The following is a 56827-nucleotide window of genomic DNA, read 5'->3' as shown; positions in this document are numbered from 1 at the left end:
TAGGCTACTGAGCGTTACTTCTGGTTAGGCGATGGGGCAAAAAGCAAGAAAAGGCCTCAAGTGCGCGAAAACACTGAGCTTGCCAGGGGATAAGGTGGTGAGCGCGGAAGGAACCGAATCCGCAAAGAAACGTAGTTTCAACAACATACAGAGCGGCAGATGGCACGCAAGTCCCTAAGAAGCACTCTTAATCTCGTTAGTAGTACGCAAATAGCACGCACAATTTAGGAACGAGCGCGATTTGATCTCCTCGTGGAAGGCGGCGGTTTGCTAAAGCGACCTGCCCTGTTCGTTCTCACTGACTTACACGTTTTTTGTTAGCGTTAGCCCATCTTCATTTGCACTGAAATCCCTCATTTGCAGCGCAGAGTCCAGCAACAGTCCAGCAGTCCAAATGCGCGCGTTCGCGTCATTCCGTCATTCTTCGCTCAAGCTCACCAACCTTTGGAGCACACCGGCTTCGAGTCGCAAGCAGGCCGGGAAGGAGGGACTTGTGAACGACAAACTAAAACAGCTCGTCGAGGAGCTCGGCACGGCCATCAATGCCTCGCTCGGCGAATCGGAACAGATTGCCGAGGTGATCGCTGAGATCAAGCGCGGCGGTTACGACGTGTTCCTGGTCCTTAACGCCACCATCGCAGTCAAGAAGCGCGAGCGAGAGCCGGTCACCTTGCCGGCTCGGACCGGCGGCGCCATCGAGTCCAGGTTCAACCGCGAAGACATCAACTTTCTCAAGTCTCTGCACATCTGCGTGACTCGATGAGCGGAAGATGCGCGATTCAATGATGGTGACTTGGTTGAGTACTGCGCGATCACCTTGTGCGTGGCCACTTCGCGATTCGAGTGGCGGCTTATGATGCGGCGAACTGAACTATCCGCTCCGGCAGCCAATCGCGCAGCGAGGCACCCAAATAGAACCGGGGCAGAAGCAGGTCATCATCCCGTCTCACAATCCCCTCCGCAACCGCGACGGATGCCAGCGGCGTGTTCGGGTAGATTCGCATTCCCACCGTAATCTTCAGGGAATCAAGATGCAGCGACTCGGCAAATGCCAGGCTCTCCTCGACGGTAGCTTTTGTCTCACCTGGACCACCCAGCAACAGAAAACCGATCCTGTTGATGCCCACGTCGGCAAGCATCTCGGAGATGGTTTGGACTTCAATACGATTGAAGCGCTTGTTCAGCTTTCGCAAGATTGATTCCGAGCCGCTTTCGAATCCCAGGCTCACTTGCGTGCAACCTGCCTTGGCCATCAACTGCACTAATTCGAGGTCGACCCACCTCGGGTAAATAATGGCCCACCAATCGAGGTCCAGTCCTGACTCGATCAACTGTCGACAAAGGCTTTTGGCATAGGACGGCGGGAGATTGAAAGTGTTATCCACAAAATGGAAATTCCGAAATCCTCGTGCGCACATCGCCGCTATCCAAGCGACCACGAATTCCGGTGATCTCTTTCGCAGCGGTTTCCCTTCAATGGCACTGGTGGAGCAATAGATACAATCCAGCGGGCAGCCGCGCCGGCTCTGCACGGGAACTCGCGTGCTCGTATGGGTGGAGGTCAACCACAGGTGAGGCTCCGGCAAAGGCAGGGCGTCCAAATCTTCAACATAGCTGCGTGCTGTGGCCGCACGATTCGGTAGATATACCCCGGGAGGAGCCGCTGTTCGATGGCCTATCTTCAGCCATGACAGAAGGGCAGGGAAAGCGATCTCGCCCTCGCCCTGAATTCCGATGTCAGCGCCTAAGAATGCCAAAGCACTTTCAGGAAAGATGCTGTAGCCGGCGCCACCCAAGACGACGGCAGCGCGCGAAACCCTCAGACAAAGCGCCACCAATTCCTTGAAAGGCGCGAGCAAGAAGTGCGCGCACTGCATGTTCTGGTCGTCAATGTTTCTGACCGAGATGCCTATGACCTCGGGCTGCTGTGGCGAGATCGCATTCTCGATCGCTGCTTCCCAAGTCGCCCTGGACGCCAGCGCCAATAACCGTACCTCATGCCCAGCCTGCTCCGTCGCGGCGGCAACGCATGCCAAGCCCAACGGCAAGGGCGTTTCCAAAGCGACGTTTACGTCATTGCTCGATATGAGCAGCACCCTCACGATTACTCCCTCCACCGAGGCGGAACAGGCCTTCAACAAGGCGCGCAACACCCGTTCGTGTATGCCTAAGCTTGGCATGATTTCGGAAACGTGTCGCAGCCTGGCAGTGCGAATGCGACAATACCGTTCCGTTTTGGTACACGAGGGCCGCAACGTGGGCGTGGGCCGAGTCTCGCACTGGCACTGGCGTCGTAGCGGAAGGGCTCCTGAAGGCGTATCTTTTGGAAAGATAGCGAGCTGTAGGGATCCGCGCGAGCAATTGCCGTACCTGCGGTACCCGCGGTTCAGAAGGGCTCTGAGAGCGGAGCGAATCGATCCGGACCGGAGGGTATGTTGTGGTGAATTGCGGCGTAAGTCAACCTTCCCCTTGAATGACGGGCCACTCTGAACCTACCTTTGCGCCACCACTTCGCTTTCCTAGTGGTTCCTAGTAGCGGCCACTTACGGGCGGGCCCATCCGACAAAGAGCTTGAAGAGCCAGCCGAAGACAAAGGCAAAGTCGTCCTTCGTGGCGTTGCTCCCCATCTCTCCCGGCTGTTGCTGCGCTGTGAGGATGCGCGCCGCCCGTGCAAGACCTTTTTGAATACGTGATGGAAACTCCCTGGGTCGCTACTTGCTCCCGACGATGATCCCATATCCGAGGAATGGGCTGCGACAGATCCTCACGGAACGCAGCACTCGAAGCAGTCCTCTGACGCCCCACCGGCGAACCACAGCCCAGGACAATTTCAGACGCTGCAAGAAGCTCACCTGGCTGCGGACTTGTTCCAGACTCGGCAGAAGCAGAGCAGAACGGTCATCGACGACCACGTCGCGAAAGCCCGCCTGTTCAAAACACTGCTTCCAGCCCGCCAGCGTTTCGGGGCGCTCATTCTCCAGTTCGACAAGCGCGGCCCTCAGGCGCGCGGAAGCACCTTCCTTCCAGCAAAGATCGTGGATCCCCGCATATCCTCCCGGCTTTAGCACACGATACATCTCCTTCAATGCGCTCTGTTTGTTGAGCGCGCACATCGTACATTCGCAGATTACCGCGTCAAAGCTCCCGTCATTGGCAGGCAACGCATGGGCATCGCCCAGCCGGAACTCGATGGCCAGCCCGCATTCAGAGGCCTTTTTGCGGGCACGTTCCAGCATGTGCTCCGATGAATCGATTCCGATGACGGAACAGCCAAATTGTTTCGCGATGAGGCAAGCTGTCGCCCCGGCTCCCGAGGCGACGTCCATCACGTTGCTGCCCCTGTGCACACGGCAGCGCTCGGCAAGCTCCAGCGTCAGGCCTGGTCCACCAGGATGGAATGATTCAACTCCGATGTCATAGTTTTCAATCAAAGCCTCCAGCGAGGCTTTGGCGGGCTTCGACGAGGCTGCCTGATTCATGGCTCACGTCCGATTGTTCTTACTTTTCTGGCGCGACACCAAGAAGCACGCGCCTTTCCCGCGCATTATCCTCCACTTGCGGCACGGGTTCAAACCATAGCAGTCCTGCCCGGACTGTCCTTATTGGGCGAGACCAATGCCGGACGTAGTAGGTGTGCTCAGACCCGGTCAATAGGTAGCGTCGCGTCTTGGCCGGTGCGGACGGATCGGAGCACTTGGTCGTATGACGAGATAACCGGCAGTAATCCGCCCTAGACGAAGGAACGAAGACTTGCCGCCTGAGAATTTGCTGATCAAGTGGCGAAGTCACGCTGGCTGCGGATTCAATGTGTCAACCATGTGTTTGCTCTTACAACTACTGTTCACTCAGCTCCTGACCTTGGTCAAACGCGAAAAGCGTGACATTCCCTGTGCTGCGGCGGACAAGAATACGGCTGACCACCCAAGATGACATCCGCACTGAGGAATTTTCCGGTTACTAAGCCATGGCAAGCGGCAGGCTCTACCCAGGCACTGGATGAGCTGTGCATCAATAGGCTTCGGTTCCTGGGCGTGGATGCGGTGGAGCAGGCACATTCGGGACATCCCGGGCTGCCGTTGGGGGCGGCGCCGATGGCGTACGCGCTGTGGACGCGTGTCACCAGGCCGGCGACCGCACGATGAAAACGGTAGCTGCCGGGGGGAGAAATAAGCAGCAAAACAGCGTCATGGTCGCGCCCGTTGTGAATCCTATCGAGGAAGAAATGCGAGTGGAGTGCACGCCGGAGCCGTGCGTCACCGTCATCTTCGGTGCTTCCGGCGATCTCACGCGGCGCAAGCTGATGCCGGCGCTCTGCAACTCGGCAGCCATTGCCCAGAACGAAGTCGAAAAGTTCGTGGTACGCGGTCACTACGGCCCTGGCTGGGTGGACGGACACGAGGTGGCTGGATATCGCTCTGAACCAGGCGTGGGCCCGGAATCGCAGACCGAAACTTTTGTCGCCATGAAGGTCTACCTGGACAACTGGCGTTGGGCCGGAGTGCCGTTCTATTTGCGGGCGGGAAAGCGCATGCCGAAGCGGACCACGGAGATCGCGATCCAGTTCAAGCAGGCGCCGCTGCGATTGTTTGAACGCTGCTCTCCCGATGGAATCGAGCCCAACCTCTTGGTAGTGCGCATCCAACCGGACGAAGGCATATCGCTGAAATTTGGCGCCAAGGTGCCCGGCCCGGCAGTGCACGTGTGCCCCGTTAGCATGGACTTCCGCTACGCGACCTTATTCGGCGTTGCGGCGGCGCCGGCCTACGAACGCTTGCTGTTGGACTGCAGGTTGGGGGATCCAACCTTGTTCGCGCGCAGCGACGCGGTGGAAGCGGCATGGTCGTTGGTCACCCCCATCCTGCGGGCCTGGGAAAGCGGTTCTTCCGCGCAATTTCCGAATTATGCCGCAGGAACGTGGGGACCGTCCGAAGCTGACCGGTTCTTGGAGGGGGGCGAGTGGAGTGCTCTGTAGCGCGGATTGGACGATCAAATTCGATTCCGGCAGGCGCAAGCAGCATCGAGCGATGGCACGCATTTTTCGATGGCCCGCCGTTACCGTCAAAGGGCCTGCTGGCGATGGTTTTGGAACAGCACTCATGCCCCCAGTTTCAGTTACTTACCCGCTCACGTTGTCACGGCAGTGACGTTAGTTTGCGGTGAATCTCCGAAGGAGCTTGGTTCGCCCAAGCCGCCGGTGGTTTGCGGCTGATTACATCGTCTAGCGATATAATGGTGAGGGTGACTAGAGCTCTGGAGTCTCGGATACAATCATGGTTTGGCTGCGCTGGAAACACCCCCTGAAGCTCGTATGACCACGCAAGCATCGGGCGCGCGGCATCTCGCCCTGGGCACCATCTCGTTCGCGATCTGCTTCGCGGCGTGGGGACTGATCGCCGCCTTCGCGCCGATGTTCCGGCAGCAATTGCACCTGACCGCCTCGCAGACGGCGCTGCTGGTGGCGGTACCGGTGCTGTTGGGATCCCTAGCGCGCATTCCCATGGGCATGCTCACCGACCGCTTCGGCGGCCGGATTACGTTCGCTCTGCTGATTGCCTTCGTGGTTCTCCCACTGCTAGCGGTACCGAAAGCGAGCGGACTGCACCAACTCCTGGCAGTGGCGTTCTTCCTGGGGATGGCGGGATCGTCGTTCGCGATCGGCGTGGGTTACGTCTCGCGCTGGTACACGATGGAGCGCCAGGGCAGCGCGCTGGGCGTGTACGGGCTGGGAAACATAGGGCAGTCGGCGGCGGTATTTCTCGGCCCGGTTGTCGCTCTTAGATTCGGTTTCGCCAGTGTGTATCGCGGGATGGCGACTCTCTGTGCGGTCTGGGCAATCATCTTCTTTATATTCGCGCGTAACGCACCGGTCACCGTTCACCCGAAATCTGTCGGGGACATGCTGCGCGTACTTGCCCGCGAACGGCTCTCCTGGGCGCTGGCGGCGTTCTACTTCCTGACCTTCGGCGGGTTCGTCGCGTTTTCCATCTATCTGCCGACTCTGCTCAAGGACGATTACGGTCTCAAGCCGGCCGACGCCGGCTTTCGCACAGCGGGCTTCGTCGTGCTGGCGACACTGATGCGCCCGATCGGCGGCTGGCTCTCCGACAAGATCGGCGGCGCACGCGTGCTGAGCGGCGTATTTTTCGCCATTGCCCTGTTCGCTCTTCTACTGGGATGGAAGTCCATTGTGCCCTTCACCGTCGGCGCTTTAGGATGCGCCGCCCTGCTGGGTATGGGCAACGGCGCCGTTTTCCAACTGGTGCCGCGTTACTTCCCGACCGAGCGCGCCACCGTCACCGGCCTGGTGGGAGCGATGGGCGGCATGGGCGGATTCTTTCCGCCGCTGCTGCTCGGCGTGTTCCGCGATCGCGTCGGCGCGATCTGGCCGGGGTTCGTCCTGCTCTCAACCACCGCGCTGCTGATGTGGTGGATCAACCGAATCGTCTTCGTGCCGAGGCAGGAGTCGCTGGAGGCGGTGCTTCCCGCAGACCTGCGCCGTACGACCGATTCCATCCGTGCCGGCGCGTGGGCTACCACCTGGACTGCGCTGCTGGTGGCTGCCATCGTGGTCGGCTCACGTAACCTGGCTAACTTCGATCCAGCGCTGGTTGTGTACACCTTCGCCGTGATCTTTGCGGCCTGGGGCGTGACCTACCACTACCACGTCTGGATCCAGAAGCCCCCGACCAAAATTTACTGGCGGCGCGGCTGGCAACTGTTCTGGAAAGAGGGGCCGATACGCAGCCTGGCGCGCGTGCTCGGCACCGCGGGAACGCACATCCTGGCGCAAGCGTTCATTCAGAGGCGATCGCGGCTGCGCTGGTGCATGCACCAGTTCATCTTCTGGGGATGCATGCTTGCGGTCCTTATCACCTTCCCGCTGGTGTTCGGCTGGATCCACTTCACCACGCCGCTTAACGACCAGATGACCTACGTCGTTCACGTCTTCGGCTTCGACGTTGGACGCCTGCCGGTGCACTCGGCCGCCGCGGAAATCATGTACCACGGCCTCGACATTGCGGCGTTGCTGGTGCTGGCGGGCATCGCGCTCTCGCTCTGGCGGCGACTTCGCGACGAAGGTGCCCAAGCCGTGCAGACGGTGATGATGGATTTTTTTCCTCTCATCCTGCTGTTTGCAATCTCCGTTACCGGGCTGGCGCTGACGGTCTCGCAGATCTGGCTGGGCGGAGCCTCCTACAGTTTCCTCGCGATCCTGCACGCCATCACCGTGATCGCCGGCCTGCTCTACCTGCCGTTCGGCAAGTTCTTCCATATCTTCCAGCGGCCTGCGCAGCTCGGCGTGAAACTGTACCAGCAGGCGGGTGAACAAGGGGAAGGCGCGAAGTGCGCCCGCTGCGGTGAGCGTTTCGCGTCGCGCATGCATATCGACGATCTCAAGCAGGTGCTTCCCCAGCTCGGCTTCGATTACACGATTGAGGGCCCGGCCGGCAATTGGCAGGAGCTGTGCCCGGCCTGCAAACGGAAGGCGCTCTCGTCGGCGCAAATACGGCTCCAGGAGGAAGCTCGTGGCTAAACCGCCTCTCTCGCCCGACGTCCTCATTAAGCAGTTCGGCCCGCATTTGAACTTTACTCCGCCGGGCGGCTGGCGTGACGAATCCACCCATCCCGCGGACAAGCTGGTGAAGACACACTGCTGCTTCTGCGGGCAGCAGTGCGGCATCCAGCTCAAGGTCCGCGAGAACACGATCATCGGTTTCGAGCCCTGGGAAGATTTTCCGTTCAACAAAGGGATGCTTTGCCCGAAGGGCGTAAAGCGTTACATGCAGTCGTCGCATCCCGACCGGCTGTTACAGCCGCTGATGAGAACCGACCAGGGATTCCATCCCGCGACTTGGGACGAGGCGCTCGCCTTCACGGTCAAACGCATCCGTGACATCCAAGCTCAGCATGGCAAGGACGCGGTCGCCGTCTACGGCGGAGCATCGCTCTCGACCGAGAAGTCGTACCTGCTCGGCAAGTTCGCGCGGCTCGCGGTCGGAACACGACATATCGATTACAACGGCAGGTTGTGCATGGTCTCGGCCGGGACCGCGTACAAGCTGGCGTTTGGCGTGGACCGCAGCACCATCCCATGGGATGACATACCCAGGGCGAATGTGCTGTTCGTCATCGGCGCCAACATCGGCGACTGCGCGCCGATCACCACCGATTACATCTGGCGCTGCCGCGACAACGGCGGGCGGCTCATCGTCGCCGACCCGCGCATGACCCCGATCACCCGCAATGCCGACCTCTACTTGCCGGTGCGGCCCGGTACCGACCTGGCGCTGCTGCTCGGAATGCTGCACGTTATCGTGCGCGACAAGCTGGAAGACCGCGACTTCATCGAGGAGTACACGACCGGTTGGAATGACGTGGTGACGTCGGTGCAGGCGTACGACCCGGGCACCGCGGCCGAAATGAGTGGTGTCCCGCCCGACGCCATCGAGAAAGCGGCTCACTGGATGGCGAAGTGCGACCGCGCCATCGCCCTGCATGCGCGCGGGCTGGAGCACCATTCGAAGGGCGTCGAGAACTGCCTCGGCGTAATCAACCTCATGCTTGCGCTGGGCAAGATCGGCCGCGAAGGCTGCGGGCCGACCATGATCACCGGCCAGGGCAACGGGCAGGGCGGCCGCGAGCACGGGCAGAAGTGCGACCAGCTTCCCGGTCAGCGTTCCCTCACCGATCCCGCCGCGCGCCAATACATCGCAGAAGTGTGGGGCATTGCGGAGAGCGAGCTGCCGCAGCCGGGCTTATCCGCGCAGGAAATCATGAACGCCATCCACGACGGCACGATCAAGGCGCTGTTCTCGCTGTGCTTCAATCCGCTGGTCTCGCTGCCGGATTCCAATTTCACGCGCGAAGCGCTAACCAAGCTGGAATTCTTCGGCATCATCGATTTCTTCATGAGCGAAACCGCGGGCTACGCGGACGTGGTGTTGCCGGGCAGCCTGCAAGAGGAGGAAGAAGGGCTGGGCTGTAGCGCGGAGGGCCGTGTCATCCACTGGGTCCCCAGCGTCACGCCTCCGGGACAGGCGCGACGCGATTCCGAAATCATTGTGGACCTGGCCCACCGCCTTGGACGCGGTGACAAGTTTCCGTTCCGCACACCGCGCGAGATCCTGGAAGAGCTGCGCATCGCGTCGAAGGGCGGCGTGGCCGATTATTACGGTATCACGTACGAAAAAGTGGATGCGCAAAAAGGCGTGTTCTGGCCCTGCCCCACGCTGGATCATCCCGGAACGCCGCGTCTGTTCGAAGACAAGAAGTTCCACACCAGCGACGGCAAGGCCCATTTCCAGATCACGACCTGGCGGCCGAGCGGCGATCCCGTGGATCAGGACTATCCGATCTATCTGACCACCGGGCGGGTCGTGAGCCAGTATCTGAGCGGCACACAGACCCGGCGCATCGGCGCATTGGTGGAGCAGTACCCCGAACCACGTGTCGAGATCCACCCGCGGCTGGCCGAGCGGTGCGGCATCAAGGATGGCGATTATGTGACGGTTACGACCCGCCGCGACGAGATCACCGTGCCAGCGATGGTGGTGCGAACCATCCGGCCCGACACCGTCTTCATTCCATACCACTGGCCGGGCGTACGCAGCGCCAACCGGCTGACGCACCGCACGCTCGACCCGCGCAGCAAGATCCCCGAGTTCAAGGTGTCCGCCTGCCGCATTCGCAAGGTAGCGATACGCGATCCGGGTCCCGACGATCGCGAAGCTCATAGCAATGGCACGGGGGCTGGCTAGTGTTCGGCTACGAGTTCTATGTCGATCCGTCGCGCTGCATCGGCTGCCGTTCCTGCCTGCAAGCCTGCGAGGAATGCGAGACGCACCGCGGAAAGTCGATGATCCAGTTCGACTTCATCGACCGGCCCAGCAGTATCAGCACCGCCGCGTATGTCTGCTGGCACTGCGACGAGCCTACATGCGCGCAGGTCTGCCCCGCCGACGCCATCAAGAAAGGCGAGGACGGCATCGTGCACTCCTCGCTGAAGCCACGCTGCATTGCCTGCAACAACTGCGTCCTGGCGTGCCCATTTGGGATCCCCAAGATGATGGACGCCGAACAGCAGATGATGAAGTGCGACATGTGCTACGACCGCACCTCGATGGGTAAGCGTCCCATGTGCGCGACCGTCTGCCCCAGTCAGGCGCTCGCCTACATCACGCCGGAAGACGCGGCCAAGCGGCCCGCCAAACCGACCAACATGTTCCAGCTCGGCAACCAGACGATTAAGACAAAGGTCGCAATGATGGTCCCGGCCAAGTTCGATTCCGTCAGCCTGGATGTGGCCGACTACATCTGGGAAGGAAAGGAGAGCGCATGAGCCCACCGGATGCCAGCCAGCCCCTGTGGAAGGACGAGTTCAGCATCCACACGGCCGATGAGCGCTACATCGCGCGCCGGCAATTCACCAAATTTCTGGTGCTGACGAGCCTGGCGATGTTGGTCGGTCAGGTGTGGATCCTAGTCAAGTCGTGGTTCACCCGCGCGCCCGCGGCGCCGGGCCCGCAAGTCATCGCGCGGAGGGATGAACTGGCTGTCGACGAGGTCAAGCTGTTTACCTATCCGACGCCTGAAGACCACTGCATCATGGTTCGCACGGCGCCGGACACCTACGTCGCCTACAGCCAGAAGTGCACGCATCTGAGCTGCGCGGTTTACTATTCACGGAAGAGCAACAAGCTCGAATGCCCTTGCCACAACGGCTTCTTTGCGGTCGAGGACGGACGCGTGCTGGCCGGCCCGCCAACGCGTCCGCTGCCACGGATCGTGATAGACACTCGCGGCAACGAACTCGTTGCCGTAGGCATCAAGGAGTCGTGAAGATGGCCTATGATCCCGTCAAGCTGCCGCCGATGAGTCGCGGCCTGAACGCAATCACTGGCGCGATGTCGCTGATCGTCGTCCTGCTGATGGTGCAAATCTGGCTGCTGAGCGCCACGCTGGATACTTATCTAGCCGGCCGGCACAGCGCGGCATTGCCTGCAACCATCATTTCCGCGCTGATCTTTGCCTGCTGCTTCGGTCTTTACCTCTTCGTCGAGCGGATCGACCACGAAATCAGAACGATGCGTTAGCTGCGCTCTCTGCGAAATTCCGTTATCACCTCCAGGCGCAAGGCACGCGACGCGCCGCGGCGCCGGCGCGACCTCTGCAGGGAAGGCTGTATTGCTACGCAATCGGCGGATTCTTTAGTCGGAGCTCTTCCGAGCGAATGAAGTTCGCCAGGCGGGACTTGGCGACGATGAGGCGCCGGGCGCGGCGCTTCACAAAGCCCATGCGAGCGAATTTGTTGAGTTGAGTGGTCACCGTCTCCCGGCTTGTCCCAATCAGGTTGGCCAGATCTTCATGGGTTAAACGCACCGTGATCAGGGTGCCGGTGGGGACTTCCTCTCCGTACTTCTCGCTTAACTGGAGAAGAACTCTGGCCAACCGATGGTAGGACCAAGTATGACTGAATTCTGCCATTCCCGTTTCTACGCGGGCCAATCGCTTCGAGATCAGTCGAATGAAGTTGAGGGAGACGGCAGGGGCCACTGAGAGGAGCTTCAGGAACGACTCTCGGGAGATGCTGGTGACCAGCGCGTCTTCAATCGCGATGGCAGTAAACGGTCGTTTCGCTTCGGAGAGCAGAAGCTCCCCGAAAACTTCTTCCGGTTCGAGGATGTGCAGAATCGTTTCCCTCCCTTTGTCGGACAAAGAGATCAGCTTCACCACGCCTTTCTTGAGGATATGGAGGGATTCGCTGGGATCTCCTTCCGAGAAAATCCTGGTTCCCTGCGGAAACCATTTCTCCGTGCAGAGGCTGGAGATCTTTTGGGCTTCCCGACGCGAGACCCCTCGAAACAGATCCAGGGCTGTGATGAACTGCTGCCACACACGTTTTCCTCGATGTCCGGGATGATCAGCGTTGCGAAGAAGGATGCTAGCACGCTTGGCAAGTCAAGGGCCGGTCATGGGCAACGAGATCGACCTCAAGGAGCTTCGTAGCCTTGCCATGCTCTTGTTCTTGACCTCCAGCCAGGAAAGGGAACGGAAGGACTGCCGGTGCCTGAGGAAAGTGACAACTCCTATGGCAAGCAGGCTGAGGATGCTGTACAAGTACGCCGCCTGAAAGACCTGCTGAGGCGAACCAAGGTGGACAGAAGCGGGCGGCGGGTCCTGAGCGTACAGGGCGCCTCCAAAAGCCAGGGGAGCGGCCCAGGCGACCCATTCGGGGTCCAGCGAGAAAAGGATCGCACTGTACACGATGGCCATCAAACCGAACGCCAACAGCTCCTTGGTGGTGAAGAGCGGCTCTCTTGCTGGCTTTTCCATCCCACGCTCCTTTTTCTTCTCCATAGAGCTTAAGAAAAGCCTGCCGGACATTCCGTGAAAGCTTTCACGGATTTAGAAGATATATCGTCATACGATGGTAAGCATTGGGGGGCACGATGCAAATACTTTTCCTGCAATTGTGAAAGCTTTCACTGATATTCGTGAAAGCTTTCATTCAAAATCCGCCCAACTGCCCATCCAGGCGGCGCGCCACGAAAACCAGTTGGATGGAAGTCGCCGCGCTGACCCGCGGGCAACAGAATGGAGACGCAAGATGGCAGCACGGGAGCAGATCTACGCGAGCCTGCCGAAGCTGGCCAACCCGGGTCCACTCGGCTTGGGGGGCTTCGCGCTCACCACGTTTGTGCTCAATGTCCACAACGCAGGGCTCATCGATATCGGGGCCGCTTTGCCTCTGGGCCTCTTCTACGGCGGCCTGGCCCAGCTCATCGCCGGATTCCTGGAGTTCCGCACCGGCAATACCTTCGGCATGACGGCCTTTGGTTCCTATGGGGCATTCTGGATTTCGCTCGCCAGCATGGTCCTCATGGAGATGAACAAGTGGGTTGCGCCGGACAAGGTCAAAGGCTGGCTGGTGACGACCCTGATCGCTTGGACGATCTTCACCTTTGTTCTCTGGGTGGCGAGCCTGAAACACAGCAAGGCCTTGATCTGGGTCTTCACCACCCTGCTGATTCTGTTCATCCTCCTGGATGTCGCCGTGTGGACGGGCAGCGGGACCATCACGCATGTCGCTGGCTGGGAGGGAATCTTCTGTGCCTTTACGGCCTGGTACCTGATGGCGGCCATCGTCATCAACGATTCCTATGGAAAGGAAGTACTGCCGGTTGGGCCGATCCAAAAATAAGCGTCGTGAAGGTTCGCAGGCAGCAGGGTGACGAAGGCAGGCATTGCTCGGAGGACGGAGCCGAATCCTCTCGGTAAGGCGCACCGGCACGCGGTACAGCCGCCTGCTCCCGATGGAAGCCTTCCACAGTATTTGTGAAGGGCCTGGAGTTTGCTCGACGACCGCCATAGAAGAGGTTGTTGCCATGCAGTTGGAAACCAGTTGTCGGACCTTCGGCGACGCGGTGATCGTGGATTGCAAGGGCAGGATCGTTTTTGGGGAGGAGACTGCTTTCCTGCGCCACCAAGTGAAAGACCTGCTGCACGAGTCCCGCCAGATCGTGCTGAACCTGGCGGATGTCCATTACATCGACAGTACTGGTGTGGGTGAACTGGTCAGCCTGTACACCTCGGCGCGCAACAGGGGAGGCAGCATCAAGCTCGCCGGCCTGACCGGGCGGGTCAAAGATGTGCTCCAGATCACCAAACTGGCCACGGTCTTTCAGACCTTTGACACTGCGGAGGAGGCCTCCGCCGACTTCAACCGGGAAGCCGGACGCACCGCCGCAGCGGAATGGGCGGGTTAGCCCGAGGAGATCATGATGGAAATCAACCCCGACCTGATGCAGATCGGATCCGATGGTCAGGCGGAGGACAAGTCCCAAGGCTGGAATCCGAAGCAGTGGGCGAGCCTGGTGCCTTACGGCGTGAACCAGCAACATCCCAACGCCTATGAGGACATTCTCGAATGCATCGTAGAGAACCGGGACAATCTGGGTTACGCCTGGCGCATCTTACGCGACGGTTGCTGCGACGGCTGCTCCCTGGGCACCACCGGCCTGCACGATTGGACCATGAAAGGCATCCACCTGTGCAATGTCCGCTTGCAGTTGCTGCGCCTGAACACCATGCCCGCCATGAACTGGCGTCTGCTGGAAGATGTCGGTGCCTTGCGCGACAAGAGCGAAAAACAGCTGCGCCGCATGGGCCGGCTGGCGGTGCCGATGGTTCGGCGCAAAGGGGACAAGGGATTTCAACAATTGTCATGGAACGAGGCCACCTCTCTCATCGCCGGGAAACTCCGCGACATCGACCCCAGGCGCCTTGCCTGGTACATGACTTCCCGTGGACTGACCAACGAGGCGTACTACGCTCACCAGAAGGTGGCGCGTTTTCTTGGCACCAACCACGTGGACACCAGCGCCCGCATCTGTCACGCGCCCTCGACCGCCGGCTTGAGTTCCACGGTAGGTTGTGCCGCGACCACCTGCTCGTATTCCGATTGGGTGGGAGCCGACCTTGTAGTTCTGGTCGGCACGAATATCGCCAATAATCAACCGGTCGCCACCAAGTACCTGCATTATGCCAAGAAGGCAGGGACCAGGGTTTTCCTGGTCAATCCCTATTTCGAGCCAGGCCTGGAACGCTACTGGGTACCCTCGGTTGTCGAGAGCGCCCTGTTCGGCACCAAGATCGTCGACGATTTCTTCCAGATTCACGCCGGTGGTGACATCCCCTTCTTCTATGGCGTGCTCAAGCACCTGATCGAAAACGACTGGGTGGACCGGGAATTCATCCGTACCCGCACGGTCGGCTGGGAGCAGACGGACGCCAAGGCCCGGAGCCTTACCTGGGAGGCGCTGGAGACCGGCTCGGGTCTGTCCCGCGGCGACATGTTTCGCTTCGCCGAGGCCTTCGGCAAGGCACGTCACGCCATCGTCACCTGGAGCATGGGTATTACGCAGCACGCCTTTGGCAGCGACAACGTGCGCGCCATCGTCAACCTGCAACTGGCGCGGGGTAATGTTGGACGGCCTCATACCGGACTCATGCCCGTCCGCGGCCACAGCGGGGTCCAGGGCGGAGCAGAAATGGGCGGGATGCCCAGCGCTTACATCATGGGCTTCACCGCCAACCCGGAGAACGCGAAGAAATTTGCGCTGCCGGAGTTGTGGGGTTTCGAGCCGCCCTCCTGGAAGGGACTGAGCGCCGCACACATGGTGTTGGCCGCCGAGCGCGGCGAGATTGACGCGCTCTGGCAAACCGGCGGCAACTTCAAGCAGACCTTGCCCGAACCTGACCTTGTCGAGCGCGCCCTGGGACGAATCAAGCTGCGCATCCATCAGGACATTGTGGCGAACCCCACCATGCTGGTGGACCCCGCTGACACTGTGGTCATGCTGCCTTCGCGCACCCGCTACGAGCAACGCGGCGGCGGAACTGAAACCAGCACAGAGCGGCGCATTATCTACAGTCCGGAAATCCCCGGGCCGCGTCCGGGCGAAGCCAAAGACGAGTGGGAAATCCCGGTCCTCGTGGCCAGAAAATTCGATCCCATCCGCGGGCCCAAATTCTTCCCTTGGCAGGACACGCAGGAAATCCGCGAGGAGATCGACCGGGTGTGCCCCACCTACCGCGGCATCGCCAAGATGCGCAAGAAAGGCGACAACTTCCAGTACGGAGGGCGGCGCCTGTTGGCGGACAGGTTCCTGACCTCGGACGGCAAAGGCCACTTCACCGCAGTCGCTTTACGCGAAGAACGAGTGCCGGAAGGACACTTTCTGCTGTCGACGCGCCGTGGAAAACAGTTCAACAGCATCCTGCTCAATCAGACCGACCCCATTACGGGGGCGCGGCGCGACGACATCATTATGTCGGCGGACGACGCTGTCCGGCTAGGTTTGAAGAACGGCGACGCCATCACCCTGCGCAACGAACTGGGCGACTTCCATGGCCGGGTGAAGATCGACCGAATCAAGCCCGGCTGTCTGCAGGCTCATTGGCCGGAGATCAACGTGATTATTCCCGCGGGGCGCCTGGATCCCAGCGGTGTGCCGGACTACAACGCCACCGTGGAAGTGGTCAGAGCAGGCTGTTTGGCGGCCGAACCGGCTTCCCCCGGTGGCGGTTGAACCGGCGCGAACCGGATGTCTTACGAGAGATCCTCAAATTCGCGGATGTACCTTGGCCGCAAAAAGGAGATGACAACTATGGCTTCGGAACGACTGCCCAATCGGTGGGGTATTGCAGTCGCAGCTGTGATCATGCAGATCTGTCTGGGTGCTGTTTACGGATGGAGCGTGTTCAAGATTCCGCTGATGCGCACCGAGCATTGGTCGGAAACCCAAGTGCAGTTGAACTTTACGCTGGCCATCTTTTTCCTTGGGGTCGGCACCATCATTGGCGGCTTGTGGCAGGACCGCAAAGGCCCTCGCCTAGTGGCTTCCGTGGCAGGGCTGGTTTACGGCGTCGGGTACATGCTGGCCGGCGTGTTCACTGCTGACCACAACATGAACGGCCTGTACCTGGCCTATGGTGTGTTGACCGGACTGGGCATGGGCATGGGATACATCTGCCCGGTGGCTACTCTGGTGAAATGGTTTCCGGAGCGCCGCGGGCTGATGACCGGGGTCGCGGTCTGCGGCTACGGAGCGGGCGCGCTGGTGATGAGCCCCATTGCCGCGCGGCTGATCATTGCCCACAGTGTGCCCTATACCTTCTGGGCCCTGGGCGTCGTGTACCTGGTCATGGTGGTAGCGGCGGCGCAGTTTTATGCTAACCCGCCCGACGGCTGGAAACCCGCGGGCTGGACGCCGACCTCCGCCGTCGCCAAGGCTGCCACGACTTATAGCTACTCCGTGAAGGAGGCCATCGGAACCGGGCAGTTCTGGCTACTGTGGCTGTTGCTGTTCCTGAACGTCTCGGCCGGAATCATGGTCATCAGCCAGGCCTCGCCGAGGGCGCAGCAGATGGTGGGTATGACGGCCATCGCGGCCGCCAGCATGGTGGGTCTGATCTCCATCTTCAATGGCCTGGGGCGGGTCTTCTGGGCCTGGGTCTCCGACCACCTGGGACGGGCGCGGGTCTACTTCCTGCTCTACCTGATCCAGGTGGTGATCTTCTTCTCCCTGCCGAAGATCCACAATCTGACTCTGTTCAGCCTGGCGTTTGCCGTCATCGGGCTGTGTTACGGCGGCGGATTCGGCACCATGCCGTCGTTCACCGCTGATTTCTTTGGGCCGAAATACATGGGCGGAATCTACGGGATCATTCTCCTGGCCTGGGGGGCAGCGGCCATCCCGTCGCCTATCATGATCGCGCGTCTGCATCAGGCTACAGGCCGATTCGATGCTTCGATCTACGTGATCGCGGTGGTCATGGCGGTATCGCTGGTGTTTCCGCTGATCGCGAAGCGGCCGCGCAAGAAGGAGCTGACGGGCAGTGCGGTGGCGAGCGCCGCCTAGCGCCTCGCAAGACCATACCGGGCGCGCGACTGCTATCTTTCAGCCGTGCGCCCCCAGCGAGGGGCACCGCTGGCTTGCGACCAGGTAAGTGCGCTGACGAATAAAACAAGGACCACGATAGAAAATCTAAGCTTCATGGTAAGCGTTTGACCAACACACCTGGTCGGGGAGTCGTGTCTATGTTGAAGTAGCTCGATGACCGTAGAAAGGAAGTCTGTAGCGCCCAAGCGACGTACGCGAGCGGAAGTTCAGCGGTTGGTGGCGGAGTTTGTGAGCAGCGGCATGCTACGCAGTGCGTTTTGCCGCAGTCGGGGTTTGAGCCTCGGCACGCTGAATCGGCATCTGAAGAAGCAACGCTGGAAGAGGAAAAGTAGGGCAGCTTCTTCGACCGGCCGGTCTGGCCGGTTGGTGAAGGTGGAGTTGGCGGCAAAGGTATCGCCCACGCACGTCGCGGCGACTTGTGGGCTGGCCGTGGTGCTGCCGGGCGGGCGCCGGATCGAGGTACATCCTGATTTTGATTCAAATACGTTCGAGCGCCTGGTGAGTGTGCTGGAGCGGGTGTAGGCCGTGTTTGGACTGGGTCCAGCCACACGGATCTATTTGGCCGCCGGGGTCACCGACATGCGCAAGGGGTTCGAAGGGCTGTACGGACTGGTCCGGGATCGATTGTCGTGCGAGCCTCTGAGCGGACACCTTTTCCTGTTCTGCAACGCCCAGCGCAACCGGTTGAAGGTCCTCGTCTGGGATGGAAGCGGACTTTGGGTCTGTGCCAAGAGATTAGAAAAGGGGCGTTTCACCTGGCCGCAAACCGGCGATGCCCAGGGCAAGGTCGCCCTGAGTCACGAAGAGCTGTCCCTACTGTTAGGTGGGATTGATCTGGCCAAAACCAAGCACAAGCGGTGGTATCGGAAAGCTCCACCCGAAGGACATGCTGCCGCATGATTGCTTGGTTGCTTGAACGTTTCGAATCGACTCTGGTAAATCAGTTACCCATTGTGTGTGCGCCTCCCATTCCTTCAGCACCAGCCGATCTGGAACTCATCGCACAACTGAAGAGCCGGCTGCAATACGCGGAGCTGAGGATTCGCGTGTTGGAAAAGCGTCTGCGGCTGATGCGGATCGAGAAATACGGAGTGGGTGGCGAAAAGCTCTCCCAAGCGCAAATGGAATTGTTCGAACTTGAGCCCGTCGTCAGTGAAATGATCGAGCAGGCGGAGAGCGAGCACGCGCCAGTGCATCGCTCGACCAAGAAATCCGGCAAGCATCCGGGCCGCCAGGAATTGCCTCCGAATCTTCCTCGCGTAGGGCGGATTCTGCCTTGCACGCCGGATCAGCGCCTTTGCAAACGCTGCGGCAAAGAAACTGTGGTGATCGGCTACGAAGAGAGTTCCCAGTTGGATGTGGAGCCGGCGAAGTATTTCGTTCTGGTCACGAAGCGAAAGAAACGGGCTTGCCGCGCGTGCGGGGAACTTGGAGTGGTTTCGGCCCCACTGCGGCCACGGATCATCGAGAAATGCCTGGCGAGTGACCGCCTCGTCATCGATACGATCGTCAGCAAATATTGCAATCACACGCCCCTGCATCGGCAGAGCATGATTCTGGAAAGAGACATCGGCTTGGAAATCAGCCGAGCAACGCTGGACGGCTGGGTCCTCAAAGTCGGCGAGTTGCTGATCCCTATGGTCGCCGCGATGAGGCGAGAGTTGATCAGCGGAACTTACATTCAGGCGGACGAAACCCCGGTTGATGTCCAGACGCACGAGGGCCGAGGAAAGAATCATCAAGCCTATTTGTGTTTGCGGAGGCTGCGCTGAGCCGCGCAGTCTTGGTTGTCGAGGGAGCCACAGAGGCAGCTGTTTTCCCGGCTGCTTCGGCCGTAATGGAAGCCGGCTTGACACCGAATTCTTATGCCTATTTCGACCTCGCCGGCAGTACCGTGTTCAATGCAGGCGGCGATGGCTCCGTCCCCAAGTGCGGTCCCATCTTTGAACTCCTTGGGAAGCAGGCCTTTGCTTTCTACGACAAGCCTAAGACTCCGCTGTCAGCTGAGGCAACGGAGCAGCTTTCAGGTTATCTCGCAGCTTGGGAGTCACCTGAAAGTGGGATCGAAAAGGTGCTAGTGAACGAAACTCCGATATCGACACTCAGGCGCTTCCTCAAGGATGTGAAGGATCGCGCAGACTACCCGAGCAAGCTTCCAAAGATTGTCGCTGGGATGGCCGAGGATCATGTGCGGCAACTGGCAGAAAAGGTCCTCATTGCACGAAAGGGAGATGCGGGCGGATACGGAGCCCTGCTGCTGGAGCAGTGCAGTAGCGCGGCGGAGATCCCGGCAACGATAAGGATGGTGCTTGAAGCCATCCACGCTGCGCTGCTGCCGACGGTGCCCGCTTCGGCAAGTCAAACACCGGGACCGGCGAGCGAGGCAGGGACGGCCGCAATGGCCACGGGCGAATAGCCGTTGAACTTAAACATCGACGAGAAACGACGAGCAATACTTGACGGCAGCGGTCACTTGCTGGTCTGTGGCGGATCTCGGCGGTAAATTCCCGATCCCAAAAAGGAACGTACGGTGGTTAATTGCGCACTTGGCTCGTTGACTCGCTTGTTGGACGGACGTAGCATGAAAGTGAAGTACAGGGCAGGGGGCGCCCCCAGGCGAGAATTGCGGTTCCGCCGCAAAAGCGAGCTTGGGGACCAGTACCGAGTGCGGTTGTCTGGAGCTCCCCAATGTCTCGACTGACAGAAACCCGATCACTTCCCACGATCGCGGGCGAGAATAATCATTTTTTTTTCATAAAGGGTGGTGACCAGAGCATGAATTGCGCCGGGGGCGCAATCTCGTGTGAGGTCGGGGTCTGGTCCGAGTTCGCTAGTCGTATTTCGGAAGGCCCCTTATATCTCGACGGCACAAAGTCTGATCTCTCCCAGCGGTCGTCCGATACGCGAACCAGGATTGGCAGCGCCTAGGGCCCAAGCAAGGAGTTTGCGCGGGCGGCAACCTTGTTGCGGTTGCGATTGAGGGTAATGCGATTTCGGCCCCTGTGAGGATTTTCGAGCGGTAGTTTCGGCTGCGTAGGTGCTACGCAAACAGCCGAAGGACATCTGCGTCGGGGCTCGCCCCGAGCCCAGTGCTTCAATCTCGGAGGCGCCGATGTCTTCTGTATTGGAAACCCGTTCATCGCCTATTGTCCGAGATGCTTATCACGCAATTTCAGAGCCTAACGAAATGCCCTGGTTGCATTGTTGTGCCTGCAACCGCATGTGTGCCATTCCTCCGTTCGATGGGTACCTGGCCTACGGCATCAATTGCGTATCGACGCCGGAGGACCTGAACCCGGAGCAGTGGCTACAAACCGATCTTCAGCAATGGCTGCATTAGCCAGGAGAGTGGAACTCAATTTCTTCATCGGCGACGTAAATCGCCGGCAAGCATAACCGATGTTCACGGCACCGGCCAGTGGGCGCAGCGCTTGCAGTTCGCGTTGCCGGCCAGCGCCGTGGAAAGAGGGGCTCCGGTATGGGTACGGTGGATGAAGAGAACAAGGGTGGGCTCGTCCAGTTTCAGGACCCAGCAGCGGAGATGCTCGCCCTGGATGAAGCGACTGCCAGTTGGGCGGCGAACTTCGCGCACGGACCCGGGTTTGAGCCGAAGATTGTCGCTTTTGTGTGCAATTGGTGCACTTACACGGGAGCCGACCTCGCGGGCACCAGCCGCCTGAAGATGGCGCCCAACGTACGCGTTCTCCGTCTGCCTTGCAGCAGCCGCGTGAATCCGCTCTTCATCATCAAGGCGTTGGAGCGCGGCGCCGATGGGATCATCGTGAGTGGTTGCCACCCTGGAGACTGCCACTACAGTACCGGCAACTACTACGCGCGACGGCGCCTCGCCATTCTGCATGACCTCCTCGCATTTATGGGCGTTGACCCTCGTCGGGTGACCTTCTCGTGGGTATCCGCCTCCGAGGGAGGAAAGTGGCAGCAGGTCGTGAACGAGACCACGGAACGTGTCCGGCAGCTTGGACCGCACCATACCGAGCAGTGTAGTTCCACCGGGAGGGTGGGCACTTACCATGACGGAGTTGCGTGAGTTGGCTCAGAAGCTCCTCGTCGACGGCTCGGTCAAAGTTGTAATTGGATACGAAGAGGGACCGCGAGGAGTACGCCCGATCTTCGTCACCGAACCGGCGCAAGCGGAGAAACTCATCTTCGACACGCGCTGCGTGCAGAACCTGGCCGCCTATCTGAATCCGCGGCGTCCGCATATCGCAAAGCTCGGTAAAGCTGCCGTCGTCGTAAAGGGTTGCGATGCGCGCGCCGTTGCCGGATTGATTCGCGAGGCGCAGATCAAGCGGGACAACGTGGTGATCATCGCTGTCCGGTGCGGCGGCGTGGTGCGGGATCCCGGCCCAAGCGCTGCGTTGACCATCGACAACGTCTCCGACCGTTGCTCCGGCTGCGACGTGCGCGAGCCGAAGCTTTTCGATTATCTCCTGGGGCTATTGCCGCCGCCTCCGCCACAAAGCAGGCGGCGCGAGGACAAGCTCGCAGAGCTGGCAAGAATGATGCCCGCCGAGCGCTGGGCCTTTTGGAGCGGCCACCTGGACCGTTGTATCCGGTGCCATGCCTGCCGGGAAGTATGTCCCATGTGCTTCTGCGTGCGGTGCACGGCGGACAGGAGCCGGCCTCAGTGGATCGAGCCTTCGCCCACATCGCAGAGCAATCGTTCTTGGCAAATGATGCGGATCTTGCACCAGGCGGGCCGCTGCGTGGACTGCCTGGAATGTGAGCGTGCCTGCCCCGCAGATATTCCGTTGGGACTTCTTAATAAGTATGTTGCCCAGGCAGTGGAACAACGCTTTAGGTACAAAAGCTGCGATGACCCGACGGTACTTGCGCCCATGGGGGTTTTCTCCCCCGATGACGAACAGGAGTTCATCCAGTGAAAGCCAAGACTCTGTCGCAATCGGATTTATCGGCGCTGGTGGCAAGCCTGGTGGCTGCCAGGATTCGCGTGATCGCACCGGTTCGCGCCAAAGATACTCCTGAGCACTCCGATTATCTGCCGATCAAGCGGCTGGAGGACGCCGATCTGACCGGCCCGCTCCCACGCCGCTCGCTCAAGGAATTCTTTCTCCCTCCATCCGAAGTACTTCTGCGCTATCAGATCCGGAAAGACGGCGTAGAGATCGAGGAAGTGCCTACCACGTTTCCGCTGCAGGTGCTGTTCGGTGTGCGGCCATGCGACGCCGCCGGAATCGAAATCCTCGATCGGGTCATGGGGTGGGATTATCGCGACGAGCTATGGTTTGGGCGGCGTGAAGCCACCACGACTGTCAGTCTCGCTTGCACAGGCGTTGATGGGTCTTGTTTTTGCACGGCGGTTGGCCTGGGACCCGATGCCATCAAGGGTTCAGATGTGCTGCTCGTTCGCGTCGAGGGAAGTTTTCTGGCACAGGCAGTTACGCCCAAAGGTGAGGCGCTGTTGAACAGAGGCCCTCTCGCCTCGCTTGCCGAAGCTACAAGTACCGACAAGGCAGAGCAGTTTGGGCGATCGGCACGTGAAAAAGTAGGGAAGAACCTGCCCGCTTCTCCGGATATTCTGCCCGATTGGCTGGCGAGGAATTTCGACCACGGTGTTTGGAAGTCGATCGCGCTGCGATGTCACGGGTGCGGCGCCTGCGCTTCGATCTGCCCAACTTGCCACTGCTTCGACATCGTTGACGAGCACGAGCACTACGATCGAGGCGTACGCCGCCGGAACTGGGACTCGTGCCAAACCACGAAATTTACGCTGCACGCGTCCAACTACAATCCCCGAAGTTCGCAGGTCGAACGGTTCCGCCAGCGAGTCATGCACAAGTTCTCGATCTACCCGCGCCGATTCGGCGCGTTCTTGTGCACCGGCTGTGGCCGCTGTTCTCGCGGCTGCCCCGCCGGCATGAACCTTCCCGAAGTCGTGGGCCAGCTGATTGAGCTTGCGAGGGCGGAGTCCCAGGGGGGCAGCAGATGAACCTCTATCAGCCACGCCTGATGCGCATCCAGGAAATAAGGGACGAGACTCCCGACATTCGCACGTACAAGTTGACCTTCAATGATCCGAAGGTCGCGGAGAGGTTCGACTTTTTCGCCGGGCAATTCGGCGAATACTCCGTCTTTGGCGAAGGAGAGAGCACGTTCTGCATCGCCTCACCGCCCACGCGCAAGGGGTACATCGAATGCAGCGTCAAGGCTGTCGGGAAGGTGACGTGGGCCTTGCGCCGGCTGGGTGTGGCAGACACGGTGGGTTTTCGCGGCCCATATGGGAATTCTTTCCCGATCGAACAGATGAAGGGGCACTCGATCGTGTTTATCGCCGGCGGTATCGGACTCGCGCCAGTGCGCAGCCTGATCTGGAACGTCCTGGATATTCGCGACCAGTTCAAGGATGTGACGATCGTTTATGGGGCGCGCACGGTGGCCGATCTTGTCTACAAGCAAGAACTGGAGGAGTGGTCCAAACGGACAGACTTGAAGCTGTGGGAAGCGGTAGATCCAGGCGGCCAGACGCCAGACTGGAAGGGCGAAGTCGCCCTCGTTCCCGTGCTACTGGAAAAGGCTGCGCCTGCGGCCGCCGACAACTTCGCGGTCATCTGCGGCCCGCCCATCATGATCAAGTTTACGCTCCCGGTGCTCACCAAACTGGGGTTCCCGGACGACCGCATCTATACCACGCTCGAAAACCGCATGAAGTGTGGAATCGGCAAATGCGGGCGCTGCAATGTCGGGCCCGTCTACGTTTGCAAAGACGGGCCGGTGTTCACGGCCGCCCAGATCAGGAGCTTGCCGAAGGATTTTTGACGCTGATATCGACGAGCACGAGGAGGAGAGGGTTCATGGGTTCGGGGAAAGGAGAGGGTCCATGAGTTCCGAGTCGCGGATCGGGGTTTACATTTGTCATCCCGCCGGCAGCGATCAAGGCGTGGTGGACCTTCAGGCAGTCGCGGAATATGCGGCGCAGTTGTCTGGTGTCGTTGTGGCGCGGGTTATGCCCGTCCCTCGGCGTCTGGACCCCGAGGGACTCGCCGCAGAGATGCGCCAGGCCCGCTTGAACGCAGTGGTCCTGGCCGGCGACTCGCCCGGGTTCTACAAACCCGCGTTCGCACGCGCGCTTTCTCTGGCGGGCGGCGACCCGGAGCAGGTCCGGCAGGCTTCTTTCCGCGAACATGGAGCTGTGTCTGACCGCGCTGCTGGACGCGCTAAGGCGGTGCTTGCGTGCGCGGTGTATGGCGTCCCATTTACGCTCGCGGCTGAACCGGGGTGCGTGCCTGTCCAGACCGACACGCTGGTCATCGGAGCTGGGATAGCCGGCATCCAGGCGGCTTTGGAGATCGCGGATGCGGGTTACAAGGTTCACATGATCGAACGCGCGGCAACCATTGGTGGTCACATGGCTATGTTCGACAAGACATTTCCCACACTCGACTGTGCCGCCTGCATTCTCACGCCCAAGATGGTGGTCGCCGGCAAGCACCCCAACATCCATCTCATGGTCCTGTCTGAAGTGCAGGAGGTCTCGGGCGGGCCGGGCGCATACCAGGTGAAAGTGCTCAAGCATACCCCGCGAGTTGATGCCGAGGCATGCACGGCGTGTGGCGAGTGCGCGCAGTTCTGTCCCGTCTCAGTGACCAGCGAATTCGACGCCGGTATAGCGACGCGCAAAGCGATCTATCTTTCGTTCCCGCAGGCCGTCCCCAACGCTTACGCCGTCGACCCGCGTTCCTGCCTCTGGATCCAGAGCGACGGCAAGAAATGCGGCGCATGCGTCAAGAAGTGCGGCAGGGGCGCGGTTTGCCTGGATGCCAAAGATGAAATTGTCGAACTCAACGTCGGCAACATCATCGCTGCGACGGGTTACGATGTCCTCGATGCGCGACGGGTTGAGCGCTATGGGTATGGGATCTATCCCAACGTTCTCACCGCACTTGAGTTCGAACGCCTGAGCAATGCCTCCGGGCCGACCGCCGGCAAGATCGTTCTGAAGACCAAGCGGCAAAATAAAAGAACGAAGACGGACGAGTGGGTCTTTGATACTGACGGACCCAAGCCTAAGACGGTGGCGATCATTCATTGTGTGGGGTCTCGCGATCACAATTACAACCCTTATTGTTCGCGCGTCTGCTGCATGTACTCCCTGAAGTTCGCGCACCTCGTCCGGGAGAAGCTGCCGGAGGCGAAGTGCTACGAGTACTACATTGACATGCGTGCCTTCGGAAAAGGCTACGAAGAGTTCTTCGAGCGCATTAAGGAAGAGGGCGTGTGCGTCGTGCGCGGCCGCTCGGCCGAGGTCATCGAACGTGACGGGCAGATGTTTGCCCGCGGCGAAGACATCGTGGCGGACCAGTTAACGCAAGTGCCGGTCGACATGGTTCTGCTCGCGGTGGGAATGACGCCGGCTGCCGGCTCGGTGAAGCTGGCGGAAATGCTCGGCATCGACCAGGAAAGCGACGGCTGGTTCAACGAACTGAACTACAACACCGAACCGAACATGACCGAAAGAGGTGGGATCTTCGTGGCCGGGGTGTGCCAGGGACCGAAGGACATCCCGGACACGGTGGCACAGGCTTCAGCGGCTGCGGCGAAGGTGCTGCGCGCCATTGTTGGCGGCAAAGTCCAGCAGGGCCGGGCTGACCTCACTGTGTCGGAGATCGAGGCCAAGGCGCAAGTGTTGGCGCAACTCTGATCGGAGAAGGGACAATTATGGCAGCTCGCGTGAACCCGATGTTCATCGAGGACCTGGAACGCTATGGCGCGGAGGACGTCGCCAAGTGCTACCACTGCGGTAATTGCACCGCTATCTGCCCGTTTTCCCAGGAACCATTCCTTTTTCCGCGGCGCAGTATGCGCTATTTGCAGATGGGCCTGGAGAAGCCGCTCCGCTCCTCGCTTGAGCCCTGGCTTTGTTATTACTGTGGCGAGTGTTCGGAGCAGTGCCCGCGTGAAGCCGAGCCCGGCGAGACCATGATGAGCATCCGGCGCTGGCTCACTTCCCAGTATGATTTCACGGGCCTGTCCAAGTTGTTTTACCGCTCCTGGAAGGCGGAGCTTGCGGCCATAGCGATCGTGGCCATTCTCACCGCTGTCGGCTTTCTGGCCTACGGCTTCCATTTTGGGGGCGGAAGCTTATCCGTCTACGACGGCCCGAAGGCATTCCTTCCCGCAGAGTCGGTGCACATCTTCGACTGGATCATGGGCACGACTCTTTTCCTGCTGCTGGCCATCAACGCTGCGCGTATGTGGCATTGGACGATGCGCGGCGAAGGCGCTCCCCGGGTCTCTGCCTGGAGTTATGTCCGCTGTCTGCCCCTGCTGGTGGTGCATTTCTTCACGCAGAAACGATACCGCGAGTGCGAAAACAGGCGACCTTGGGCACTCCACCTTGTGCTCATGCTCAGCTACGTGACCATGCTGGTACTGATCATGTTTTTCCTGCGGGCCATGCAGTACGGACCGGCGATACGCTGGCAGGCGCACATCTTCGGCTATGCCGCTTCCATTGGGCTGGTTGTCACCAGCGTCGCGGCACTCCAAGGACGCCTGAAGAAGAACACGCCGGCACACCGACATTCGCACGAGTCCGACTGGATGTTCCTCGGCTTGCTCATTTTTGTGGCGCTGACGGGAATCCTCCAGCACGTGCTGCACCGGGCGGGACTGCCGGCGGCGGCGAATGTCACCTACGTAGTGCACCTCATGGGCGTGGTTCCGATGCTGACGCTGGAGGTGCCGTTCAGCAAGTGGTCACACCTCGCCTATCGGCCACTCGCGATGTATTTCGCGGCGTTACAGCAGGAGGCCTACGCGACGGCGCAGGCAGGGGCCCGGGCCGAAGCGGCGAAGCGGCAACTGGTGGCGTAAGGGTTCAGGAGACGATATGCAAGGCGAGCGGATCGGCGTTTACATCTGTAACTGCGGCACCAACATCGCCAAAATGGTCGACCCGGATGCGGTTGCCGAAGCGGCAAGGGAGATTCCAGGTGTCGCCAGCGCCCGCTCGTACAAATACATGTGCTCCAATCCCGGCCAGGAAATGATTGCCCAGGATATCCGGGATCTTTCCTTGACCCGCGTGGTGGTATCGGCATGCAGCCCGCGCATGCACGAAGGCACTTTCCGCAAAGTGCTGGAACGGGCAGGTATCAATCCCTACTTGCTGGAGATGGCCAACATACGGGAGCAGTGCAGTTGGATCCACGAAGACAAGGTGGCGGCAACCGAGAAAGCCAAGGACCTGACGCGTGCCGCCATTCAGCGAGTGAAATACCACGAACCGCTGGAGAGCCGTTCGGTGGCGATGTGCCCCGCCACCCTGGTGCTCGGTGGCGGCATTGCGGGCCTGACGGTTGCGCTCGAACTGGCCGAGGCCGGACAACAGGTGTACTTAGTCGAGCGCGACCGCCAACTCGGCGGCAACGTGGCGCGGATCGACTCCACCTTTCCTTACCTCGATTCCGCCCGCGACATTATCAGGGAACGCATTATTCGGGTCGGCCACCATTCACGCATCCGCATTTTTCTAGAAAGTGAATTGGTTGAGTTGAAGGGATATGTCGGTAACTTCCATCCGAAAATCAAAACCGACGCCGGCGAGGTGGTCGAACTTAGCGTCGGCGCGGTGGTGGTCTGCACCGGCTTCCGGGAATTCGACCCGGCCCGCATCGAGGAGTACGGCTACGGCCGCCTGCCGAACGTGATCACGTCGTTCGAGTTGGAGGCGATGCTGCGAAGCGGGCGGATCGAAACTCGCGACGGTAAGCGCCCGCGCTACATTTCGATCATTCACTGCGTGGGTAGCCGCAGCTCGCAGTTCCATCGCTATTGCTCACGCGTCTGCTGTGCGACCGCGCTCAAATACGCACACCAGATCAAGTCGGCGATTCCGGACGCATATGTTTCCGACCTGTACATCGACATGCACGCCTTCGGCAAAGGCTGCGAAGACTTCTACAAGAAGAGCGCCGAAGAAAAAACCCTGTTCCTGATGTACGCCAAGAACCAGGCGCCGTCGATCCGCTTCGCGAGCCCGGGGGACAACTGCGGCATGTTGATACAGGTGAGGGAAGTGCTATCGGGCATGGAAATCGAGATTCCGTCGGATTTGGTGGTGCTGATGGTCGGCATGGAAGCGCGCGCGGATTCGGGCAAGGTCGCGCGCCTGGTCAACATCAGTCGTGATAAGGACGGCTGGTTCATCGAGAGCCACCCCAAGCTGGATCCGGTCGCCACCACGACCGACGGCATCTTTATCGCCGGCGCTTGTCAGGGGCCCAAGGACATTCCCGACACCGTATCCCAGGCGCGGGCGGCGGCGGCACGCATCCTGGCAAAGATTGCGCAAGGAAAAATCGCGGTCGACGCGGTGTTTTCCGAGGTCGAAGACCAGTTCTGTTCGGGATGTCGCACGTGTGGCGCGGTTTGCCCTTATGGGGCCATCGAGTACGACGAGAAAACCGGCCATAGCCGCGTCATCAGCGCGGTTTGCAAAGCCTGCGGATGCTGCGTCGCCGCCTGCTCCTCAGGAGCAATCAAGATACGCCACTTTACGGACGAGCAGATTTACGCCCAACTCGAAGCCGTGCTCTGAATTCTTAGCGGCCATCCTCCCATCCACACGCCCGCCCAACGAGGATACCCTCAATGGGTTTACGCACCCGACGGCTCGGCTTGGTAGATGTCCGCCAGGTGAGGGGGAATATGCGATTTCTTTACTGTCCGGTTAAAAGTTGAACAGAATCAGTTGGTTGACGTTTTGGGTGAAATTGGCGTCGGCGTCGATGGTCTGAAGGGCGCATAAAATGGGCGTTTTCTCGAAAAGCGTGAGGCTGAGAATCTGTAGAATCTGATACAGGCTGGCCTCAAGCCCCAGCCGTTTGCGCACGATCGCCACCAGCACGTCGACCGACACCGCGATCCAGATCTGGGTCTTCACCGCGTTCTCGCTGAGGCCGTAGAAGGCCTTGATCCGCAGGTGCTGCTTGATCCATTTGAAGAACAGCTCCACTTGCCAGCGTTGTTTGTAGATTTGGGCGATGGTCAGTGCCGGCAGCGTGAAGTTGTTGGTCAGAGACTTCAGAGGCTTGTCGGATTCGGCATCGTAGTAGCTCACCTTCCGCAGCGGATCGGGATAGACCGAAGCCGACTCGAACGATGACAGAACCACCGTCTGATCCGCGCGCACACCTGTGCACTTGTCCACTGGATGCGAGTAGCGGCGCTGGAGCAAGACGTTCGATTTGGTGCGCACCACGAAGAAGGCCGCGCTGAGCGTCAGCACGAACAGCCGCTCGAAGTCGATGTAGCCGCGATCCATCACGTAGAACGCGCCCGCCTCGGGCACGATCTGGTCCAGCACGTTCACGTCGTGTACCTTGCCGTCGGTGATGTGCACGAACGCTGGAATATTGCCGCGCAGGTCCAGCAGCGTGATGCATCTTGACCGCCGCCTTGCAACGCCGGAACCGGGCCCAGGGAAACAGTGCCAGGCACAGATCGATGGTCGTCGAATCCAGCGCATACAGGCTCTGGTCCAGATCGACACCCATCAGGTCGCGGGCGTACAACCGGCGCGCAGTTGCAATTAGCGTCTGCGCGAAATCGGCATAGATGCGCCAGTCGCGCGACTCGTTGGCATCGGCCAGCGTCGAACGCGCCACACTGCTGCGAATACCCATGTGGTACAGCTTGCCGCCCACCGCGCCCAGGCAGGTCTCGATGTCGCGCAGGCTCTCGCGATAGGTGAGTTGGGCGAAGGCCATCGCCAGATACTGATCCCAGCAGGAGAAGTTCTTTGCGTAGTGGTCCCCACGATAACGAGCGACGCACTTGTGAAATTCCTTGTGGGGCAGATGCTCGATCAGTTGCGCAAATACGGTGCGGCCCGAGTTCATCCCGCATTGTTGCCGCTCCCGCCGCCGCTTCCAAGCTCCGTTTCCGGCCTGAACGAATTCAAATCGTTCCCGGCGACAAAGCCACTTATCCCGCTGCCGGTCAGCCGCTTACGCCAACATCATGCATTTTTCCCCGGACAGCAGTGATCGAGTCGGTTGAGAAGAACATTGACTTGTTTATGTTAGATCGCGGCATATTTGATGCGCTTGTTTGGAATACTCTTCTCGCCAGCACCGGAAAAATCACATCTGATGAAGCGGATAAGATGGCCGCGTTTTTTACTCTCGACCGCTGGACACGCCTTATCGATCTCGTTTGTGTCATGAAATGCTCGCCCGCCGTTTCGCTGTCACGCGAGTACGCCAATCAGCTAAGGAATTTCGCGAAACTCGCGGCACATCTGTGAGCGGCACGCTGGTCCAGACTTCTGATCTACAGCAGTATTTCGGCAGAATGGGAGACTGGTCGCAGTCGATAGTCGAAAAGATTTGGCCCAAGCAATCTGTTCTCCTTCCTCCGAAGGGCGATCAAGGGGGCCAGCACAAGCTGAGTTTGAAGTGAACCACTATTATGTGCCCCCATCTTTAGTGAGCCTTTCTCCGGTTTTTGTTCTCCCCAGCCCCACGCTATCTCTGGAGAAGTCCGCTGCTGATTGGGTAGCCAACTCACCCGGGGTCGGTACTGGGGCTGGCCCCACCTTCCCGCAAAACCGGCAATCGGCCATCGGCAATTCGCTGACCTCTTTCTCAAATCTGATTTCCCTGGAAAAATTTTCCTGCCCTTGTCACAGAACCCTCTGCGAGCGCTACTCTGATTCTGCGCATAGTGCGCCTGAGTGGTTGTGTCGACAACAACCGCTGTTTAGCTATTTGACAACATGGCTACGTACGACAACCCGCCAAAGTTACCCTATTGGTTATCTGACACAACGGTTACCGTGGGGTTACCTGCGAACACTCAGGGTATCCGTCGCTTAAGTTGTTGATCCCACACCCATGGAGGGGGAGGGGGGTCTGAAACAACCGCCAGACAAAGTTAATACCAAATAAGCTACTGCCTGATTTCGCTCAAGCCTGCAGCCCGAAGCCTGCAGCCTGAATCCAATAACCATGGTGAAGCCCAGAGTGGTCATCGTCGGCGGAGGATTCGGTGGCCTGACTGCCGCGGCCAGCATTGCGCGTTCTGCGGTTTCAGTGACCGTCATCGACCGCAAGAACTACCACACATTCCAGCCGCTGCTCTACCAGGTTGCGACCGCCGGACTATCGCCCGGCGAAATCGCCGCCCCGATTCGCGGCGTGTTGCATCGCTACAAGAACGTCTCCGTGCTCATGGCCGAGGTCTGCGGATTCGACCTGGAAACGCGCCGCGTCAAGCTGTCCGACTCTCAGATCGACTACGACTACCTCATCGTCGCCGCCGGCGCGTCTCACTCCTACTTCGGCCACGACGAATGGGCCGCGGCCGCGCCCGGCCTGAAGACCATCGAGGACGCGCTCGAGATGCGCCGCCGCGTGCTGCTTGCCTTCGAACTGGCGGAACGGCAGGCAGTCATCACCGGAGCGCACCAGCCGCTGAACTTTGTCATCATCGGCGCCGGTCCCACCGGCGTGGAGCTGGCAGGCACGCTGGCCGAAGTTGCGCGTCACTCGCTCGCCAGGGACTTCCGCGCCATCGATCCCCGCCTCACCCGCATCATTCTGGTGGAAGGCGAGTCGCGCGTGCTGCCGGCGTATCCCGACGAGCTGTCGCGCAGCGCGCGCCAGCAACTGGAACAACTCGGCGTCGAGGTGCGGACCTCCACGAAGGTTACTGCGGTCGAGCCCGGTCGCGTGCTGCTCGGCGACACCGTGCTGCCGTCGGCCGTCACGTTGTGGGCTGCGGGCGTATCCGCCTCTTCGCTGGGCAAAATGCTGGGCCCGACCGATAGAGCGGGACGCGTGCTGGTCCAGCCCGACCTGAGCGTTCCCGGACATCCCGAGGTATTCGTTATCGGTGACCTGGCAAACCTCGCAGGAAAGAACGGCCAGCCGCTGCCCGGACTGGCGCCGGTGGCAATCCAGCAGGGACGCGCGGTGGCACGCATGATCGGGCGCGAAATCCGCGGCCTGCCGCGTGAGCCGTTCCATTACCAGGACCGCGGCACCATGGCTACGATCGGGCGCGCCGCCGCGGTAGCTGATTTCGGCAAAATCAAGGTGACCGGATTCGTCGCCTGGATTCTTTGGCTGTTCGTGCACATCATGTCTTTGATCGGCTTTCGCAACCGCCTGCTGGTGATGCTGGAATGGTCGTGGTCGTACCTGACCTATGAGCGCTCGGCCCGGCTGATTACCGGCGACACCGCTTTGACGGGCTTTCAGCCCAGGGTCCGGGCAGAGGGTCAGGATAAGGGGCAGGCGGCTTGAGGCGGCTGCGGGCGGCTGCTTGCAATTTGGACTTGACCGCAAGGCCGGCGTCGAGGATATTTATGTCTGGGTGGGGCGCATGCGTATGTTGACGGCGATCCTGATGGCGTACGTAGTGCTGGTGATTCTGGTGTCCCCGGTCGTGCCTTCGCCGGTGACCACGGTCCCATCCAAGCACACGCTGCAGCCGCCCCAGTTCGTCGCTCCGGTCACCGCCTTGCTGTTTACCGTTGCCGCCAATCATGCGCGTGCATTCCAATGGATGGTTGGACCGCCACCTGTGCATCTGGCCCTCAGCGGTTCTGAAGTCATCGACCTGACCACAGCTCGTCTCTGCTAGCTGCCCCTTCAAAACGCGCACTAGACTTTTAAGTTCTCCTGCTACTCACCTGGGCAGGAGGTAACCCTTTCCCGGCACTCTCCTCGGGATGGGGTCTGGCGCGGGCGGCTCCCACCACACCCTTACAGCCGCCCGCGCTCTCTTATTTCGTCCTCGCAAGCGCTGAATGGGTAGTTGGCTTATCGCTCCGGATCAGACACAGGGATATCGCGCTCGAGGACGAGCGCGCTCCAAACCGGCTTCCCGTTCGGAGGGTGAGCACGGGCTGGCTACCCACCCATGGTTTTCAACTTGGGGCTGACGATCAGCTTGGCTTCGGTGGCGCGCTGCACATCGTCGGCGGTCAGGCCGGGAGCAACCTCCTCCAGCAACAGACCCTGGGGCGTCACGGTGATATAGGCCATCTCGGTGACGATGTTGTTCACCACCTTGACGCCGGTCAGCGGCAGGGTGCATTTCGTCAGGATCTTGGGCTGCCCGTCTTTGGTGGTGTGCTCCATGGCGATGATGACGCGGCGCGCGCCCGCCACCAAGTCCATGGCGCCGCCCATGCCTTTTACCACCTTGCCGGGAATCATCCAGTTGGCAAGATTGCCTTCCTCATCGACTTCCATGGCGCCCAGGACACTGAGGTTAACGTGGCCGCCGCGGATCATGGCGAAGGAGTCGGCGCTGGAGAAATACGAAGTGCCGGGAATTTCCGTAACCGTCTCCTTGCCGGCATTGATGAGATCTGGATCCTCTTGTCCTTCGAGCGGATAGGGGCCGATGCCGAGCATGCCGTTCTCCGATTGCAGAACTACGTGCATGCCTTCGGGAACGCAGTTGCCGACCAGCGTCGGCATGCCGATGCCGAGATTGACGTAGTAGCCGTCGCGCAGTTCCTGGGCGATGCGGCGCACGATGCGGTCGCGCTTGGCGGTGTCTTGTGCCTTCGGGGCTTTCGGTGTGGTGACCATAGAGTTCTCGGTTCTCGGTTATCGGTGGTTAATCCCAGGCCGCTTCGGTGCGGCGGAAGTCAGTTAAAGCTTGCTCAAATTCAGCGTACGAGGCGCGCGCATCGGCGGCCGATTGCGCCCGGTATTCTGACGCCGTTGCCAGCAGCGCGCCGAAGGAGTCCGCGATGCCGCCCATGACGTGTTCGTAAGCGGAGGTCATGACTGCCAGTTCCGCCGCCAGATCGCCGAGCGTGAAGTGCCCCTCTTCGTACAGGCGCAGGTAGCGCAAGACGCTGCTGCGGACTTCATCGGCGGTGGATTCGGGCATGGGCATGGTCGTTAGTCTCAGGACACTTTTCTTACCGTCCGCTTCTCAATGCGCTTCAGGTAATTCGTTCCCTGAAAAATGCGCTTCACGTAGACGCTGGGAGTGTGGACGTCGTCGGCATCGATCTGCCCGACTTCGACCAACTGCTCCACTTCGGCGATGGTGACGCGCGCGGCGGTGGCCATCATAGGGTTGAAGTTGCGCGTCGTCTTGCGATAGACGAGGTTGCCCCACGTGTCGCCCTTCCAGGCCTTGATAAAGGCGAAATCGGCCCGCAGGCCGCGCTCCATGATGTAGTGGCGGCCGTCGAATTCGCGCGCTTCCTTGCCTTCGGCGATCGCCGTGCCGTATCCGGTCGGAGTAAAGAACGCTGCAATGCCGGCGCCGCCGGCGCGAATGCGCTCGGCGAGGGTGCCCTGCGGGTTGAGCTCGAGTTCCAGTTCACCGCTGAGCACCATCTGCTCCAGCAACTTGTTTTCGCCGACGTAGCTGCCGATGTGCTTGCGGACCTGCTTGTTGCGCAGCAGGAGGCCGAGACCGAAGTCATCCACTCCGGCGTTGTTGCTGATCGTGGTGAGGTTCTTTACGCCTTTGTGAACCAGGGCGGCGATCAGGTTTTCGGGAATGCCGCAGAGCCCGAACCCGCCGACCAGGATGGTGGCGCCGTCCTGGACGTCGCGGATGGCTTCCTCGGCGTTGGCAACGACCTTGTTCATATAGAGAGTCCGGATGAGGAATGGGAACTGAAGATTCTACTTGCAGGGATTCGGGAATAGCAATTGCAGGAAATCAGCGGCCGAGATCGTGTTCCCAATCCGGTCAACGACTAAACAAACACCGCTTGGCTAATAGCTAAGAGCTAATTGCTAATAGGCAGCTCACTTCACGTCCTTCATCGCCAGCAGGGAGCCGTAGTCGCGGCCGGAGGAGTCCACCGCGCGGGCGACCACGCCGGCGAAGGCGGCCCGCAGTTCGGGATACCTGGCGACGATGGCCTTGATGACGGCCATGTTGTCCTGGAACGTGGCGCTGGTATTGGAGATCTCGCTGGTCGCCTGGTACTTGACGATCAGGTCAAGATTGTTGCCGTCGCTGTCGGGAAAAAGCTGCGTCACGCGATAGGTCTTGCCCCCAACCGTCAGGTTCATGGGCTGGTTCGGCGACGGAAAATCGGCGGGACGCGCCTGCTGCATCTCGTCGGCGAGCTTGTCCTGCTGCACGGTGTATTCGATTTCGATTGGCTGCGCGAGGTACCACGCCTCCAGGCAATAGAGATAAGCGGCCAGGTTCTGGCCGCGCGACTTGTACTGCCGCGCCTGGCTGAGGTACCAGTTGAGGTCGTGGCCGGCGACCTGCGTCGGCTTCACGGTGTAGCCGGCAAGAGCCCACCGGTTTCCCTGCTGCCGCAGGACCAGGCTGAGACGGACCGGCTGCCTGCCGCCGCTGACCTCTTCGGTGACCACCGCAAATCGGCCCGCCGGCAGGTTGGGAATTACGAAGGCAACGCGCTCCTGGGAATTGAAGATGCCACAGTAAAACTCGGCGCGCTCCATGGTCGCCTTGGTGGCATTTTCGAGCACGTACATGGCGGACGGCGAGGCCCGGGCGCCGGAGAAATCGGGCTTGTGCTCGGTGACCGCCGCCTCGACGCCGCCGAAGTTCGACGCCAGCGACTCAACCGCGGCGGCTTTCAGGCTCGCGTAATCACCGGCGGCGGACATGCGGATAAACGATTGCGCGGTTTGTTCCAGGGCGCTGTGGGCGCCCGGGTCGAGATCGTCGTCGCTGAGGCAGTTCTGCGCCGCAACCGCGACCGGCCTCGCCAGCGTAATGACCAGCAGAAGCGCGAACCAGGAACGGCAAAACTGCGATCTGCTGCTCATGGGACTTCTCATAAAATCTGACACTACTGTGATGGAGATGCAGTTCCGATGTTTAACGTCGCATTGTAAAGCGGCCAACGCAAGCGTTTAGAAGGTGTAGAATTCCCATATTGGCATGGTGGGCATCGGCAAATTCGCGATCGCGGCGACGGCGCTCGGCTTGAGCGCAGCCGCGTGGACGCAGGCGCCGCCCCACGCGCCGATCAAGCCGGACATTGCCAGGCAAGCGGCGAATCCTGCGGCCGCGCAGCCCGCGCCAATCCGGCCTTTGCAGCCGGCAGCACCTCCGCAGCCGGTCGTGCCGCAGCGTCCGGAGCAGATGCCTCCGACGGCGCCGCAAGTCACATTCGAGAACGGGCAGCTCAGCATCGTGGCGCAGAATTCGACGCTCAGTTCGATTCTCGTGGCAGTGAAAGCGCAGACCGGCGCGCAGTTGGAGATGCCGGCGGACACGGTCAATGATCGCGTCGCGGTAAAGCTTGGCCCGGGCAATCCGCGCGACATGCTGGCGTCCTTACTGGAAGGTTCGCGCTTCGATTACATCATGCTGGGCTCGGCTGCGGATCCCACCGCCGTGGCGCAGGTAATCCTGACGCCTCACCATGGTGGCGCAGCAACGCCCGCTGCGGGAGGCGCCTTTCAGCCGCCGCCATCACCGGGCGGAGCTGCCATGTCACGTCCTGGCCCGGGCGGGCCATTGCAGGGCGGTGTCGCACGTCCCGAGTTGAATGCCGACGATGACGAGCAGCCGGCAGTGGAAGTGCAGCCGGCGCCTCAGGCTGAACAGCCGGCGCCAGCGGCTGTGATGCCCCCGGGGACGTTTGCTCCCAACACGCAGGGGACGCAGGGGCCGGGGCCGGAACAGGCACAACCGGCCATTCCCGCGAATCCCAACCAGCCAAAGACCCCTGAGCAGTTGCTGCAAGAACTGCAACGCATGCAGCAGCAACAACAACAGCAGCAACGGCGTCAACCGCAGCAGTAACTGCCGCGTCGCGGAGTCGCGAGTAAAGGCAGGTCCCTTCTTGCGCGCCGACTGCAGTGCCGCTACGCGGCTTGCGCTTTGCGCAGCATCTGGAAAAACTCCCCGACCAGGTGGGGGTCCCACAAACCCGCGGCGGCTTCGCGGCGCATGGTTTCGGCCGCGTCTTCGTGCGGCAGCGCCGGCTTGTAGGGACGCTCGGTGATGAGTGCGTCGTACACGTCCACCACTTGCAGGATACGCGCCAGCGGCGGGATGTCCTCGCCGCGCAGACCGTCAGGATAGCCGCTTCCGTTCCAGTGTTCGTGGTGGCAGCGGATGATGGGCAACACCATGCGCAGTGTTTTCAGCGGACGGCAGATCGTCTCGCCGGTCATGGGATGCTGCTTCATGATCTCCCACTCGGCGGGCGTCAGGTTGGAGCCTTTCTTCAGGATCTCGTCGGGCACGGCGATTTTGCCCAGGTCGTGCAGGTATCCGCCACGGCGCAGCGCTACCACAGATTCCTCACCCAGCCCGAGGTGACGTCCCATCTGGCTGGCGTAGCGCGAGAGGCGCTCGCAGTGCCCCTCGGTGTAGGGATCGCGCGCCTCGACGCTGAGCCCGAGCGTGCACAGGACGTCTTCGGCGTGCTCCAGTTCGTCGGTGAATTCTTTCAGTTTGAGCAGCGAGCGCACGCGCGCGAACAGTTCTTCCGGGAAGATGGGCTTGTTGAGGAAATCGTCGGCGCCGGACTCGATGCCGCGGATTTTGTCCTCGCGGTCGGCAAGTCCGGTAATCATGACCAGCGGTATCAGACGCGTGACCGCGTCGGCCTTTAGCTCGCGGCACAGTTCGTAGCCCGACTTGCCCGGCATGATCACGTCCAGCAGGATCAGGTCCGGCAGGTGGGCACGGATCTCGCGCTCCGCTTCCTGGGCGTTATGGGCGGCGCGTACCAGGTAGCCGCCCGACTGTAGGAGCTGCGACATCAGCGCTGCGTTGTCGATGTTGTCGTCAACCACAAGAATGCGCGCCACGCGCTTCTGTTGCATGTAGGGATCCATCGGATATAGTGGACGTGGGCTGGGCAAGTTTGGTTGCATGCGCCGCACTGGTACCGCACATGCTCCCGGTATTCTATTCCATCGGCCGGTAAATGGGAGCGGATCTTGCGCTTCTTCACTGCGCGGGACTAGGCTTTTCGCCATGCGGCATTATTTCTTGGTGACCGTTGCCTGGCTGGCGCTTGCCTCCGCCGCCCTAGCCGTCCCCAAACAGCACGTTGTCAGCTTCGGCAAGTGGATGCCGGTCAAACTGTTTCTTGGGCCCAACGAGGACAAGTCGCTGGACATCAGAATTCGATCTTTGTACGTGGATGGCCGCTTGCGCGAGTTCGTCACCGGCGATCCGCACGACATCACGGAGCGCCTGTTTGTCGTGCGGCGTGCTTACCGGCTCAACGACTGGCTGCCTTCCGACGAGGGCACGGCACACAAGTGGAAGTGGCAGCGCGGGGGATGGCTGCTGGTGGACCGAGACACGGGACGAGTGAGCCAACTCAACCTGCCGAGCTTCGATGCTTTCTATTCGCTGGCAAGCTGGTATCGCGATTATGCTGCCTACTGCGGCGTCTCCGATGACGGCGCCAAGCTGTACGCCGTGGTGGCCCAGGTGGGGAGCAAGAAGCCGGTGCTGAAGCGCGAACTCGGGCCAGTCAAGGACGCCGACATGCCCGACGCGCAATGCGTCGCGCCGCAATGGCAGCGCCAGCCGACGCGCGTGACCTTCAACCCGGCGGGCGCGCAAAAGCTGACCTTCAACATTCGAGGCCACGCCGCTGATCTTGCACCGGCGCCCAACGATCCAGGGGATGAAGACAAGCACTGATACGGCAAGACCTTTATGGCAAGACCCAACGTTCGAAAAGCTATCTCATGAAATGGTTTTGGGAAGGGCGCGGCTTTTGGAAGGGCACGGCTTAAGCCGTGCCGCCCAGAGCCGCGAATAATGCGGGCTTTAGTCCCTGAGGGAATCCGCACTATACTGAAGTGGTTCGTTCCGACATAGCTTCTAGCGGTTTAGAAATGGACCCGAGAACCGAAAACCGACAACCCGAAACTGAAACTCTCATGAAGTCCCTCGACGAATATCTGCGCGAAGCCGAAGCTGCCCACGGTCATCTCTGTGCCGGGCAGGTGCTCGGCGTGCGCATGGCGATGCTCGGGCTGCGGAAGTTGGGCATCGAGGACCCGCGCGGCAGAGACCGCAAGCGCCTGGTGACCTTCGTCGAGATCGATCGCTGTGCCACCGACGCCGTCGCCGTCGTCACCGGATGCCGGCTGGGCAAGCGCGCCCTGAAGTTCCGCGACTGGGGCAAGGTAGCAGCGACGTTTGTCGATGTTTCGACCGGCCGCGCCTTCCGCATCGCCGCGCGCGAATCCTCAAAGGCGCTGGCCAAGAGCATGCACCCTGAGATCGAAAACAAAAATCAGCAGCAGATGCTTGCCTACCGCGAGATGTCCAGCGAAGATTTGTTCGACGTGCAGCCGGTCACCGTGGACCTGCCGCCGGAGGAATTTCCCGGCTACAAGGCAGAACGCGTAGTGTGCGCCAAATGCGGCGAAGGCATTAACTTCCGGCGCGAGGTGGTGCGCGACGGGCAGGCGCTGTGCCGCGCGTGCGCCGGAGAGGCGTACTACCGGCCGGCGTAGGAATCGCCATGGGTCAACAGATTGTGAAAGACGATCCTGATCCCAGGGAGCCAAACAGCGAATCCGAAGGCGAACGCGCTCCCACCGCGAACCTCATGCGCACCTGTCCTACCTGCTCGGCGCCGCTGGAGGAACACCACTGCAAGCTGGTGTGCGGGCGCTGCGGCTTCTTCCTCAGTTGTTCCAATTTCTACTGATCAGCGCCGGGCGTCGGATCGTCCGGTTTCTGGGAATGGCTGTTGGTCTGTTTCCAGACGCGCTCCACGGTGTCCTCGATGAGCGGCAGCGCAGGCGAAGCGTTCCCCGGGTGCAGCGCCGCTGCCAGCGCGTAATCCCAGCGCTCGGCATAGGAGTCCTGCTTCGCCGGCCTGCATTCCACCTCGCCCGCATAAACATATCCCAGCCACAGCAGGGCGGAGATGTTGTACGCCACCATTTTGCTCAGTTGAAAAAAGATCTTTGCCTGCAAGCCAAAATTGGAAAGCGCCGCGACAGCGACCAGATCGACCGCGGCGCTGACGCCGAAGCCCAGCGCGATACCGAAAATGCGGTGGCGGAGCGTGACACCCAGATAGCTGGAGGAGAGCAGCATGAGCAGCACCAGCCCGCACTGCATGACCTCGACGCTGCGCATGAGGTTAAGGATGGTGGCGAACAGGGGCGTCTGCGCCGCCGGTTTCGAGGTCGTGGCCAGCAATACGGCAGCCAGCAACAGCACCAGCGCGGCCCAGCGGAAAAGCACGGCGCCGAATTTACGCAAATCCCCAAACGGCCGGAATATCCCAATGAAAACCTCGTACAGGACGCCGAAACCGAGCCCGATACTGACTGCGGACATTGCCCAGTACGCATAAAAGTACTGTAGATACGAGCGATGGTAAATGTAGAAGCCGACCGCGAAATCGACGATCTGGAAAACGGCGAACGCAAAAAAGCAGGGGAATTCCTTGGCCAGTTTTCGGCGGCGCATCAGGGCCGCAAGACACACGAATACCGGCGCCGGCGCGATCCACAGCACGTAGTAGAAAATCCGGAGCACAGACATGGGCGCGAGACGGAGCATAGCCCCGTCGCCCACGTCCGAGCAAGCATTTTGTGTCTGCCCGCTACCGCTTCATTACCGGCTCGGCGGTATCGGCGGCAGGCAGCGCGGATCCGCATTGGGGTCGCACGCGGGCGCCGGGCCTCCGCCTGCTACCATGACAACGTTGTTCTTGGGATTCTTCGGCATGGCCGCAACCGACAAAAGACCCAGCAACATCATCCCGGCGATCGCAACACGAACGACTGATTTCATGACAGCCTCCTAAATTGGGATGGAATTTCCCTAGATTCGCAGTCTAGCCGACCCGGAACGGGCTGCGGAACTGAATTTTCAGTACAATCTAGTGCTGGTAGTTTATGCCGGGAAGTTTGTAAATAAATGCTGCTGCGGCCGGCAGCGCGCATCATCGTGAACCAGAGCATGTCAACGTGGGGAGGTCCAGCCATGCCGACTACCGCCGATGAAGTGGAACTGCACATCAGCAAGATTGGCGAGCAATGGGCGCGGCACTGGAACGCCGGCGACCTGGACAAGCTGATCCAGGCCTACGCGCCCGATGCCGTGTACATGCCGCCGCATCATCCCGCCGTGCACGGACGCGATGCCATTTACGATTACCTGATAACGCCGATGCAGCATGGGGTCGGCGAGCTTACCTACGAGGTCACCTTCATCAAGCACTCCGCCGACCTGGCCTACGATGTCGGCCGCTACTCCATGTCGGTTCCGCGGGACCTCGGCAAACGCCAGGACCGCGGCAAGTACCTGACCGTCTGGCGGCGCCAGCCCAACGGAGAGTGGCTGATCGTGGCCGATACCTGGTCGAGCGATTTGCCAAGTACCACTAGCGCCAGTGGCTAGTGGCCGGCGCTCAGGGGCCAGTGGGTCGTTCGGTCTCTCAGTCTCTTTAAGTCTCTTTAAGTCTCTCGGTCAAGCGGTCCGCTCTCCCGGAGACCGATAGACTGATAGGCCGAGCGACCTGCACAGAAACTCCATAGGAAAGGAAAAAGATGCTATGCAGCGCAAAGGCAGTGCAGTGTGGAACGGCGGATTGAAGGACGGGAAGGGAACGGTTTCCAGCGCCAGCGGAGTGCTCTCGAACACGCCCTACTCTTTCACCACGCGCTTTGAAAACGAGAAGGGCACGAATCCGGAAGAGCTGATTGCGGCGGCTCACGCCGGCTGCTTCTCCATGGCCCTGTCGGCGCAGTTGGGTAACGCAGGGTTGAAGCCGGAAAGGATCGCCACCGAAGCGACCGTCACGCTGGAGAAGCTGGAGTCCGGGTTCGCGATCACGCAGGTGCATCTGCAAACCACGGCGCGCGTGCCGGGCGCATCCGCGGAAGCGTTTCGCCAGGCGACAGAAAACGCCAAGAGCGGCTGCCCGGTGTCGAAGCTGCTGAACGCGAAGATCACCTTGGACGCCAAGCTGGAGGAATCGCGGGCAGCGGACTGACACTGTTCATCGCGGCATTCCTAACCGCTGTTCGCAATCGGCCAGACGCCGCCGCAGGTGGCGCCTCGGCCGCGCGATCCGCTCGAACCATCCACCGGCGCGACGATGGTGCCGGACACGCCGCAGCAACGCGCGTTGGTCCTGAACTGGTCGAGCGCGCCCGCCAAAACAGCGGCAGACGTAGCGCGCTTCGGCGCCGATGATGGGGACGACGTAGAAGGTTTGGTGTGCGCCTTGTCCCTATGATATCAAGTGTGCCCTATGCGTCGCCTGATGATTCCCGCCCTCGTGCTGTGCGCGTGTTTGGCTGCCGCCCAGACCCAGCCCGACTCCGCCTTGCTGGCCGAAGTCCAGAAGATCAAAGCCATTGATAACCACACCCACGTGCTGAAGGTGGTTAGGCCTGGGCAGCAGGACACCGAATTCGACGCGCTGCCCTGTGATCCGCTGGAGCCCTCGGGCGCACCCACCATGACGCGCCCCGACAACCCGGCTTTTCTGTCCGCGTGGACCGCGCTCTACAACTATCCCTACCATGACGCGGCGCCCGAGCACCTGCGCGAACTGCAGGAGTCGAAAGACCATGTCCGCCGCGACCAGGGCGACAACTTTCCCACCTGGGTCCTCGACCGGCTGGGCATCGCAACCATGTTCGCTAACCGGGTCGCCATGGGCCCGGGCCTCAGCCCGCCGCGATTCCGCTGGGTACCCTATGACGACCCACTGCTGTTTCCGCTGAACAACGCGGCCATGGCGGACACTCCGGATCGCAAGATCTTCTTCGCGCGCGAAGAGGCTTTATTGCGGCGCTACGCCTCGGATCTGCAGATAGAACGCCTGCCCGTCTCGCTGGATGAATATGTGGCCCGCGTCGTGCTGCCGACGCTGCAACGTCAAAAGCAAGCCGGGGCGGTGGCGGTCAAATTCGAGGCGGCATACCTGAGAGCGCTCGATTTTGCGCCCGCATCGCGGGAGGCTGCGTCCGGCGTTTACCTCCGGCAGATGGGTGATGCCCGTCCGACACGGCTCATTCCGCCTCCCTCCAACCGAATACAAGGTCCTGCAGGATTATCTTTTCCACGTGATCGCCGCCGAAGCGGGGCGGCTCGGCCTCCCGGTCCACATCCACACCGGTGCGGGATGCGGCGGCTATTTCCAGCTCGGCGGCGCCAACCCGCTGCTCCTGGAGGCGGACCTTGACGATCCCACCCTGCGTAAAACCAACTTCGTCCTGTTGCATGCCGGCTGGCCGTTCACCCGCGAAACCGCGTTCATGATGGGAAAGCCCAACGTGTGGGCGGATACCTCGGAAGGCTGGATGATCTCGCCGCGCGAGCTGGCCAACTACATGCGCAGTTGGCTGGAGTGGTTCCCGGAGAAGGTATTGTTTGGCACCGACCTGTACGCCGCCACGCCTGAGATCGGCTGGGAAGAAGTCGGCTGGCAAACTTCGCAGGGTGCGCGCTGGGCCTTGACCGAGGCGCTAACCGGGATGATACAAGACGGAGAGATCAGCCGCGTGCGCGCGCTCCAACTGGCGCGCATGGTGCTGCACGACAACGCGGCGAAACTGTACGGGATCCCCTGACCATCGTGTTCCGATACGACGGAGTATTATTAAACTCTATCTGGAGATGGCACCCGATCTCGTCTGTCCGCGTTGTGGTGAACCGCTGCTCCCCGGCCAACCGGATTGTCCCTACTGCACGGGCCGCAAAAGGATTCCCCTCCATCATCGCGAGCCGGTGATCATTGCCGCGGTGGTGATGGTCGCGGTGGCGCTGTGGGTGGCGACCACCTTCGTGACCAAAGCCTACGCCGCGCGCCAGCAGCAACTCGCGCGCCAGTGGTTCGAGCGCGGTGACGGCGACTTGCGCGCTCAACACCTGGACGCAGCCGTACGCGAACTGCAATCGGCGCTGGCGTATTCTCACGACAATTTCCAATATCGCCTGCGGCTGGCCGAGGCGCTCGCCGCCCAGGGTCACACACGGCAGGCGCAAGGTTACTTGCATGCGTTGTGGGACGAAGATCCGGCCAACGGCACGGTGAACCTCGAACTGGCGCAATTGGCGGCGCGCAGCAATGACGTGGCGGGCGCGCTGCGCTTCTATCACGGCGCGGTTTACGGCATCTGGCAGGACGATCCGGCGCAGCGGCGCCGCGAGGCACGCTTCGATCTCATCGAATTCCTGCTGGCGCACCGCTCCCCCCAGCAAGCGCAGTCGGAGCTCATCGCTCTAGCCGCCGACCTGCCGCGCGATCCCGCGCTCATGCTGCGCGTTGCCGGCTTGATGATGAAGGCAGGCGACTACGCGCGCGCCTTGCAGGGATTTCGTGAAGCGCTCGCACTCGCGCCGAACCATGCCGCTGCGCTCGCGGGCGCGGGAGAAGCGGCCTTTTCCCTGCAGATGTACACCGAAGCGAGCGGCTACCTGCGCCGCGCGATTGCCGAGGACACCCAGGACCCGCAAGCCGCAGCGCATTTGCAGACCGCGGAACTCGTGCTGCTAATGGATCCTTACCAGCGCCGGCTTCCGGCCTCGGAGCGGGAGCGGCGCATCATAGACGCCTTTGCGCAGGCCGGCATTCGCCTGCAGCAGTGCGCCTCCGCGCGCAATATCAAGCTGGATCAGCCGCTGGGAAATGACCCGCTCGCCACCGATTACGCGAATTGGACGGCGCTGAAGCCGCGGGTGAACCCGCGCTCTCTACGCCGTAATCCGGAGCAGGGTGATGCTGCCATGGATTTGGTGTTCCGAATCGAGCGCGATACGGAGCAAGTCTGCGGGCCAGGCAGTGCGGCTGACTTGGCATTGCTGTTGATCGCGCAGCGGCGGGAAGGCACCACGCCGTGAGCGCGCCCGACAACCCCGTTCCGGTGGTGGCTCCGGAGACGGAAATCGCGGCGCCTGCCGGCGGAATGAATTTCCGCCTGTTGCGCCGGGCGTTTGCTGAGGACCGCCTGTTTCTGCTGTTGGCGGTTGTGATCGGCGTGCTCTCCGGCCTTTCGGTGGTGTGCTTCCGGATTGCGATTGACTGGTCGCGGCTTCACCTCCTGGGTTCGGCCGTGCCGCCCACCGGATTGCGGCTGATGCTGGCGCCGGCGTTGGTCGGATTGCTGGTTGCTGCCATCGTGATGCTGGCGTTCCCGCGCGTGCGCGGCAGCGGCGTCAACCAGACCAAGGCCGCGCTCTACATTTACAACGGTTACATCCCCTTCCGCACCGTCATCGGCAAATTCCTCTGCTCCGCCCTGGCGATTGGCGCCGGTCATTCGCTCGGGCCGGAAGATCCCGCCTTGCAGATCGGCGCCGGCATCGCCTCCGCGCTCGGACGCAGGCTGCACTTGTCGCGCGAGAAGGTGCGCTTGATTGCGCCGGTGGGCGCGGCCGCGGGGCTGGCCGCCGCCTTCAATGCGCCGATTTCCGCGGTGCTGTTCGTAATCGAGGAAGTGATCGGAAGATGGAGCGCGGGCGTGCTCGGCGCGGTCGTGCTGTCGGCGGTCGCCAGTGCAGTGGTGGAGCGCTGGTTCTTGGGATTCGCGCCGCTGTTCAGAATTCCCGCATTTCAAATGTTCCGACCCGGCGAACTGCTGGCGTACGCGGTGCTCGGCGTGGCTGGCGGATTCGCGTCGGTCGTGTTCTCGAAGGCCATCGCCTTCCTGCGTCCACGCCTAAAAGCGATGCCGCACTGGACGCAGTTCATTCAACCGGGTGTTGCCGGCCTGCTCATCGGATTCATAGGGTTCATCGGGTTCCCGCAGATCATGGGCGCGGGCTACGAGTACGTGGACCAGGCCATGCACGACCAGTTCACCTGGCAATTTCTCGGCATCCTCGCCGGCCTGAAGATTCTCTCGACGACCATCTCGTTTGTCAGCGGCACGCCTGGCGGGATGTTCGCGCCCACGCTGTTCATCGGAGCCATGCTGGGAAGCGCGGTAGGCGGCGTGGAGCACGTCATTTTTCCGCAACTGAACGGCTCCTCGGCGGCCTATGCGCTGGTCGGAATCGGCGTCCTGTTCGCGGGATTCCTGCGCGCACCCATGACCTCGGTGTTCATGGTCCTGGAGGTCAGCGGGAATTACTCCATCATTCTGCCGGTGATCATCGCCAACGCCATCGCCTATCTCGTCTCGCGCGCGCTGCAACCGGTGCCGATCTTCGACCTACTGTCGCGGCAGGACGGGATCGACTTGCCGTCCATGGAAGAGCAGCGCGAGTTGTCGGTACTGCGCATTGAGGACGCGATGCGTCCGCCGCCGCCCGCCGTGCTGCACGACGACCTGACGGTGGGCGAGGCGGTCAAGCGCGCCGAGCACGCCGGCGACGAACTTCTGCTGGTGCGACGATCGCCCGCCGGGTGGAGCGTGGTGCGAAAGGATGAGCTGGCGAAGATGGCAAGCCTCGGCAAGCAGGAGATGTCGCTGCTCACCGTGCTTCCGCCGGCGCGAGCGCCCATCCTGCACCCCGATCATCCGCTGGACACCGCCCTGCACTATATTTACGATTTCCGCCTGCTGCCGGTGGTGCATCGCGCCGACCAGCAGCGGCTGGAAGGCGTCCTCACCATGGCCGACATCTTGCGCGCCTACCGCGGCGCCGACGTCGAGCCCGCCCCCGCGCCGCAGATGCCGTAAATTCCTCGCTCCGGTGGCGCCGAGCTTCAGGCCCGCGATTTAGCCTGATGCGCCTTTCGGCTTAGCGCAGTTTTTGTGAATAGTGCAGTCGTCGGTGATTGGCAGTCTTGAAGGGGCACGGCGGAACTACCGTAAACTGCTCCGGCTGCTGAATAATGCCCTCTGGACACTGGTGGAAGCGCACGGCTTTAGCCGTGCGCGAAGGGACACAATGAAGTTCTGGGCTTTAGACCTGGGATCACTCACACCCGTCCCGGCGCTCTCAGCAATCGCGCCGGAAAAGTGACAATCGCCCACAACAATTTCAGCACGCCGCCGACGGCAATTCCAAGGATCCGAAACGGCAGCAGGAATAGCCAGACGATCGGGTACAGCACCAGCGCCAGCAGTGCGATGGGCCAGCACAGTACAAACAGGATGCACCACAGCACAAACGTCAGCACGGGGAATCTCCTGCATAAAGATACGCCTGCCCGACCCGAAAAGTTCGCACCACACTCCAGCTCGCAAACAAGGAAGGGGGCGCACCATGGCGACCCTGAAATCCTCTAGGATTTGGCCGCCATGCCAGCCAATTCCGCCAGCGACTCCGCGTACGGCGCCCGCACGACGCCACGTTCGGTGATGATCGCGGTGACGTACTGGTGCGGGGTCACGTCGAAGGCGGGGTTCTCCACCTTGACGCCGGTGGGCGCAATCTGGCGGTCGCCGATATGCGTGACTTCGCGCGTGGAGCGCTGCTCGATGGGAATGCGGCTGCCGTCGGGCGTGTCCATGTCAACCGTGGAAAACGGCGCGGCTACATAGAAAGGAATTCCGTGTTCTTTCGCCAGCACCGCGACGGTGTAGGTGCCGATTTTGTTGGCGACGTCGCCGTTGGCGGCAATCCGGTCTGCGCCCACCACCACGGCCCTGATCTTCCCCTGTTTCATCATCGCCCCGGACATGTTGTCGGAGATCACCGTAGTGGGAATGCCGTCCTGCATCAGTTCCCACGCGGTCAGGCGCGAACCCTGCAGGAAAGGGCGCGTCTCGTCGGCGTAGACGTGCAGTTTCTTGCCCTGCTCGATCGCCGCGCGGATGACGCCCAGCGCCGTTCCGTAGCCGCAGGTGGCGAGTGCGCCCGCATTGCAGTGGGTGAGCACGCCGCCGCTGGCCGGCAGCAACACTGCGCCGTGGCGTCCCATGGCTTCGTTGGCCGCGATGTCTTCCAGGTACATCTGCCGCGCCTCGGTGATCAGTGCCTGCTTGAGTTGCGGCAGTGGCAGTTCGCCGGCTTCCTCGAACTTGCGCTCCATGCGCCGGATGGCCCAGAACAGGTTGACCGCCGTCGGGCGCGTCTCGCCGATCGTTTCGCAAATCTGTTCGAAGTCTCGCCGCAGCTCGGAAAGGTGGTCCGCGTCGGAATCGCGCACGCCGAGCGCTATGCCCATCGCCGCCGCGACCCCGATTGCGGGTGCGCCGCGCACCGTCATATTGCGAATCGCCTCCGCGACCTCTTCATACGTCCGCGCGGTGACGTACGTCTCCTCCGTGGGCAGCTTGCGCTGATCAATAAAACGCACGCCGTCTTCCGTCCATTCCAAGGTTTTAACCATAAGATCTTCGATCGGGTAATCGGGTATTTGAAAACGCCTCTCAGCCGCGCGCTTCACTAACTCTTTGCAGCCGCAGGTGCTCTTCGCGGATCTCGCTTGCCGTGAAAATCGAGACAAACGGCGCGGGCGCGGCCGCCTTCTCGACGTTCGAACGTCCACCCGCCTCCTCGCGCTCCACCAGGCACATCACGCCGATCACCTCGAAGCCGAACTCGCGCGCCGCTTCGATCGCTTGCACCGTGGACGCGCCCGTGGTGCATACGTCATCCACGATTACCACTCGTGCGCCGCTTTCGCGGAAGCCCTCGATGCGCTGGTCCGTGCCGTGTCCCTTCTCGCCCTTGCGCACGATGAAGGCGTGTACCAGCCAGGCCCCGATCGCATCGGCTGGCTCGCGCTCGGGACGCCGCGACTGCACCTGCTGCGCGGTCAGCATCGCTACCGACACCACGATCGGATCGGCACCCAGCGTCATGCCGCCGATGGCCTGTGGCGTCCAGCCGCGCCGGTAGAATTCATCCACGAACGTGCGCGCCGTGAGACGCGCGCCCTCGGCATCCAGCGTAGTGGCGCGGCAGTCGATGTAGTAGTCGCTGGTCGCGCCGGAGGATAGCTTGAATACGCCGAGCCGGAACGACTTCCGCGCCAGCATCGCCAGCAGTTCTTGTCGCGGCACCATCATGTCCAACAAAATACCACGCGCCGCGCCCGCCCGACTTGAACTAAGAACCAGGAATCGAGAAGTCAGATGTCAGACTGCGAGCCGGCCCAGGTGTACTTCTTCCTTCTACTTCTTACTTCTTACTTCTTACTTCTTACTTCTTACTTCTTCTTCCGGCATGGGCTCTGTTGACATCCTCGTCCCGGAACGCAAGGTCGCGGAACGCAAGGTCGAGCGCGCGAAAGAACCTAGCCCCCGGCGTGAGCCGTGGGACAATCGCCAAAACGGCGAACCAGCCCGCTTTAGGGGGCGAAAGAAATAGCGCCCACAATACGGCGGCCCCTGGTCCTGTGGCCTTCAGGATAGCCTTTCCAGGTGTCGGAAGGCGTCGCTGGCCACGTAGAGCAGGGTGAACAGCGTGCCGTTGTATCCAACGTGGACAAGAAACGTCGTCGCCACCGATCCCGTGCGCGCGCGTACCGCCGTCAGCACCACGCCGACGAAGAACAGCAGCAACAGCGGCGCCCAGGCATTGGCCAGTTGCGAGGTGTGGATAAAGGCAAACAGCGCCGCCGTGATCAGCACCGCCGCCATCATTCCCAACCGGCGTGCCAGGGCGGCATACATGAATCCGCGGAAGAACAGTTCTTCGACCAAGGGAGCGAAGGTCACGCCGAAAACCGTCATCATGTAGGCGCCCGCGGTGTCGCGGAAATAGCGGTCGATGGGCAGCGACTGGGGAATCGGCAGCAAGGTCGACGCGGCCTGCACCATCAGCGCCAGCGCGACACCGAGTCCGGCCCATCCCACCCACCTTACCCGCGGCCAGTGCCAGCCGACCACGGGCCAGAAGCTCCGTCCTGGCGACCGCACCAGCCACACCATGTAGATCACCACCACCAGGTAGGCGGCGAATTGCGCCGGAACCACCACCCGCGGATTGCGCGCCAGATCGGAGGTGGAGACGTGCACGGGGCCGGCATTCGTGATCGCCACTCCCATCGCGATCATGCTGAACAGGCCGATCGCGATTGCCGCTACCACCGCGATGCGAACCACATCCCCAATTCCCCACGGCGGATCCTCAGCCACGGCCTTGCCCGGCGACGGTGCGTGCGCTTCTCCAGCCCAAGGCGCAGTGTTCTGTTGCTCCGGGGAAGGCGGATTCTTGCTGTGGGGCAAACGATTTAGCCTCGATGACAACTCTACTTGGATGTCAGGCAGGCCGCAAATCGCCGTGTATCTTCGCGTTTCACAGCGCGCTATCTTCCGCTACACTGTTGCCAACCACGCCTATGCCCCGTTTCAAGTTCGTCGCCGAAGCTGCGAACAGCCGCTTGGTGCGCTGGTACATCGGACCGGCGATGCTGGTCGCAATTGCCCTGCTGATCACCCTGCAAGTACCCGACGTCGAACTGCACTCGTTCTTCAGTATTTTCCTGGCGGCGGTCGCAGTTTCCGCCTTTGAGGGCGGATGGCAGGCGGGCGCGGTGGCGGCGGCGCTCTCCATGTTCGCCAGCGACATCTTTTTCCTTCGTCCCACCTGGGACTCGCTCGTCAACAATCCCAACCAGTCGCCGCGCCTGACTTCGGTCCTGCTGATCGAAAACCGCAGCGACTGGATTCGCCTGATCGCCTTTGCCTTCACCTCATTCATCATTTGCCTGCTGGCGGCGCTGGTTGAGCGCAAGGAGCAGGCCGTGCGCGGCGCGCAGCAGTCCGTCACCCTGCAGCGGAAAGAAATCGAGTTCCTCAAGAGCACCGCCAAGATTTGGACGTGGGAGTACGACCTGCAAAACCGGCGCGTCACCTGGACCAACATGTACAGCACGATTGCCATGCGCCGGGAAGAACCGGTGGAGATATGGCTGGAATCCATTCATCCCGAAGACCGGAATCGCGTGAAGGCCGCGCTTGATCGCGCGCTGGTGGAGGGGGAATTTGAAGCCGAGTATCGTGTCTTCGTGAACCAGGCCGAACCGCGCCGCGTCATGGGCCGGGCCGTGCTTTACTCCATCGGCGGACAACTCGCCGGGCTGCGCGGCATTGAAATTGACCGCGAGACTCGCGGCTCTCCGGTGGCGGCGTCCGCAAAGACTAAACCACCGCCGCGCGCCGGCTGAAGTACTCCGCCAGGGCCTGTCCGGTGTACGACTTCCTCATCTTTGCCACCTGCTCGGGTGTGCCCTGCGCGACCATGCGCCCGCCGTCCTCGCCGCCTTCGGGGCCCAGGTCCACGATCCAGTCGGCATTGGCGATCACGTCTAGATTGTGCTCGATGATGATGATGCTGTTGCCCAAATCCGTCAGCCGATGCAACACCTCGAGCAGTTTGTGCACGTCGTCAAAATGCAGTCCGGTCGTCGGCTCGTCCAGCAGGTAAAGCGTGCGTCCGGTCTGGCGTTTCGACAACTCGCGCGCCAGCTTGATGCGCTGCGCCTCGCCGCCCGACAGCGTTACCGCCGACTGCCCCAGATGGATGTACCCCAGCCCGACATCCACTAGCGTTTGCAGCTTCTGGCGGACCTGGGGAATGTTTTCCAGGACCGGCAACGCGTCCGCGACCGGCATCTCCAGCAAGTCGGCGATCGAAGAGTCCTTGTACTTCACGGCTAGCGTCTCGTGGTTGTAGCGCCGCCCGCCACAGACCTCGCACTGCACATACACGTCGGGCAGAAAATTCATTTCGATGCGGCGCTGCCCTTCGCCCTGGCAGGCTTCGCAGCGTCCGCCCGGCACGTTGAAGGAGAACCGTCCCGCCTTGTAACCGCGCTCGCGCGATTCCGGCAGCATGGCGTAGAGATCACGGATGTGCGTGAACACGCCGGTGTAGGTAGCCGGGTTGGAGCGCGGCGTGCGCCCGATCGGCGACTGGTCGATGCGGATGACCTTGTCAATGTTCTCCGCGCCCGCGATCGCCTTGTGCTCGCCAGGCTCTTCGCGCGACCGGTATAGCTGTTTGGCCAGCGCGCGATAGAGAATGTCGTTCACCAGCGTGGATTTTCCCGAGCCGGACACACCCGTTACCAATGTCATTACGCCCAGCGGGAAACAGACGTCGAGACCCTTCAGATTGTTCTCGCGCGCTCCTAGCACGCTGACGGCGTGGCCGTTGGTGTGCCGCCTCTCCGCCCGGTGCGGGATTCTCTTCTTGCCGGAGATGTACTGTCCGGTTAGCGATTCCGGCGCCTCCATGATCTCCTTGGGAGTGCCCGCAGCCACCAGCGCGCCACCATGTCGTCCGGCGCCGGGGCCCAGATCGATCACGTAATCGGCGCGGCGGATCGTCTCCTCGTCGTGCTCCACCACCAGCACCGTGTTGCCCAGATCGCGCAGCGACTCCAGCGCCTGCAGCAGCCGGTCGTTGTCGCGATGGTGCAACCCGATCGAAGGCTCATCCAGTACGTACAGGACGCCGCGCAGCTTCGATCCGATCTGCGTTGCCAGCCGGATGCGCTGCCCCTCTCCGCCCGACAGCGTTGCCGCCGAGCGTTCCAGCGAGATGTATCCCAACCCGACCGCATTCAGGAACTGCAAGCGCTCGGCGATTTCCTTCACCACGCGCCCGGCGATCTGCGCCTCGCGCTCGCTCAGGCTGATCTGCTTCACCGCACCGATGGCGCGCGAAACCGGCAACGCCGTGAAGTCGGCGATGGACATCCCGTTCACCTTCACCGCCAGGCTTTCCGGCCGCAGCCGCTTGCCATGACACGCCGGACATTCGGTGGCGCTCATGTAATTCAGCAGCCACTCGCGATAGCCTTCCGACGTCGATTCCTCCAGCGTCTGCCGCATAAACGCCAGAACTCCGCGCCAGCCGATGCGCGGCGAGCCGTTCGCCTCGGCGCCGTACAGCAGGAAGGTTTGCGCTTTGGCCGGCAGTTGTTCGAACGGCGTATTCAAGTCGATGCCGGCCGACGCGGCTGCGATCTGCACCATGTGCCGCAAGTTCGCCGAGCCCGAGCCGGGCCCCAGGGCGCCGTCCAGCAGCGGCTTCGACCAATCGACGATTACTTTCGCCGGGTCGAAATCGTACTTGCTGCCCAGCCCGTTGCATTGCTTGCACGCGCCGTACACGCTGTTGAACGAAAACGAGCGCGGCTCCAGAACCGGCACGCTGATCCCGCAATCCGGGCACGCCAGCCGCGAGGAGTACAGGTGTTCCTCGCCTCCCACTACCACTACTTGTACCAGTCCGACGGTAAGTTTCATCGCCAGCGCCACCGACTGTTCCAGCCGTTTCTCGATGCCCGGTTTCACCAGCAGGCGGTCGATGACTACTTCAATCGTGTGGTTCTTGCGCTTGTCGAGGCGGATGTCTTCTTCCAGGTTCACCAGTTCGCCGTCAATGCGGGCGCGCGGGAAGCCGTGCTGCGCCAGCTTCTCCATCTCTTTCCTGAATTCCCCTTTGCGCCCGCGTACGATGGGCGCCAGGATCATCACCCGCTCTTCCGGTTTCAGCGCCATCACCCGCGACACGATCTGTTCCGCCGACTGCCGCGAGATCGGCTGTCCGCATTTGGGACAGTGCGGCACGCCCACGGTCGCGTACAGCAGACGCAGGTAATCGTAAATTTCGGTGATGGTGCCCACCGTGGAACGCGGGCTGCGGCTGGTGGTTTTCTGCTCGATGGAGATGGATGGGCTCAGCCCGTCAATCGCGTCCACGTCCGGCCGCTCCATCTGATCGAGGAACTGCCGCGCGTACGCCGACAGCGTTTCCACGTAGCGCCGCTGTCCCTCTGCGTAGATGGTGTCGAAGGCCAGCGACGACTTGCCCGATCCGCTCAGCCCGGTGACTACGGTCAGCGCGTTGCGCGGAATCTCGACGTCGATATTCTTGAGGTTATGCTGCCGCGCCCCGCGGACCGAAATCTTGGTAATCGCCATGGAAAAAAATGTGGCGCGGGCCCCCTCCCGCGTATTTCGTGCCTTTCCCGCAGACCATGTCCCTTGGAGACGTGGACGGCTCCCCTAGAAAGTCCGACAGTGAAGAAGCGCAACTCTACTCCGTATCCTAGTTGTTAACAGCGGCCGGCGTCAACAGGAGCTACAGTGTTCGGTTGGCCGAAAATCCGAACGACCTCTGGGTCGGCTGGTGGCCAGCGACCATCGGCCAGCGACCATCGGCTTCTTTATGACCGAACATTGCTGCCAGATGCTGCAGGACTCCGTGGAAGGCGATGCCATCCTCAACCAGCCGCTGCGCACCATGCACGGGCGCATCCTGAACGAGATCGATTCCGACTATGCGGTGCGCTCGCCGGAGGACCGGCCCAATCTGTATCCGATGAATTTTTGTCCGTTTTGCGGACGAGCGGTTTCGCGCACCATCTGGAACGCGGAAAAGAAAAAGTGAATGAAACAACTAAGTGAATTTTCCCGGCTTAACCGGATGTGAATTCGAGCTGTCCTAACAACGAAATGGTTGCCTTCCGGCTCGCGTCGGCGAGTTGAAGGGCGGCTTCTTCGGCGGTCCATCCAGGGTGCTGGAGACCGCATCCAAGGAAAGGGCGGTCGAACTTGAATCCGTTGATCGTCGCACTCACGCTTCTCGTCATTATCACCGCCGCGGTGGCTATCGGCGTCATGCTCGGTTACGCCGCCGTCGCTCTCATGCTTCACGCCATGCGACGCGACTCGCAGCCGGCCCCGGAGCGCGCCTTCACCGCCACCGAGGCCTCCAGCAGCGGCTAGCGCCGTTTCATCTTTTCTGGAGGCGCTGTCATCCCGGGCGGAGAGGGCTCCCGCGCGTCTTCCAAAGACGGTCGTCCTGCCGTCGCTGCTCTCAGGATCCTGCGGCGCTCCGCGCGGTTCAGGCGCCAACCGCGCAGGGATGTGAAACCAGATCGAGGTACGAGATCAGTTGCACGCCACATTCCTGCAAAAGGTCGCGTGTGGTGGCCGACGTCAGCAGGGCGAGTTCGGTTTCGCGCGCAGCCGTGAGCGCGCTCAGGGGACGCAGCGCGGCGTCGCTGTAACCGGGATGCGTCACCAGCTCCCACGTGCCTTCCGGGATGCGCTGGATCAAGGCGCGCAAGCGCCGCCGGTCGAGGAATCCGGTGAGCACGATGCCGACGGTGCCGTCGGTTGTGGCCAGTCCTTCCGCTTCCACCAGCTTGCGGAATTCGCCCGCCATGGACTGGAACACGCGCACTGCACAGTAGCGGCTGAGCAGCTTCGGTCGCGATGACACCTCCACCAGCCGGACGATCGGGTCGGGCTCGAACGGATTGCGGACCGCGCCAATGCCGCGCTCCTTCGCCGCCTGCAACAACGGACCAAGCACCCGCGGAAACAGGTGCGTGTGCTTGTGAGTGTCGAAGTGAGTGAGGGTGATTCCGGCGGATTGCAGCTTGCCCATCTGCGCGCCGGCTTCGTTCCTGATTTCGTCGGCGGAGAGGCGGTTGCGCAGGGCTGCCCGCGCGAAGCGCGCAAAACCGGGGCGAAAGTAACCATCGCGCGCCAAGGTGGGAAGTTGCGATGGCGGCGATACCGGCGCGAGCTGGATCAGGTCAACGTGGCAGCCGACCGATATCTGCGGCAGACCGCGGGCGAGCGCGACGGCTTCGTCGAATTCGGGCCCGCTCGCCATCAGCGTGGCGGAGGTGACCACGCCCCGCTCATGGGCTTCGGCGATTGCGCGATTGACGCCGCGCGTGAGGCCGAAATCGTCGGCGTTGATGATCAGCCGCTTCATCCCGAAGCAGTGTAACCGACGGGATGCCGGTGCGCCGATCTCCGAAGCCCAGGATACAATAGGATTCTGTCAGGCGGGCCCGTAGCTCAGCGGTTAGAGCAGTGGACTCATAATCCATTGGTCCCAGGTTCAAATCCTGGCGGGCCCACCAAAAGAATCAATCGCTTATACGAGTGGCCATTTTTGAATTGTGCCGGAAAGAGCCGCTAAGTCCATTGGTCTCGAGTCCAAATCCTAACGAGCCCATCTCTCTTCAATCACTTACTTGGATTGCGTTTCTGGGGTGTCCGCAAGATTTTTCGGCACACTGCGCGCTTCCGGTCGCGTTGCTGGCTCCGTTTATTTACAGCGCTTTGCGAGCTGAGTTAGCGACCTTGCGCAAGATGCCCCGAGCACGTGCGGCAATCGTTGTCATTCCGCCGCCCTCCGTCACCAGTGTCTCAACTACTGCGATGTTTTGCAGCAACTCCGGCGGCAAGCTATGCCGCAACCGTGGTTCGAGAAACACCCTGCCGGATGTCGATTCATCCAAGCGGTTCAAAAGTCGCAAGCACGAACTCTCCCCCGATCCGCTGGGTCCGACCACACCCAAAACCTCGCCGGGACGAACCTCGACATTAATGTCATCTACCAGTGTCAGACCATTGACACTGCGGCCAAGGTGGTCGAGAGTGTCCCGCTTTTAGTTGGAGGTTGAAGAGCGGCGCTCGGGATCATGTTACGCGACCTCCTGCTTAGTCGCAGCTTTTTCTGTTTCTCCTCTTCCTAGGATTGCTCTCAGTTGCCAGATGTCCTTCCAGCCC

The 56827-nt window shown here is 61.2% G+C and carries 57 protein-coding genes, 1 tRNA gene and 2 pseudogenes; 41 read left to right on the top strand and 19 right to left on the bottom strand.

Features of this window, described 5'->3' with window-relative positions:
• The first annotated feature begins 493 nt into the window (after positions 1 to 493).
• Complete coding sequence (locus LAN64_13410) at positions 494 to 763, top strand: hypothetical protein (protein MBZ5568833.1); 270 nt, start codon at positions 494 to 496, stop codon at positions 761 to 763.
• Positions 764 to 851: 88 nt separating this feature from the next.
• Here LAN64_13410 and LAN64_13405 read toward each other — a convergent pair whose 3' ends face one another.
• Entirely contained in the window at positions 852 to 2102 is a 1251-nt protein-coding gene (locus tag LAN64_13405; GenBank protein MBZ5568832.1) for a radical SAM protein, read from the bottom strand.
• A gap of 609 nt (positions 2103 to 2711) precedes the next feature.
• Entirely contained in the window at positions 2712 to 3479 is a 768-nt protein-coding gene (locus LAN64_13400; protein ID MBZ5568831.1) for a class I SAM-dependent methyltransferase, read from the bottom strand.
• A 447-nt stretch (positions 3480 to 3926) separates the two neighbouring features.
• Here LAN64_13400 and LAN64_13395 point away from each other — a divergent pair.
• From LAN64_13395 to LAN64_13365, 7 genes and pseudogenes are all read left to right on the top strand, one after another.
• Positions 3927 to 4124, top strand: a pseudogene (locus LAN64_13395) (hypothetical protein).
• A gap of 14 nt (positions 4125 to 4138) precedes the next feature.
• Positions 4139 to 4972 carry a hypothetical protein gene (locus LAN64_13390; protein MBZ5568830.1) on the top strand — a complete coding sequence of 278 codons (834 nt, stop codon included), beginning with the start codon at positions 4139 to 4141 and terminating at the stop codon, positions 4970 to 4972.
• 336 nt (positions 4973 to 5308) lie between these two features.
• The gene (locus tag LAN64_13385; protein ID MBZ5568829.1) at positions 5309 to 7534 is read left to right on the top strand and encodes an MFS transporter; all 2226 of its coding nucleotides are present in this window, start codon (positions 5309 to 5311) and stop codon (positions 7532 to 7534) included.
• Positions 7527 to 9758, top strand: a complete 2232-nt coding sequence (locus LAN64_13380; GenBank protein MBZ5568828.1) for a molybdopterin oxidoreductase family protein — start codon at positions 7527 to 7529, stop codon at positions 9756 to 9758. Before LAN64_13385 ends, LAN64_13380 begins: the two co-directional genes overlap by 8 nt.
• Positions 9758 to 10339, top strand: a complete 582-nt coding sequence (locus LAN64_13375) for a 4Fe-4S binding protein (GenBank protein ID MBZ5568827.1) — start codon at positions 9758 to 9760, stop codon at positions 10337 to 10339. Before LAN64_13380 ends, LAN64_13375 begins: the two co-directional genes overlap by 1 nt.
• Entirely contained in the window at positions 10336 to 10839 is a 504-nt protein-coding gene (locus LAN64_13370) for a Rieske (2Fe-2S) protein (GenBank protein MBZ5568826.1), read from the top strand. Before LAN64_13375 ends, LAN64_13370 begins: the two co-directional genes overlap by 4 nt.
• A 2-nt stretch (positions 10840 to 10841) precedes the next feature.
• Positions 10842 to 11093: a hypothetical protein gene (locus LAN64_13365; GenBank protein MBZ5568825.1), complete on the top strand. Its 252-nt coding sequence runs from the start codon at positions 10842 to 10844 to the stop codon at positions 11091 to 11093.
• A gap of 94 nt (positions 11094 to 11187) precedes the next feature.
• On the opposite strand, the gene LAN64_13360 is transcribed toward LAN64_13365, so the two are convergent.
• On the bottom strand, positions 11188 to 11895 hold the full coding sequence (locus tag LAN64_13360; protein ID MBZ5568824.1) for a Crp/Fnr family transcriptional regulator: 708 nt from the start codon (positions 11893 to 11895) through the stop codon (positions 11188 to 11190).
• 63 nt (positions 11896 to 11958) lie between these two features.
• On the bottom strand, positions 11959 to 12384 hold the full coding sequence (locus LAN64_13355) for a hypothetical protein (protein MBZ5568823.1): 426 nt from the start codon (positions 12382 to 12384) through the stop codon (positions 11959 to 11961).
• Positions 12385 to 12607: 223 nt separating this feature from the next.
• Here LAN64_13355 and LAN64_13350 point away from each other — a divergent pair, with 223 nt between their 5' ends.
• The 16 genes from LAN64_13350 to LAN64_13275 all read left to right on the top strand — a co-directional run bounded on the left by LAN64_13350 (position 12608) and on the right by LAN64_13275 (position 29046).
• Positions 12608 to 13201: an acetate uptake transporter gene (locus LAN64_13350; GenBank protein ID MBZ5568822.1), complete on the top strand. Its 594-nt coding sequence runs from the start codon at positions 12608 to 12610 to the stop codon at positions 13199 to 13201.
• Positions 13202 to 13385: 184 nt separating this feature from the next.
• Complete coding sequence (locus LAN64_13345; protein MBZ5568821.1) at positions 13386 to 13766, top strand: STAS domain-containing protein; 381 nt, start codon at positions 13386 to 13388, stop codon at positions 13764 to 13766.
• 36 nt (positions 13767 to 13802) lie between these two features.
• The gene (locus LAN64_13340; protein MBZ5568820.1) at positions 13803 to 16091 is read left to right on the top strand and encodes an FdhF/YdeP family oxidoreductase; all 2289 of its coding nucleotides are present in this window, start codon (positions 13803 to 13805) and stop codon (positions 16089 to 16091) included.
• 78 nt (positions 16092 to 16169) lie between these two features.
• On the top strand, positions 16170 to 17423 hold the full coding sequence (locus LAN64_13335) for an OFA family MFS transporter (GenBank protein MBZ5568819.1): 1254 nt from the start codon (positions 16170 to 16172) through the stop codon (positions 17421 to 17423).
• Between the two features lie 420 nt (positions 17424 to 17843).
• Positions 17844 to 17987, top strand: a complete 144-nt coding sequence (locus LAN64_13330) for a hypothetical protein (protein MBZ5568818.1) — start codon at positions 17844 to 17846, stop codon at positions 17985 to 17987.
• Positions 17988 to 18044: 57 nt separating this feature from the next.
• Positions 18045 to 18365: an IS66 family insertion sequence element accessory protein TnpB gene (gene tnpB, locus LAN64_13325; GenBank protein ID MBZ5568817.1), complete on the top strand. Its 321-nt coding sequence runs from the start codon at positions 18045 to 18047 to the stop codon at positions 18363 to 18365.
• Positions 18323 to 19237, top strand: a complete 915-nt coding sequence (locus LAN64_13320; protein ID MBZ5568816.1) for a transposase — start codon at positions 18323 to 18325, stop codon at positions 19235 to 19237. Before tnpB ends, LAN64_13320 begins: the two co-directional genes overlap by 43 nt.
• The gene (locus LAN64_13315; GenBank protein ID MBZ5568815.1) at positions 19216 to 19881 is read left to right on the top strand and encodes a hypothetical protein; all 666 of its coding nucleotides are present in this window, start codon (positions 19216 to 19218) and stop codon (positions 19879 to 19881) included. Before LAN64_13320 ends, LAN64_13315 begins: the two co-directional genes overlap by 22 nt.
• Positions 19882 to 20577: 696 nt before the next feature.
• Positions 20578 to 20805, top strand: coding sequence for a hypothetical protein (locus LAN64_13310; protein ID MBZ5568814.1), 228 nt, complete (start codon positions 20578 to 20580; stop codon positions 20803 to 20805).
• A gap of 201 nt (positions 20806 to 21006) precedes the next feature.
• Positions 21007 to 21513: a hydrogenase iron-sulfur subunit gene (locus LAN64_13305; protein ID MBZ5568813.1), complete on the top strand. Its 507-nt coding sequence runs from the start codon at positions 21007 to 21009 to the stop codon at positions 21511 to 21513.
• On the top strand, positions 21497 to 22369 hold the full coding sequence (locus LAN64_13300) for a (Fe-S)-binding protein (GenBank protein ID MBZ5568812.1): 873 nt from the start codon (positions 21497 to 21499) through the stop codon (positions 22367 to 22369). The genes LAN64_13305 and LAN64_13300 overlap by 17 nt, the downstream gene beginning before the upstream one ends.
• Positions 22366 to 23436 (top strand): 4Fe-4S dicluster domain-containing protein, encoded by a 1071-nt coding sequence (locus LAN64_13295; GenBank protein MBZ5568811.1) that lies wholly within the window; start codon positions 22366 to 22368, stop codon positions 23434 to 23436. The genes LAN64_13300 and LAN64_13295 overlap by 4 nt, the downstream gene beginning before the upstream one ends.
• A complete protein-coding gene (locus LAN64_13290; GenBank protein ID MBZ5568810.1) occupies positions 23433 to 24263 on the top strand; it encodes an FAD/NAD(P)-binding protein in 831 nt (276 codons plus the stop codon). Before LAN64_13295 ends, LAN64_13290 begins: the two co-directional genes overlap by 4 nt.
• A gap of 61 nt (positions 24264 to 24324) precedes the next feature.
• Positions 24325 to 26145 (top strand): CoB--CoM heterodisulfide reductase iron-sulfur subunit A family protein, encoded by a 1821-nt coding sequence (locus LAN64_13285; protein ID MBZ5568809.1) that lies wholly within the window; start codon positions 24325 to 24327, stop codon positions 26143 to 26145.
• A 17-nt stretch (positions 26146 to 26162) separates the two neighbouring features.
• Complete coding sequence (locus LAN64_13280; GenBank protein ID MBZ5568808.1) at positions 26163 to 27320, top strand: 4Fe-4S dicluster domain-containing protein; 1158 nt, start codon at positions 26163 to 26165, stop codon at positions 27318 to 27320.
• A 16-nt stretch (positions 27321 to 27336) separates the two neighbouring features.
• Positions 27337 to 29046, top strand: a complete 1710-nt coding sequence (locus tag LAN64_13275; GenBank protein MBZ5568807.1) for a CoB--CoM heterodisulfide reductase iron-sulfur subunit A family protein — start codon at positions 27337 to 27339, stop codon at positions 29044 to 29046.
• 132 nt (positions 29047 to 29178) lie between these two features.
• On the opposite strand, the pseudogene LAN64_13270 reads toward LAN64_13275, so the two are convergent.
• Positions 29179 to 30349 (bottom strand): annotated as a pseudogene (locus LAN64_13270) (IS4 family transposase).
• Between the two features lie 143 nt (positions 30350 to 30492).
• Between LAN64_13270 and LAN64_13265 the strand changes: the two are divergent.
• From LAN64_13265 to LAN64_13255, 3 genes are all read left to right on the top strand, one after another.
• Positions 30493 to 30756 (top strand): hypothetical protein, encoded by a 264-nt coding sequence (locus tag LAN64_13265; GenBank protein ID MBZ5568806.1) that lies wholly within the window; start codon positions 30493 to 30495, stop codon positions 30754 to 30756.
• Between the two features lie 703 nt (positions 30757 to 31459).
• Positions 31460 to 32758: an NAD(P)/FAD-dependent oxidoreductase gene (locus tag LAN64_13260; GenBank protein MBZ5568805.1), complete on the top strand. Its 1299-nt coding sequence runs from the start codon at positions 31460 to 31462 to the stop codon at positions 32756 to 32758.
• A 19-nt stretch (positions 32759 to 32777) separates the two neighbouring features.
• Positions 32778 to 33098 carry a hypothetical protein gene (locus LAN64_13255; protein ID MBZ5568804.1) on the top strand — a complete coding sequence of 107 codons (321 nt, stop codon included), beginning with the start codon at positions 32778 to 32780 and terminating at the stop codon, positions 33096 to 33098.
• A gap of 269 nt (positions 33099 to 33367) precedes the next feature.
• Here the strand turns inward: LAN64_13255 and LAN64_13250 are convergent, their stop codons facing one another.
• From LAN64_13250 to LAN64_13235, 4 genes are all read right to left on the bottom strand, one after another.
• On the bottom strand, positions 33368 to 34057 hold the full coding sequence (locus LAN64_13250; GenBank protein MBZ5568803.1) for a CoA transferase subunit B: 690 nt from the start codon (positions 34055 to 34057) through the stop codon (positions 33368 to 33370).
• Positions 34058 to 34085: 28 nt separating this feature from the next.
• Positions 34086 to 34370, bottom strand: a complete 285-nt coding sequence (locus LAN64_13245; GenBank protein MBZ5568802.1) for a hypothetical protein — start codon at positions 34368 to 34370, stop codon at positions 34086 to 34088.
• Positions 34371 to 34381: 11 nt separating this feature from the next.
• Positions 34382 to 35080, bottom strand: a complete 699-nt coding sequence (locus LAN64_13240; protein ID MBZ5568801.1) for a CoA transferase subunit A — start codon at positions 35078 to 35080, stop codon at positions 34382 to 34384.
• Positions 35081 to 35242: 162 nt separating this feature from the next.
• Positions 35243 to 36247 (bottom strand): hypothetical protein, encoded by a 1005-nt coding sequence (locus LAN64_13235; GenBank protein MBZ5568800.1) that lies wholly within the window; start codon positions 36245 to 36247, stop codon positions 35243 to 35245.
• A gap of 115 nt (positions 36248 to 36362) precedes the next feature.
• Between LAN64_13235 and LAN64_13230 the strand changes: the two genes are divergently transcribed.
• Complete coding sequence (locus LAN64_13230) at positions 36363 to 37232, top strand: hypothetical protein (GenBank protein ID MBZ5568799.1); 870 nt, start codon at positions 36363 to 36365, stop codon at positions 37230 to 37232.
• Positions 37233 to 37294: 62 nt separating this feature from the next.
• On the opposite strand, the gene LAN64_13225 is transcribed toward LAN64_13230, so the two are convergent.
• On the bottom strand, positions 37295 to 38314 hold the full coding sequence (locus LAN64_13225; GenBank protein ID MBZ5568798.1) for a response regulator: 1020 nt from the start codon (positions 38312 to 38314) through the stop codon (positions 37295 to 37297).
• A gap of 103 nt (positions 38315 to 38417) precedes the next feature.
• On the opposite strand from LAN64_13225, the gene LAN64_13220 reads away from it, so the two are divergent.
• The 3 genes from LAN64_13220 to LAN64_13210 all read left to right on the top strand — a co-directional run bounded on the left by LAN64_13220 (position 38418) and on the right by LAN64_13210 (position 40119).
• Positions 38418 to 39098, top strand: a complete 681-nt coding sequence (locus LAN64_13220) for a hypothetical protein (protein ID MBZ5568797.1) — start codon at positions 38418 to 38420, stop codon at positions 39096 to 39098.
• A 242-nt stretch (positions 39099 to 39340) separates the two neighbouring features.
• A complete protein-coding gene (locus LAN64_13215; protein ID MBZ5568796.1) occupies positions 39341 to 39922 on the top strand; it encodes a TraR/DksA C4-type zinc finger protein in 582 nt (193 codons plus the stop codon).
• Positions 39923 to 39930: 8 nt separating this feature from the next.
• The gene (locus tag LAN64_13210) at positions 39931 to 40119 is read left to right on the top strand and encodes a hypothetical protein (GenBank protein ID MBZ5568795.1); all 189 of its coding nucleotides are present in this window, start codon (positions 39931 to 39933) and stop codon (positions 40117 to 40119) included.
• On the opposite strand, the gene LAN64_13205 is transcribed toward LAN64_13210, so the two are convergent.
• Positions 40113 to 40985 (bottom strand): hypothetical protein, encoded by an 873-nt coding sequence (locus LAN64_13205; protein MBZ5568794.1) that lies wholly within the window; start codon positions 40983 to 40985, stop codon positions 40113 to 40115. The genes LAN64_13210 and LAN64_13205 overlap by 7 nt on opposite strands.
• Positions 40986 to 41039: 54 nt before the next feature.
• The gene (locus LAN64_13200; protein ID MBZ5568793.1) at positions 41040 to 41219 is read right to left on the bottom strand and encodes a hypothetical protein; all 180 of its coding nucleotides are present in this window, start codon (positions 41217 to 41219) and stop codon (positions 41040 to 41042) included.
• A 192-nt stretch (positions 41220 to 41411) separates the two neighbouring features.
• On the opposite strand from LAN64_13200, the gene LAN64_13195 reads away from it, so the two are divergent.
• The 6 genes from LAN64_13195 (at position 41412) to LAN64_13170 (ending at position 47065) form a co-directional block, all read left to right on the top strand.
• A complete protein-coding gene (locus LAN64_13195) occupies positions 41412 to 41828 on the top strand; it encodes an SgcJ/EcaC family oxidoreductase (GenBank protein ID MBZ5568792.1) in 417 nt (138 codons plus the stop codon).
• Between the two features lie 154 nt (positions 41829 to 41982).
• Positions 41983 to 42423, top strand: coding sequence for an OsmC family protein (locus LAN64_13190; GenBank protein MBZ5568791.1), 441 nt, complete (start codon positions 41983 to 41985; stop codon positions 42421 to 42423).
• Between the two features lie 261 nt (positions 42424 to 42684).
• Complete coding sequence (locus LAN64_13185; protein MBZ5568790.1) at positions 42685 to 43623, top strand: hypothetical protein; 939 nt, start codon at positions 42685 to 42687, stop codon at positions 43621 to 43623.
• A complete protein-coding gene (locus LAN64_13180) occupies positions 43505 to 44011 on the top strand; it encodes an amidohydrolase (protein MBZ5568789.1) in 507 nt (168 codons plus the stop codon). The genes LAN64_13185 and LAN64_13180 overlap by 119 nt, the downstream gene beginning before the upstream one ends.
• 46 nt (positions 44012 to 44057) lie before the next feature.
• Positions 44058 to 45281 (top strand): tetratricopeptide repeat protein, encoded by a 1224-nt coding sequence (locus LAN64_13175; GenBank protein ID MBZ5568788.1) that lies wholly within the window; start codon positions 44058 to 44060, stop codon positions 45279 to 45281.
• A 65-nt stretch (positions 45282 to 45346) separates the two neighbouring features.
• Positions 45347 to 47065 (top strand): chloride channel protein, encoded by a 1719-nt coding sequence (locus LAN64_13170; protein ID MBZ5568787.1) that lies wholly within the window; start codon positions 45347 to 45349, stop codon positions 47063 to 47065.
• Positions 47066 to 47307: 242 nt separating this feature from the next.
• Here LAN64_13170 and LAN64_13165 read toward each other — a convergent pair whose 3' ends face one another.
• The 4 genes from LAN64_13165 to LAN64_13150 form a co-directional block, all read right to left on the bottom strand.
• Positions 47308 to 47508 carry a hypothetical protein gene (locus tag LAN64_13165; protein ID MBZ5568786.1) on the bottom strand — a complete coding sequence of 67 codons (201 nt, stop codon included), beginning with the start codon at positions 47506 to 47508 and terminating at the stop codon, positions 47308 to 47310.
• A 105-nt stretch (positions 47509 to 47613) separates the two neighbouring features.
• Complete coding sequence (mtnA, locus tag LAN64_13160) at positions 47614 to 48663, bottom strand: S-methyl-5-thioribose-1-phosphate isomerase (protein ID MBZ5568785.1); 1050 nt, start codon at positions 48661 to 48663, stop codon at positions 47614 to 47616.
• Positions 48664 to 48703: 40 nt separating this feature from the next.
• Positions 48704 to 49342: an orotate phosphoribosyltransferase gene (gene pyrE, locus LAN64_13155; protein ID MBZ5568784.1), complete on the bottom strand. Its 639-nt coding sequence runs from the start codon at positions 49340 to 49342 to the stop codon at positions 48704 to 48706.
• Between the two features lie 339 nt (positions 49343 to 49681).
• A complete protein-coding gene (locus LAN64_13150) occupies positions 49682 to 50506 on the bottom strand; it encodes a CPBP family intramembrane metalloprotease (protein MBZ5568783.1) in 825 nt (274 codons plus the stop codon).
• A gap of 113 nt (positions 50507 to 50619) precedes the next feature.
• On the opposite strand from LAN64_13150, the gene LAN64_13145 reads away from it, so the two are divergent.
• On the top strand, positions 50620 to 51447 hold the full coding sequence (locus LAN64_13145; GenBank protein MBZ5568782.1) for a DUF4118 domain-containing protein: 828 nt from the start codon (positions 50620 to 50622) through the stop codon (positions 51445 to 51447).
• Here the strand turns inward: LAN64_13145 and uvrA are convergent.
• Positions 51422 to 54214, bottom strand: coding sequence for an excinuclease ABC subunit UvrA (uvrA, locus tag LAN64_13140; protein MBZ5568781.1), 2793 nt, complete (start codon positions 54212 to 54214; stop codon positions 51422 to 51424). The genes LAN64_13145 and uvrA overlap by 26 nt on opposite strands.
• A gap of 247 nt (positions 54215 to 54461) precedes the next feature.
• Between uvrA and LAN64_13135 the strand changes: the two genes are divergently transcribed.
• Positions 54462 to 54683 (top strand): hypothetical protein, encoded by a 222-nt coding sequence (locus LAN64_13135; GenBank protein MBZ5568780.1) that lies wholly within the window; start codon positions 54462 to 54464, stop codon positions 54681 to 54683.
• Between the two features lie 164 nt (positions 54684 to 54847).
• Positions 54848 to 55021, top strand: a complete 174-nt coding sequence (locus tag LAN64_13130; GenBank protein MBZ5568779.1) for a hypothetical protein — start codon at positions 54848 to 54850, stop codon at positions 55019 to 55021.
• Positions 55022 to 55139: 118 nt separating this feature from the next.
• Here LAN64_13130 and LAN64_13125 read toward each other — a convergent pair whose 3' ends face one another.
• Positions 55140 to 56024 (bottom strand): ChbG/HpnK family deacetylase, encoded by an 885-nt coding sequence (locus LAN64_13125; protein MBZ5568778.1) that lies wholly within the window; start codon positions 56022 to 56024, stop codon positions 55140 to 55142.
• A 75-nt stretch (positions 56025 to 56099) separates the two neighbouring features.
• Between LAN64_13125 and LAN64_13120 the strand changes: the two genes are divergently transcribed.
• Positions 56100 to 56175, top strand: a tRNA-Ile gene (locus LAN64_13120).
• Between the two features lie 192 nt (positions 56176 to 56367).
• Here LAN64_13120 and LAN64_13115 read toward each other — a convergent pair.
• Positions 56368 to 56664: an ATP-binding cassette domain-containing protein gene (locus LAN64_13115; GenBank protein ID MBZ5568777.1), complete on the bottom strand. Its 297-nt coding sequence runs from the start codon at positions 56662 to 56664 to the stop codon at positions 56368 to 56370.
• Positions 56665 to 56827: the final 163 nt, after the last annotated feature.

Source organism: Terriglobia bacterium (assembly GCA_020073185.1).
In the GTDB taxonomy this organism is placed as follows: Bacteria; Acidobacteriota; Terriglobia; order Terriglobales; family Acidobacteriaceae; genus JAIQGF01.
This window is presented reverse-complemented; position numbering and strand designations above follow the sequence as displayed.

Bases quoted from the DNA above. Each gene is read 5' to 3' on its own strand.
- LAN64_13125 (MBZ5568778.1), bottom strand. From the start codon at position 56,024: ATGAAGCGGCTGATCATCAACGCCGACGATTTCGGCCTCACGCGCGGC.
- LAN64_13290 (MBZ5568810.1), top strand. From the start codon at position 23,433: ATGAACCTCTATCAGCCACGCCTGATGCGCATCCAGGAAATAAGGGAC.
- LAN64_13220 (MBZ5568797.1), top strand. From the start codon at position 38,418: ATGCGGCATTATTTCTTGGTGACCGTTGCCTGGCTGGCGCTTGCCTCC.
- LAN64_13310 (MBZ5568814.1), top strand. From the start codon at position 20,578: ATGTCTTCTGTATTGGAAACCCGTTCATCGCCTATTGTCCGAGATGCT.
- pyrE (MBZ5568784.1), bottom strand. From the start codon at position 49,342: ATGGTGCCGCGACAAGAACTGCTGGCGATGCTGGCGCGGAAGTCGTTC.
- LAN64_13245 (MBZ5568802.1), bottom strand. From the start codon at position 34,370: ATGCCCATGCCCGAATCCACCGCCGATGAAGTCCGCAGCAGCGTCTTG.
- LAN64_13335 (MBZ5568819.1), top strand. From the start codon at position 16,170: ATGGCTTCGGAACGACTGCCCAATCGGTGGGGTATTGCAGTCGCAGCT.
- LAN64_13240 (MBZ5568801.1), bottom strand. From the start codon at position 35,080: ATGAACAAGGTCGTTGCCAACGCCGAGGAAGCCATCCGCGACGTCCAG.
- LAN64_13175 (MBZ5568788.1), top strand. From the start codon at position 44,058: ATGGCACCCGATCTCGTCTGTCCGCGTTGTGGTGAACCGCTGCTCCCC.
- LAN64_13390 (MBZ5568830.1), top strand. From the start codon at position 4,139: ATGAAAACGGTAGCTGCCGGGGGGAGAAATAAGCAGCAAAACAGCGTC.
- LAN64_13235 (MBZ5568800.1), bottom strand. From the start codon at position 36,247: ATGAGCAGCAGATCGCAGTTTTGCCGTTCCTGGTTCGCGCTTCTGCTG.
- LAN64_13305 (MBZ5568813.1), top strand. From the start codon at position 21,007: ATGCTCGCCCTGGATGAAGCGACTGCCAGTTGGGCGGCGAACTTCGCG.
- LAN64_13355 (MBZ5568823.1), bottom strand. From the start codon at position 12,384: ATGTCCGGCAGGCTTTTCTTAAGCTCTATGGAGAAGAAAAAGGAGCGT.
- uvrA (MBZ5568781.1), bottom strand. From the start codon at position 54,214: ATGGCGATTACCAAGATTTCGGTCCGCGGGGCGCGGCAGCATAACCTC.
- LAN64_13185 (MBZ5568790.1), top strand. From the start codon at position 42,685: ATGCGTCGCCTGATGATTCCCGCCCTCGTGCTGTGCGCGTGTTTGGCT.
- LAN64_13215 (MBZ5568796.1), top strand. From the start codon at position 39,341: ATGAAGTCCCTCGACGAATATCTGCGCGAAGCCGAAGCTGCCCACGGT.
- LAN64_13250 (MBZ5568803.1), bottom strand. From the start codon at position 34,057: ATGGTCACCACACCGAAAGCCCCGAAGGCACAAGACACCGCCAAGCGC.
- tnpB (MBZ5568817.1), top strand. From the start codon at position 18,045: ATGCGCAAGGGGTTCGAAGGGCTGTACGGACTGGTCCGGGATCGATTG.
- LAN64_13135 (MBZ5568780.1), top strand. From the start codon at position 54,462: ATGACCGAACATTGCTGCCAGATGCTGCAGGACTCCGTGGAAGGCGAT.
- LAN64_13210 (MBZ5568795.1), top strand. From the start codon at position 39,931: ATGGGTCAACAGATTGTGAAAGACGATCCTGATCCCAGGGAGCCAAAC.
- LAN64_13365 (MBZ5568825.1), top strand. From the start codon at position 10,842: ATGGCCTATGATCCCGTCAAGCTGCCGCCGATGAGTCGCGGCCTGAAC.
- LAN64_13385 (MBZ5568829.1), top strand. From the start codon at position 5,309: ATGACCACGCAAGCATCGGGCGCGCGGCATCTCGCCCTGGGCACCATC.
- LAN64_13345 (MBZ5568821.1), top strand. From the start codon at position 13,386: ATGCAGTTGGAAACCAGTTGTCGGACCTTCGGCGACGCGGTGATCGTG.
- LAN64_13370 (MBZ5568826.1), top strand. From the start codon at position 10,336: ATGAGCCCACCGGATGCCAGCCAGCCCCTGTGGAAGGACGAGTTCAGC.
- LAN64_13225 (MBZ5568798.1), bottom strand. From the start codon at position 38,314: ATGCAACCAAACTTGCCCAGCCCACGTCCACTATATCCGATGGATCCC.
- LAN64_13170 (MBZ5568787.1), top strand. From the start codon at position 45,347: ATGAATTTCCGCCTGTTGCGCCGGGCGTTTGCTGAGGACCGCCTGTTT.
- LAN64_13200 (MBZ5568793.1), bottom strand. From the start codon at position 41,219: ATGAAATCAGTCGTTCGTGTTGCGATCGCCGGGATGATGTTGCTGGGT.
- LAN64_13350 (MBZ5568822.1), top strand. From the start codon at position 12,608: ATGGCAGCACGGGAGCAGATCTACGCGAGCCTGCCGAAGCTGGCCAAC.
- LAN64_13230 (MBZ5568799.1), top strand. From the start codon at position 36,363: ATGGTGGGCATCGGCAAATTCGCGATCGCGGCGACGGCGCTCGGCTTG.
- LAN64_13400 (MBZ5568831.1), bottom strand. From the start codon at position 3,479: ATGAATCAGGCAGCCTCGTCGAAGCCCGCCAAAGCCTCGCTGGAGGCT.
- LAN64_13300 (MBZ5568812.1), top strand. From the start codon at position 21,497: ATGACGGAGTTGCGTGAGTTGGCTCAGAAGCTCCTCGTCGACGGCTCG.
- LAN64_13145 (MBZ5568782.1), top strand. From the start codon at position 50,620: ATGCCCCGTTTCAAGTTCGTCGCCGAAGCTGCGAACAGCCGCTTGGTG.
- LAN64_13190 (MBZ5568791.1), top strand. From the start codon at position 41,983: ATGCAGCGCAAAGGCAGTGCAGTGTGGAACGGCGGATTGAAGGACGGG.
- mtnA (MBZ5568785.1), bottom strand. From the start codon at position 48,663: ATGGTTAAAACCTTGGAATGGACGGAAGACGGCGTGCGTTTTATTGAT.
- LAN64_13275 (MBZ5568807.1), top strand. From the start codon at position 27,337: ATGCAAGGCGAGCGGATCGGCGTTTACATCTGTAACTGCGGCACCAAC.
- LAN64_13205 (MBZ5568794.1), bottom strand. From the start codon at position 40,985: ATGCTCCGTCTCGCGCCCATGTCTGTGCTCCGGATTTTCTACTACGTG.
- LAN64_13280 (MBZ5568808.1), top strand. From the start codon at position 26,163: ATGGCAGCTCGCGTGAACCCGATGTTCATCGAGGACCTGGAACGCTAT.
- LAN64_13195 (MBZ5568792.1), top strand. From the start codon at position 41,412: ATGCCGACTACCGCCGATGAAGTGGAACTGCACATCAGCAAGATTGGC.
- LAN64_13260 (MBZ5568805.1), top strand. From the start codon at position 31,460: ATGGTGAAGCCCAGAGTGGTCATCGTCGGCGGAGGATTCGGTGGCCTG.
- LAN64_13285 (MBZ5568809.1), top strand. From the start codon at position 24,325: ATGAGTTCCGAGTCGCGGATCGGGGTTTACATTTGTCATCCCGCCGGC.
- LAN64_13340 (MBZ5568820.1), top strand. From the start codon at position 13,803: ATGCAGATCGGATCCGATGGTCAGGCGGAGGACAAGTCCCAAGGCTGG.